Source organism: Paraburkholderia terricola, from assembly GCF_900142195.1.
GTDB classification, from domain to species: domain Bacteria; phylum Pseudomonadota; class Gammaproteobacteria; order Burkholderiales; family Burkholderiaceae; genus Paraburkholderia; species Paraburkholderia terricola.
Window position 1 is genome coordinate 55,933 of record NZ_FRAB01000020.1, and the last position, 52,891, is coordinate 108,823.

Genomic DNA, 52,891 nt, shown 5'->3' on the forward strand with positions numbered 1-52,891 from the left:
CGATAGGCGGCGGCCAGGCCATCATCGCCGATATCCAGCGGCAGGTCGTGGACGTCCACGGCTGGATGACGCATGGCCAATTCGCCGCCGACTTCGCCATTTCGCGCATGGCGCCCGGCCCCGGATCGCTGCTCGCCACGTTGATCGGCTGGCAAATCGCCGGGTTCTGGGGCGCCGTCGTGGCGACGCTCGCGCTGCTCGCGCCCACCGGCTTGCTGATCTACGGCGTCACGCACGTCTGGACGCGTTATCAGGGCGCGCCCTGGCAACTCGCGCTCGAACGCGGCCTGCGTCCCGTTGCATCGGGCATGATCCTCGCAGCGGGCTGGGTGCTGCTGAAGTCGCTCGACGGCGGCATGCCGGCCAAGGCGATTGCCCTCGCTTCAATGGCGCTGTTGCTGAGCACACGAATCAATCCGCTGCTGCTATTGCTCGGCGGCGCGTTGCTGTTGCTCGGCGTATCCGAACTCGGCGCCGGCCTTCCGTACCTGCTTCAGGTGCACGTCGCGGGCTAAAGGCCCGCTTCCTCGTCGATCTCCAGATCCATCAACGCGGAACTCAGCGATTTGCCATGCGCGTCGAGAGCGAGCGAACGCGTTACGCCGCCGCCGAGCGCCCTCCCCAATACGAAGTTGAACGCGGCGAGGCGAGGCAATTCATAGCGCACCACGTCGCCGAGCACGACGTCGCTCAAAAACGCCTTCACGCGCTCCGAGGTCAGCACCTTCCGCAGAAGATCGTAATGCCGCGCGTCATGACAAATGACGGACACGTTCAACGTATTGCCCTTATCGCCCGTGCGCGAATGGGCCAGTTCGCGTAGCTTCATGTCACGCCTCCACAAACGAGAAAGTCGGATTCGTGGACGCGCGCAGCAATAGCACCGATTGCACCGCCACCACTTCGCGTGTCGACTTCGTCACTCCGCCGCCGCCCGCCGGACCGTTGGTATAAAGCGTCTCGACTTCATTGCCGATCCGCACCGCCTCGGCCAGCGACGCCGTGCGTCCCGCCACCCGCGCACGCACTTCATAGGGTTCCGCGCCGCGCGCGCCCGCCGTTTCGCCGTGCAACGCGTTCACGCCGATCAGATCGAACCGCAACTCGCTCGTTTGCACACCGGTCAACGCGAGCCGTTCGCGGACGATATCCAGCGCGAGCCGCGCACGCGCCACCGCGCCCGGACCCGCGTATGAAATTTGCCCTTCACCGATAAACCCGTCGACGTAGGCCACGGATGCCTTCAACGTATCGGTGCGCGGTGAGCCGCGCCCGCCTGTAACGCGGACACGGTCCGACGCCTCTTCATTCACGCATACGTTAGAGAAATCGGCGACGACATCGGGCTGCAAGTAACGCTGCGGATCGTGGATTTCATAGAGCAACTGTTCCTTGCAAGTGGCTTCGGTCACGCGTCCTCCCGCATGAGGCACCTTGCTGATGACAACCGATCCGTCCGCCGCCACTTCCCCGATCGGAAAGCCGAGTCTCGCCAGATTGGGAACGTCCTTGAAACCCGGATCGGCGAAATAGCCGCCCGTGATCTGCCCCGCGCACTCGAGCAGATGCCCGACCACGGTTGCCTGACCGAGCGTGTCCCAGTCGTCCATGTTCCAACCGAACCTATGAATCAGCGGCGCGGTGAAAAGCGAGGGATCGGCCACGCGGCCGGTCATCACGATTTGCGCGCCCGCTGCGAGCGCCGCGACGATCGGCGCCGCGCCAAGATAGGCATTCGCCGAGACAATGCGATCGCGATATGACGCCACGCGTTCGCCCGATTCCTCGAACGTGAAATCGCCGCGCTGCACGACATCGAGCACATCGTCACCGGTGACGGCCGCGATCTTCACGTCGCCCAGTCCGAGCGAACGCGCGATTTGCGCGGTTTTGCGCGCCGCGGCCAGCGGGTTCGCCGCGCCCATGTTCGAGATGATCCGCACGCCGTTGCGGATCGCGGCGGGCAGCACGGCTTTCATTCGCGCTTCGAGCAGCGGGTCGTACCCAAGTTGCGGATCCTGTCGTCGAGCCTGCTGCGCAATCGCGATGGTCCGCTCGGCCAGGCATTCGAACACGAGGTAATCGAGCGCGCCGTGTTCGGCCAACTCGACCGCCGGCTCGATCCGGTCGCCCGAATAACCCGCGCCCGCGCCGATGCGGACCACGCGTCCTCGATCTTGAGTAACGGTCATGCTGGTCTCATCCATTCGATGAAGCTCACAAAGGAAATACGCCTAGCGCCACGCACGCAATCGTCATGACGATCGACGCGGCCAACAGCAGTGGAAAAGTGAACCGCTGATGGTCCGCGAGATCGATTCCGCACAGGCCGACCACGAGAAACGTCGCGGGCGTGAGCGGGCTCACCGGGAAACCGGTGGTCATCTGACCGAGCAGCGCCGCCTGTCCCACGTGCACCGACGGCACGCCGAGTTGCCCCGCGACTTCGGCGATCACGGGCAGCACGCCGAAATAGAACGAATCGGGATCGAACAGCATGCTGAGCGGCATCGACACGAGGCCAAGCGCGACGGGAATGTGGCTCGCCATCGCCGGCGGCACGAAACCCACCGCGGCTTGCGCCATCGCCTTGAGCATGCCGCTGCCTTGCATCACGCCGGTGAACACGCCGGCGGCGAGCAGGATGCCGGCCATCATCAACGCGGCGCGCGCGTGAGCGTCGATACGCTTGCGCTGCATCTCGACGTTCGGGTAGTTCACGATCAGCGCGACGCACAGTCCGACCATGAACATCAGCGCGGGCGGAATTTTTTCGCCCATCACCACCATCGTTCCGAGCACGACGAGCGTCAGCACGATGTTGAACCAGAAGTTCCTCGGGCGGCGCAATGCCTGCTCGTCGGGCGTCAGTTCGCGCTTCGGCATCGGAATGGCGCCCGCCGCGCCGGTGAGGCCGAGGCGCTTTTCCTCGCGCCGGCCGAGCCAGAACGCCATGCCGAAGACGAACACGAGCCCGATTGCCTGCACCGGAATCAGCGGATTGAAGAGCGCCGAAACCGGCAGATGTAGCGAAGCGGACGCGCGGATCATCGGTCCGGTCCACGGCAGAAAATTGATGCCGGCCGCCATCGAAACCGCCGCGGCGAGCACGCGCCGGTCCATCTTCAGGCGGTCGTAGAGCGGCAACATCGCGGGAATGGTGACGAGAAAGCAGACCGCGCCGGACCCGTCGAGGTGAATCAGCAGCGCCAGCAGCGTCGTGCCCATCACGATTCGCGTGGGCCGCGTGCCGACCGCGCGCAAGATCCGGTCGATGATCGGGTCGAGCGTGCCCGCATCGGTGATGGTGCCGAAGTAGAGAATCGCGAACACGAACATGCCGACGACGGGCGCAAGGTTCTTCAGGCCGTCGATGACGAACTTGCTCGTCTGGAACCCGAAGCCGCCGATCAGCGACGCGGCGATCGGCACGATGATGAGCGCCACCAGCGGCGACATTCGTTTGGACAGGATGGCGGCCAGCAGCACGACGATGGTGGCCAGCCCCAGTAATGGCAGCATGTTGCACGTCTCCGATGTTGTTTTTTACTGGAAGCCAGCGTAATTTCGATCCCACAATAGAACAATTGAAATGATTTGATCGCAGCCATTACAAACCATCATGGATCTGAATCTCAGGGACATCCGCGCGTTCGTCGCCGTCGCGCAAACGGGCAGTTTCACGCGTGCGGCGGCGCGGCTGCATCTGTCGCAACCGGCGTTGACGGTGCAGATCCGGCGGCTGGAGGAAACGGTCGGCGCACGGCTTTTCGACCGCAACAGCCGAAGCGTCGCGCTCACGCCCACCGGGCGCGAATTGCTGCCGGTATTGCAGAAGTCGCTCCACGACATGGAGCATGTGCTGATCGACGCGCGCGCGCTCGGCGATGGATCGAGCGGCACGGTGCGGATTGCCTGCTTGCCCACCTTCGCGGCGAGCGTGCTGCCCGAACTCGTGCAGCAACTCAGGAAAGCCGTGCCGCGCGCCGGCTTCCAGGTGCGCGACGTGGTCGCGAGCATGGTCAACGCGCTCGTGCGCAATGAGGAGGTGGATATCGGCGTGACCGGAGGCGAGCTCACGGATTCGGCGCTCGAGGTGCTGCACGCCAGCGACGATCGCCTCGTCGCGGTGCTTCCGAAACGTCATGCACTCGCGCGGCGCAAGCGCGTGACGCTTGCCGATCTCGCCGGCGTGCCGCTCGTGCTGACCGCGCAGGGCACGAGCGTGCGCGCGGTGGTAGATGGCGCGTTCGACAACGCGGGCTGCACGCCGCAGATCGCGTGCGAACCCACGTACATGATGACCGCCGTGGCGATGGTGCGCGCCGGGCTGGGCGTGACGATATTGCCCGCGTCGGCGCGCGAGGTGCGCGCCGAACCGGAACTGCTGGTTCGTCCAATCGACGATCCGGCGTTCGTGCGGCCCATTGCGTTGATCAAGAAGCGGGGAAGGACGTTGCCGCCGGTGACGGAGACGTTCGTTGCGGCGTTGATCGAGAGGCTTGGCGAGGGTGCGGCGGGCCGTTAATGATGCGCCGACCGACGCCATTCGATTGGGTGTATCACCACCCCCCGGAAGCGCCGTGCGCTAACTGTTTCGAATGCTGTTCGTTCACTCCTCTAGACCGAAAATAACTGAACGGTTCAGAGTTCAAGACGAAATCCACCTTCGAGTTATGAACATAGTGCGCGAAAAACTCGATAGTCGATGTCGCTGCGTTCGTTTCCCAGGCCCGTAGCTTCCATGCTTCAGGTTTGAACGTATAAAAGAAAATTCTTTGCCCGGACAGCACCACGGACTTATTCCCTTCCAACGCCTCGGCGTATGCAGGCGCTTCTTCGTCGATACCTGCCCACATCTGCCGTTTAATAAAACTGTCTTGTAAAGACTGCCCGCCGACTATAGGTTGTTTGTTGCGAGAAAGGGTGCCGCAACTAGAATAGAACATTTGCATATGGCGCTTGATCGATTCTTCGACCGTTAGGCTCTGACCTCCTATGTTCATCGTATATTGCTGGTAGCTCTGGCGCGTCTTGTCGTCCACGGCAAACCGGTGTGCAATCGTTGCGCGTGATGCCTTCAGCTCGTCGAGGCTCATCAATCTGACGCCCGACGAAAGTGATTCTGCAAGCATGTCATTGAGCGGGATACGTGCGTAACTGTCGCTAACGCCTTGCTCATTGGCCGTATATCCACCGCCGACATCTGAGTGCACGCCGGGATAGACTTTCTCGGTCATGCCGGGGCGGTACCGGCCGTTGTCGCGGATCAGGTCGACTGGGAAAGAGAAGCGCAATTCGTGGGCGGCGACGAAATGCACACACCGCTCGACGCACGAGGGAATCTTCAGCTCGCGGTCTTCGAATGGTAACGTCATGTTCTGCGCGGGTAAGCCGAACGAAGCGACGGTATCAAATAAACCCATAAACACGAACCGCACCGGGTAGCCGTCCATCGACATCGATCCGTCCCGAGAAGCGCTACAGCGCTCGAGCAAACGGTTAGCGAACGCTCGCGCCAACGCCGCGCCCCGTGAAAAACCAAAAATAGAGATGTTGATAACTTTAATAAGCCGATGACCTGCGAGCGCCCGATTCAACTTCTCGAAGCTCTCGTTCTGGTTCTCATTGGCGATGCGCGCCACTTCTCCGCCTTGTTTGCGCGCGTTGGCCACCAACGCCTGGGCAAGTGCCGCGCTGAAATCGGTATCTCCTTTACTAAGGCGTCGCTCGCCACCGTCGCCCGCCATCGCCCCAAATAGATGATCTTCACGCCACACATCGATCTTGTCTGTCAGCGGCACAGCGCCGTTAAAAGGCGTGCCGACACCGGAAGTGTAGACGGCATAGATACCGTTTGAGTTGTCGTCCCTTGCGGCATCAAAAAGCCGGGCGACGTTACTCCACTTTTGAAGAGCGCCATCTTCATCCCGGTTATTACCGGTGCCGTCAAAAAAGAACGTCAAGTGGAGAACATCGGAGCAATCCTGCCGAGCGCCAGGCGTTGTTCGTGGTACGTCGCGATTTGAAGCCGCAATCGATCGCACGAGCGCGGATGCGTCCGCGCTCATTGCGCTGTGCCCTTCGAAGGCCGTGAATCAGCAAGCTGTCGGGTAGCTTCTAGTACGACCGTTTGATCGGGATAGATGTGCACTGCGAGAAACTCAGCATCGGATGGTACGCTTGCCAGGCTTGCCTGCGCATGAATGCGCTCCCCGAGACGCGGCGAGTTTTCTGGGCCATCGAGGGTCCAATCGACCGTCATCGACCCCGTCTTGACTTTTACGCAACAGGTGATTTTTCCGCCGGTACCATCGATCCCATACGATCCGTATGAACCACCGGCATATTGACCGTTCACCGATACGTCCGCGATCGCCCGGGGCCAGTAGTTATAGACGACAACCTGCAAGTCCATGGTTTTCTCCGCGCATCCAGTCAACGGCGTTATCACGAGGGCGGCACACATCATTATGCGCGTGAGGCGTGCTGCAAAATTGGCTGCAATATTCATCGATGAGAAGCTCAGTGCACCAAGGCGCTCAGACCGAGGCATCAGATTGTGAAAGTACCGCTGGCAGTTCTGCCATGAAATCGTCGAAGCTAAGGTCTCTTGCCTTAACACGTGCCAGCAAGGCAGCGACGGCCGGCCAAATAGCGAAAGTTTCGCCGAGGGCAAGCGCGAGGCAACAATAGTTAACCAAATCACCCGTTCCTTCAATTCCGTATTCCCGAGCCGTTGCTATCTGCGTCCTTATAAAGGCGTACTGTTGCCCGTGCGGCAAGCGGGTCAGCAAACCCGGCTGGTTCAAGCGGATGTAATGCAGTACGCTGTCCGGCACACTGGCTTCCACTATAAGGTCGACCTGTCGTTGATCGAACGTCAACGGAAGAACGGAGGCCCCCGGATCGCGAGAAGCGGCGCGAGCATCTGGATTCAGAAATTGCAGACGACCAGCTCGGTCCCAGTACCACCAGCTAGAAACCGGAGCAAGAAAAACGCTCCTTTGCGTCTCGGAGAACACGGGACCAGTGACATGCAAAGTCGGGTCTTCTGGGGCGCCCACTAACGCCGCCAATATCATGGGATCCCAGAAGGCAAGCACCATCTCCGTCCGATCAGCGAGCGTCACCTGGAGAAAGTCAGCAAGGTGCTTGCACAGTTCGGCGAGGGACAGTGGCGATGCCAATAGCGTCGCGCACGGAATATGTGGTGCGTGACGATCAAGCCACGCCATGGCATTTAAACGATTGGCCTGTTCAATCATCACCAGATGAGGCGCTACCGCTTTCACATCGGTTCCTGCGTCTTCAAACAAACAGACCACTTGGCTTGCGTTTGAAACCAGCACGTCGGGAAGACGCCGGTCTTGTGCGGGATCGACCAACGCGAACAGAGTGCCGGCTGTCGTCTGGGCGGTTTCAAGCGCCGTCAGGAAGTGGGACAAAAGACTATGCTCCTTTGTTGACGAATCCGGCTCTCGAACTCGCTCGCCTTAGCATACATTCCACGCAGACCGATTGAGGCATGATCGGCAGTTTGTACGGGTGGCTAGCCGGCCCGCTGAACGAATGCTGCGCGCCTTTGATGTCGATCCTTCCAGGAGCGTGAATTTCGATATTGCCACCCGTCATTCGGATATACGCGCCGCCAGAGCTTAAGAGGATTTCGTCCTTCGCAGCGGTCTCGATTTTTCCGGTTGCAGAGATCAGCTTGATCGTCTTTTGAGCAGTAACTTCGATACCGTCGTTGTGCGCTTGAACCTCGATCTTGCCCTTTGCGGCGAATAGCTTCATCCCGGCGTTCTGCACGAACAGACTGATCTTTTGCCCGACACTCGTCAGCAGCGATTTGCCAGTTGCGATGTGCGTGCTCTGGCCACTAACCAGATTCACGTGCCCGCTTGCCGCGATATGAGCCGACTTCTGCGTCGACATCGCGATGCCTGCCGGCGTCGCGAACAGCATGATCGGTTCCTTGAACCCATTGGCGTTTCCCGTGCCGCCGCCCGCCGTGTTGCCGCCGCCTGTCGTGCCCGACACGCTGTTCTGTGTCGCGTCGGTGAAGGACTTCAGCGACTCATAGCCGTCTTTCAGATTTTCGGCCTGATGCGTTTCGCTCGCCTGGCTGAGCGACTCGATCACGCTTTCCGAATTGACCAGTTGGCTGCGCGCGTCGCGCACATCCAGAGGCTGGCTTGATGATCCGGTTGCCGGGTGTGTCGAAACGTACATGCCCTGCGCAGCCCGGACGGCACCGTATGCCTCCGACTTCAGGTCAAAGCCGCTGCCCAGATACGCGCCGCGCGTGTTATCGCTTTGCGCGATCAGATAGCCGAGGTGCAGTTGCGAGTTCGCGCTTGTGCTGTAAAGCTGCACCCGGTTCTGGCCGGTCGCGTCGTCCATCACCATCTGGTTATAGCCGCTGCCCTGATATTCCTTCGACCTGTAACCTGACAGGATGCCGTTCGAATGCCACTCCGGCGTCTTCGCGCCGTTGTAGACACGTCCCGTGACGATTGGCTTATCGCAGTCGCCGTCCAGGAATGAAACGATCACTTCTTCACCGACCCGCGGCACATGCACCGCGCCATAGCTACCGCCCGTGTCGGACTCAGCCACCCGCATCCAGCATGACGCCTTTTCATCGCCATCGTTGAGACGGTCCCAGTGCATGCGCACCTTGATGCGGTTCAACTCGTCAGTAAAGACTTCTTCGTTCTTTGGCCCGGCCACGATTGCCGTCTGGATGTGCATCTTCGGCTTGCGGTGCTCGAATGGACTACGGAAAGGGACGCCCCTGCGCTGCGCTTCGACCGTGGCCATGAAAAAACCCTCACTGCCGTCCGTCGCTTTGACGATCAGCGCTGGATCGCTCGCGTGCTGGGCGCGGGCTGCGGCGATCGTCTGGTTCAGGCTGTGCGGGAAGTCCGTCGTGCCGCTTGATACCGGCAGGTTGTTTTCCACGACCCAGTCCACGGCGATTACCGCGAACTGCCGCTCCTGCTGACTGCCGACGTCGTGCTCCGGGTGGCTTTGCAGCTCGAACCACCGGCCCGCGTCGATGCGGCGCACTGCGCCCACGCCGCGGAAGCGCTTCGCGCGCGACTCCCATTCCTCCATCCGCACTTTCGACAGGTGATCGCCGCGCTCCTTCTGGCCGTACGTGTAGGCGCCCGTGTACTCGTAGACCTCGGCCTGCTGCGGCAGTTGGCCCTGCGTGGTCAGGGTCGGGGTGGTCGTGCCCTTCGGATTCGCCGCCGGGGACGGGGCCTTGTAGTCGAATGTGCGGGTCGAAAGCGTCGTGCTCTGCAGCGTGCGCGTGCCGCTCCACTGCACGAAGGCGTCCGTTTCGCTGCTGGTGCCCGAGCGGTAGAAATCCACCGTCTGCGGGGACAGGGGCGGCAGGCTGCCGATGTCGTCGGTGATGACCAGCGTATGGGATTTGCCGTCCGCGGCCTGCTCGAAGTAGCCGAATAGCCCTTCCGTTTCCAGCAGCCGGTGGCAGAAACTCCAGTCGTCCTCGTATTGCACGCAGAACGAATGCTGCGGCAGTGGATTCCTTAAGGCAAACCGGAATGCGCCCTGTGCCTGTGGATGCAGGTTGAAGACATCGGAGAGAATTTCATCGACCGGTTTATCCTGCCAGATGCGTGCATCTTTCCGGAAACGCAGAAAATGCATCCACGAGACAAAGCCGATCTGATAACTGGTAATTGAACCGTCCGAGCCCAGACGGCGGGCGGTATGGACATAACCGTGGTGCGGGGCATATGACTGGCCGGTCTGCTGGACCCACAGCGTGACCGGCTGGGCGATCAGCGTTTTGAGCTCGATATTGTCGTTGGCTGAAACAGCATCCAGCGTGAATTCATAATCGCGGCCCAGCCGTGAGCGCCCCACCAGCCTTTGCGGCAGAAGGACATTGGCACCCAGCGGCGTATTCAGTTTCAGCAGCCGGTCGCTTTGCAGCAAGCCGCCTTTTATCCCCGCGATTATGTCCTGTGCACCCATACCGCCTCTTGTTATGCAATTTCGCGCCCTGCGCCACTGCGCGATAATACAAAACGTTAGCGGCCTATCGCAATCGATACCCGAAAACAAATGCTAAACCGGAATTTGTTTCGCCTCTTGTCGATGCGTTTTGGGAATCGGCAAAAATGGCTTTCCGCAGAAGAGCCATTGATTGTGCAGATTTTTCCCCGCGCGAAGTATTGCGCAAATTTCGGTCTCTTGTGTTATTCGGGGCTACCCCACCTCCTCCGGCCCTTCGCCAAGTCAAGATCACAGACGCTAATTGTCATTGAATCTAGCGCGCCAGCCCCCCAAACACAGCGTACATGTAACCGGCCCGATCACATACGACTCAACCTTAAAAAACCGGAGAAGCCGTCCCCGCCACCTTCGTACGACGACGATACGCAACGGCTACGAGAACGTCTTCTGGGATGTGAGAGAACCAAGGTCCACTCAATGACCAACATAAACCACCGGAGGCGAATACGAACTCGGCGCCGCTTCCGTACGAGCGCCAGCCTGCGACGATCCATTCGTCGCCGAGCCATACCCGCTGGTTTGAGCCTTGCCGTTCTGCGCGGCGACCCGCGCTTCGGCTGCCTGAATGTTCGCCGGATAGTCGTCGTCGTTCGCAATCGCGGGGTTGTAACCGGCCTTTTCCAGTTGGACCAGTTCGGCGCGGACCTGAGCGCGCGTGACCGGCTGGTCGGATTGAGCAAAAGCGGCGAGCGGCGCGGTAATGAGAGCAGCGATAGCAACAGCTTCGATCAGGGACTTCATGATTCCTACCTCCAGAGATTGTCTTGTTGGGTGCTGAAGACCTGTTTGTCCCCAGCCGTTGAAGACAGTCTAGAAGTCGGAGCGATGAGGGTAAACGCCTAATCCAAACAATCAGTGTTGCGGCAAACGAGACAATGACGCGTCCGGTGCATGCGTGCGCGCCTGGGACGGCGGCACGCGGCCCGCATTGCTTCCGCCCATCACCTGCCGGTCGCTTCTGGGACTCGCGCCGAAGCGCGCCCGATACGTGCGCGAGAAATGCGACGGCGATTCGAATCCGCAAGCAACGCAAATCGACGTAATCGACATATCGGTCTGTTGCAGCAACTCACGCGCGCGGGTGAGGCGCAGTTGCAGATAGAAATGCGTCGGCGTGTCCTTCAGCGACGCGCAAAACAGCCGCTCCAGTTGGCGCCGCGTCACGCCGATTTCCTGCGCGAGCCGGTCGGGCGCGAGCGGCTCCTCCATGTGCTGCTCCATCACGCCGATCACCTGAATCAGCTTGCGGTTGTGGACGCCGTAACGCGCGGCGATCTCCATGCGCTGATGGTCCGAGCGCTGCCGGATGCGGCTCACCACGAACTGTTCCGACACAGCCGAGGCGAGCGCCGCGCCGTGTTTGCGGCCGATCAGGTCGAGCATCATATCGATGGACGCCGTGCCGCCCGCGCACGTGATGCGCCGCTCGCCGATCTCGAACAGTTCCTGGCTCGCGTCCAGTGACGGGTAGCGCTCGCGAAACGCCGACAGCGCTTCCCAATGCACCGTCACGCTGTCCGAGCCGCGCAGCAGCCCCGCTTCCGCGAGCACGAAGCTGCCGGTGTCGATCCCGCCGAGCGTCGCACCGCCGCGTTCCAGGCGTTTCAGCCAGTCGCCGAGCACGCGCGTATAGCAGGCCAGCGGCTCGAAGCCGGCCACGACGAAGACCGTCCGCGCCTCGCTCACCTCGCCGATCGCCGCGTCCGCGTTGATCGAAATGCCGTTGCTGGCCGCTATCGGCGCGCCGTCCAGACTGAAAATGCGCCAGCGGTAAAGATCGCCGCGAAAGCGGTTCGCCACCCGCAACGGCTCCACCGCCGACATGAAGCCGATCGCGGAGAAGCCCGGCAGCAACAGGAACGACATATCTTCGGGCATCGTGCTGAGGACTCGGTGAGGGCCAAAAAGCAGGCGGACGCGGGGTTCCGGCGAGCGTAGCAAGCGGCTCGCGAGCCGGCAAGGCGCGCCAAAATTCCGCCCGCCTGGCAGTGCCGCAGCGCAATGCGCCGCGATACTGGTTTTCCCTCGTTGTCGCATGGGAGCAAGAACGGGTCGCTGATGGTCGCTTTGGCATGAATATGGGGCATTACCGTAGCGTCATTCTTGCAGTTCAGGCCGCGGTTCAGGCCTCACAGCAAGCGGTATCGCGCAGGTCCGTGGCCCGCGTCGTTTCGTTCATTGCGGCCCGGTTCGAAACACGCAGTCGAACGTGTCCAACGTATCCAAAATGTCGAAGGGGAACGTCATGAAGTTCAGCGTCAAAGCCTTGCTTGCCCATCTTGCGTGCCTCGCGGCCGTGCTCGCCGCTTCGCCCGCGCTCGCCCAGGATCCGCCCGCCTGCCGCGCCGTGCGTTTCGCGGACATCGGCTGGACGGATATCACGTCGACCACCGCGCTCGCCTCGACCGTCTTCGAAGGCCTCGGTTATCAGCCGGTCACGACTGTCGCCTCGGTGCCGATCTCGTTCGCGGGTCTGAAGAGCAAACAGCTCGACGTGTCGCTCGGTTACTGGTGGCCGGTGCAGGAAAAAGCGATTGCGCCCTTCGTCGAATCGAAATCGATTCAGGTGCTGCAACCGCCGAATCTGACGGGCGCCAAGGCGACCTTCGCGGTGCCGGGCTATGCCTACGACGCGGGCCTCAAAACCTTCGCCGACATCGCCAAACACCGCGATCAACTCGACGGCAAGATCTACGGCATCGAACCCGGCAGCAGCGCCAACGCGGCGATCCAGAAGATGATCGCCAACAACCAGTTCGGCCTCGGCGGTTTCAAGCTGATCGAATCGAGCGAAGCGGGCATGCTGGTTTCGGTGGACCGCGCGATTCGCGAGAAGAAATGGGTGGTGTTTCTCGGCTGGGAACCGCATCCGATGAACATTCAGATCGACATGAAATACCTCACCGGCAGCGACGGCGTATTCGGTCCGAACGACGGCGAAGCACGCGTTTACACGCTGACGTCCCCCGACTTTCTGACGCGCTGCCCGAACGCCGGCAAGCTCGTGAGCAATCTGCGCTTTTCGACGCAACTGGAAAACGTCGTGATGCAGTCGGTCATGAACAAGGAAAAGCCCGTCGAAGCCGCCAAGGCGTATCTGAAGAAGAACCCGCAAGTACTCGACGCCTGGCTCGCCGGGGTCAAGACCTACGACGGTAAAGACGGCTTGCCGGCAGTGAAGGCTTATCTCGGGCTTTGAGCTTTTCAATCGCGCATTTCAATTCACAGCACAGAGGGACTCGCACGCATGAATCATGAAGTCATCGTGACCTGCGCGGTCACCGGCGCAGGCGACACCGTCGGCAAGCATCCGGCCATACCCGTCACGCCGAAGCAGATCGCCGAGGCCGCCATCGAAGCCGCGAAAGCCGGCGCCACCGTCGCGCATTGCCATGTGCGCGATCCGCAAACCGGCCGCGGCAGCCGCGATCCGCGGCTTTATCGCGAGGTGGTCGACCGCATCCGCTCGTCGGGCACCGACGTCATCATCAATCTGACGGCGGGCATGGGCGGCGATCTGGAGATCGGCCCCGGTGAAGATCCGCTGCGCTTCGGCGTCAACACCGATCTGGTGGGCGGCTTGACGCGGCTCGCGCATGTCGAGGAACTGCTGCCGGAAATCTGCACGCTCGATTGCGGCACGCTCAATTTTGGCGACGGCGATTACATCTACGTGTCGACGCCCGCGCAATTGCGCGCCGGCGCGAAGCGCATCCAGGAACTCGGCGTGAAGCCGGAACTGGAAATCTTCGATACCGGCCATTTGTGGTTCGCCAAGCAATTGCTCAAGGAAGGCTTGCTCGACGCGCCGCCGCTGTTTCAGATCTGCCTCGGCATTCCATGGGGCGCGCCCGCCGACACCACGACGATGAAAGCAATGGCCGACAACCTGCCCTCCGGCGCGCAATGGGCCGGCTTCGGCATAGGCCGCATGCAGATGCCGATGGTCGCGCAGGCGATGCTGCTCGGCGGCCACGTGCGCGTCGGTCTCGAAGACAACATCTGGCTCGACAAAGGCGTGCATGCCACGAACGGTACGCTGGTGCAGCGTGCGGTGGAGATCGTCGAACGGCTCGGCGGCCGCGCGCTGACGCCCGCTGAAGGACGCCGCAAGCTGGGCTTGCCCGCGCGTGGCGAGCGTCAGTTGGAACGGCGTGCGGCGGAACAGTACGCGTAAAACGCGGCGCGTTCGCATGGCTTCATTGAACGCGCATCGGCTTGGAACCTGAGAACTCATAGGCAAAAAAAGGAACGTCAGCAATGGCAGTGATCGTCGATATCAAAACATTTGCCGCCATCGGCGCGGGCGTGATCGGCAGCGGCTGGGTGGCGCGGGCGCTCGCGCACGGACTTGATGTGATCGCGTGGGACCCCGCTCCCGGCGCTGAAAAACAGTTACGCGAGAACGTGGCGAATGCATGGCCGGCCTTGGAGCGCGTGGGTCTCGCTGACGGCGCGTCGCCGGCGAGATTGCGCTTCGTCGATACGATCGAGGCGTGCGTCGAACACGCGGACTTCATTCAGGAAAGCGCGCCGGAACGCGAGGCATTGAAGCTCGCGCTGCACGAGCAGATCAGCCGCGCGGCGAAGCCGGAGGCGATCATTGCGTCGTCCACGTCGGGGCTGTTGCCGAGCGATTTTTACGCGCGTGCGGTGAATCCGCAGCGCTGCATCGTCGGGCATCCGTTCAATCCGGTGTATCTGCTGCCGCTCGTCGAAGTGCTCGGCGGTGAAAGAACCGCCGCGGAAACCGTCGACGCCGCCATGCGTATCTATCGTTCGCTTTCAATGCGGCCCCTGCGCGTGCGCAAGGAAGTGCCGGGCTTCATCGCCGACCGTTTGCTCGAAGCACTATGGCGCGAGGCGCTGCACCTCGTGAACGACGGCGTGGCGACCACCGGCGAAATCGACGACGCGATCCGCTTCGGCGCGGGCATCCGCTGGTCGTTCATGGGGACGTTCCTCACTTACACGCTGGCGGGCGGCGACGCGGGCATGCGCCATTTCATGCAGCAGTTCGGACCGGCGCTCGAACTGCCGTGGACTAAACTGGTGGCGCCGACGCTGACGGACGAACTGATCGACCGCGTCGTGGACGGCACGGCGGAACAGGTCGGGCCGCGCTCGATCAAGCAGCTCGAACGTTATCGCGACGATTGCATTACGAGCGTACTGGCGGCGATTGGCGACGTAAAGGCGCGGCACGGCTTGCTGCCCGCCGATTGATGCGCGAGGAGCGGCATGCCGCGAGGCGTGCCGCCTCGCGTCGATGCATTGCGACCGCGCACTGCCGCCGCCGCTGCATTTCATCCGGGAATGAAGGAGACGATGACCCATGCCGCAAGATGCTTCACTGCCCTGCTATCGCGACACCGTGCGCGCCGAATGGGTCGACTACAACGGCCACTTGCGCGACGCTTTTTATATGCTGATTTTCAGCTTCGCGACCGACGTGCTGATCGAGCAGATCGGTCTACCGGACGCGGTGCGCAAAGCGCGGGGCCGCTCGATCTATACGCTCGAAGCGCATATCAACTATCTGCATGAGATCAAGGAAGGCGCGCAGGTTCGCGTCGATATGCGCGTGCTCGGGGCGGACGCGAAGCGCTTGCATCTCTACCTGGAGATGTTCTCCGGCGATGGCGTCGAACCGGTAGCGGCCGGCGAACAGATGCTGCTGCATGTGGATACCGGCGGGCCGCGCGCGATTGCGTTCGATCCCGATGTGGCGGCGCGTGTGCAGTCGTTGGCGCACGCGCATGCGGTATTGCCGGCGGCAAGATTCGCGGGACGCGTGATCGGCCTGCCCGCGCATGCCGCCGCACAAAAGCACTGACCATGCTCGAACCGGAGATCGCCGCGTTCGTCGCAAGAACCGCTGCGATTTATCCGGCGCATGCAGCTTCATTAGCGCCGCGCGAGCAGCGAGCAATATACGACCGGTATGCGGCTGCGTTCACGCCTCGCTTGCCTGAGGGCGTCGCGACACAAGACGCCGCGTTCCGCGCCCGCGCGGGCCATTCGATCAAGCTACGGCTCTATCGGAATCGCGCAAAAGCGCATGACGCCGCCTCCGGCGTCGTGTTGTATTTCCACGGCGGCGGCTTCGTGCTCGGCTCGCTGGACAGTCATCAGATCGTGACGGCGCGCATTGCCGCCGATACGGGGCTCGACGTGATCGCCGTCGATTACCGGCTGGCTCCCGAACACCGCGCGCCCGCCGCGCACGAAGATTGCCTGGAGATCGCGCGCGCCGCGTTGCAAGGGCGCTTGCCTTTCGATTGCCCCACGCGTCGCGCTCTGCGACTCGCGGGCGACAGCGCCGGCGGCAATCTTGCGGCGAGCGTGGCCATGCGTCTGCGCGACGACGGTGTTGAAGGCGTGCGCGGACTGGCGCTGATCTATCCGATGCTCGGCATCGAACCGCAGATGCCCGCGCGCGAAACCGAGGCGCACGCGCCGATGCTCACGCTCGCCGACGTTCACGCGTTTCGCGATCTCTATTGGGGCGGAGAACAGAGGCCCTATCCGACGTGGACAATACCGCTCGATGCAACACGCATCGACGGACTACCGCCGACGCTCGCAATCGGCTGCGAACACGATCCGTTAAGAGACGACGCGCGCGTGTTTGCGGAACGCATCGATTCAGCCGGCGGCGAGGCGCGCTACTGGCTCGGCGCCGGACTCGTGCATGGATGCTGGCGCGCAATGGATTCGAGTCCCGGCGTTCAGGCATTGCATCATGAAGTGTGCCGTTTTTTGTGTACCTGCTTTGTCGGCTGATCCACTGAAAAATAATCCAAGGGTCAACGCGCTCCACGCTTGCAGGCCAATAGCCACGCGGCCGCAATCCCCAACAGAATGAGACGTGCCTGCCGCACTGGCAGGCATGTGTGGCTGCCACAAGCAGCCGTTCCTGTGAAAGGAAAATCGTATGTTGATGCGTGACGTAATCCCCCATGCTCTGAACCGCGGCTCCGCCCTTCTTTCAGAGAACCCGACGACTACGGCTTCACCCAAAACCTTCCAGCACACGTTCGACATTTATCTCAAGGACTCGAATGCTTTCATGAATACGTATTTCTCGCGCTATTTCGAGTGGCAAGGCGTTTGCCGCGAGCGGTGGTTCCACGAGTGCATACACGATGACTTGCTGGGATCGGACGGCATGTTCGTGACCAAACGCGCGCACCAGGAATACGTCCATGAAACCTTCCCGTTCCAGCGAGTGGATTGCTATCTGAACACCGTGCAGGTCAGGCACTGCTCCGCGTACCTGCTGTTTCGCTTTTGCGTGGACGGGCGGCAGGTTTCGCAGGGCTACCAGCAAATCCTGTATGCCGGGCGAGACCGGAAGATCAGGCGCTTCCCGGATGCGATCGTCGAGCGGGTGAAGGAATATGAACTGCCGTTTTCGGCGCTGACGAATGCCTGATAGCGGGCAATCTTGCGCATGACAGCGCTTGACCTTTAAACCTGACGGATCAACGCCGGCGCCTGGAGCGCGCCGGCGCTGCGCGCGTCGCGCGGTCCGCCGCTGAACCCGGCGCCGGCAATCGCACGGTGAAGGCGGTGTGCGAACCGCGCACCGAACTGCATTCGATCGTGCCGCCCAGAAGCTCGGTTGCGCGGCGGCAAAACGCGAGGCCCATGCCCGCGCCGCTTCCGTGCCGCTTGGTCGAGAAGAACGCGTCGAAGATGTGGGGCAATACGTCGGGCGCAATGCCGGGCCCGGTGTCGCGGAATCGCAGCACGCAGAAGTCCTGCTCCATTGCGGCGCTGATCGTGATCTCGCCGTCGCCGCTCACGCGAATGGCATGAAACGCATTTTTCAGCAGGTTGAACAACACGAAAACCACCAGCGTATCCGAGCCCGAAAAACGCACGGCCGCGTCGATGGGCGTCACCGTCACGCGGGCACGTTCGTCGCCGCGAAACGGATAACGCTCCAACGCCGACGCCACACATTGCTGCAGCGAATGCGGACTGAAACGGCTGCGATCCAGACGATCGAGCGTAAAAGACGCGAGCGCCATTTCGACCATCGCGCTGGTGCCCGATACTTCGCGCCGGATTGCCGCTGCGAGCTGGCTTATGCGTTCTGACTGCCCCGCATGCCCTTGGTCGTCGTAAATGCCGTGCGTGACGGCCAGCCGATAACCTTTGAACACATGCGACCACACGCTCGCGATTTCGTCGGCGTGCATGCCGATGGTCGCGAGCGGCGTCGCGATCTCGTGCGCGATCGTCGCCGCCAGCGCATACGGGTGAATCAGGTGATAGCGAACGATCGTGATCGCGAGAAGCCCCAGGCTCAGCGCGATGAACAGCACGCCTGGCGGATAGAACGGCAGGCCGTAGTTGACGGCGTAATCCACTGCCGCGAACGCATAGAGGCACACGCCCGCAAGGCACAGATCGAGACGCCTGCGTGCTTCGCCGCCGGCCTTCTTGCGGGCGGCGAGAAGAAGCTGCGCGCAGCGCCCCGCAAGCAGCACGGTTTGCGCGACGTGCAAGGGATGCAAAGGCCCCGCGGCCGGATAATAACCAAAGAAGAACCGCCGGTAACCGGCGACCACGAGATCGCCTGGAAGCAGCGCCGCGAGCACCAGACACAGGCCGTAGGACGCGAGCAATACAGGCTGCTCACGGCGCCGCGCCGTCACTTCGGTAATGAAGTGATAGAACGTGGTGGGCAGAAACAGAATGAACAGATAGCCGAGCCTGACCAGCAGGCTAGCGATGTGCGGACTTTGCGTCTGGAACAGCAATGTCCACGTGCCCTGCCACGCAAAGGTCGTCGCGCACATCAAAAGGAATGGCGCGGACAGGCGTGTGATGCCCTGGGTGATGAGTACGTAAAGCCCGAACACCACGAACAACGCGGACACGAAGGCGGTCGGAATGGCGTACATGGGGCTCGACGTGTTGAAGAGCGTTAGCGCTTCGCCTCATTGCGCCATTGCGCAAACGTTCGAACGTCCAAACCCACCTCGGCCGCGTCGATGCGAGCCCAACCATAGTAAGCGTCGTGCCAGCCGGGAATTTCACGCGGCTGCAGCATGCGGAATTCGACGCCCGCGCGGTAGGCCAGATGCGGCCAGAAAAGCGGCATCACCTCGCGCACCGCGATCTGTCTCAGCAGTTCCGCCGGGCCGTTTTCGTCCGCCACGATCTCGCCCTGCAAGATCCAGTCGTGCTCGGCCCACGCGACGAACACGCTCGGGTTGCCCGCGCGGTCGAACATCAGAATGGCATTTTGCTCGGGACGCCAATAGTACTCGACGATACCTTCGGCGGCGGCCAGTTCGTCGATCAGCTTGCGCGTTCTCGGATCGCAATACGTGGTGCCGTTTTCGCCCAACGCCAGCCAACCGCTTTCGGAACAATGCCGGGCTCGGGCGTCGTTCAGAAAATGGGTTAATCGGCTTGCCGACTCCGCGTCGGTCTTTCTCAGATATAAATCGACGATTCCGGCATTGAACGCGTTGACCGCGACGGTCTCGTCCGCGACGCCGGTGAGCAGCGCTTTCGCGCACCGCAAGTCGGATATCGAAGAGAGCAATTCGACACCGCTCACCCCCGGCATGTCGTAATCGACGACGACCGCCGCGACCTCCGCAAAGCGCGACTTACGCAGCAAGATGTCGCGCTCAGCCGAGGTTTCGACAAATCGCTCGACACCGGTTTCGCTCAAACACGCCGACGCCGGCGCAAACTCCAGTGAATTCGCGCGGGCATGTTGACGGATAAACGCGAGTGCCGCTTGCGGCCGCGTGAAAAACAGATTGGTGGAGATATCCGGAAAGAAACGGCGCAGCGCGTCGAGATAACTGTCGTTGTCGTCCACGAAAACGACAGTTGCCGGATACGAAACTGGTGGTCGAATAAAGTTGTTCATATTTTTCACGTGGCTCGTCACACCGCCGCTGACACGAACGGCAAAGGCGGCAACCATACGAAAAAGCTTCCTATACGTTTTTTCTAACTCTGATTACCAAGCTGGTCCCCGCCGATCCATATAGTACAGGCGTCCAGGCATTAACAGTGAAACACCGCACAAACTTTCCTTTACTTTTTTATTGGTATATGCAAACTGAATAATGTTAATCGCATTTCAACCCACCACACATTGATTCACTGCTTTGGGGCGAGCAATGCGCCAGCACAATGCTGCCAGTTCAGCAGCTTGAAACGCAGCGCCATTCTCTATGGCGCGATGCAATAAGCGTTCGCCTGAATGGCATGGATCGTGCAAATCAATCCATACGGCCGGAACTCGAAACGTTCCGGCTCCCTCCCCTCACCGACTCAAGAGCAGGCGTATGGCATCACAAAACCAGCGTGAAGATTTGCCGCTTTCCCGCGGCACGGACTACGAGCCATTGGCCGCCAGATTCAGGCCCATTTTCGAACGCATCGCGGCAGGCGCGCTCGAGCGCGAACGCACTCGCACGCTCCCGCACGAACAGATCGAGTGGTTGAAGGAAGCGGGCTTCGGCGCCATTCGCGTGCCGGCCGAATACGGCGGCGCCGGCGCATCGCTGCCGCAACTCGTGCACTTGCTGATCGAACTGGCGGAAGCCGATTCGAGTTTGCCGCAGGCGTTGCGCGGACACTTCGCCTTCGTCGAGGACCGCATCAACGCTGTGCCGGGCCCCGCGCGGGAAAAATGGTTCGAGCGTTTCGTGAATGGTGAAATCGTCGGCAATGCGTGGACCGAAGTCGGCGCGGTCAAACTGGGCGAAGTCATCACGCGTGTGTCGCGGCGCGGCAACCAGTGGGTCGTGAACGGCACGAAGTACTACAGCACGGGCAGCATCTTTGCGGACTGGATCGACGTGTACGCGCAACGCGACGATAACGGCGCCGACGTCATCGCGGCGTTGAGCACCCGCCAGCCGGGCGTCAAACAGAGCGATGACTGGGACGGTTTCGGCCAACGCACCACGGGCAGCGGAACCTCGGTGTTCGAGAATGCCGTGGTCGACGAGGAAAACATCATCGACTTCTCGACGCGCTTCAAATACCAGACCGCGTTTTATCAGCTCGTGCTGATCGCCGTGATCGCGGGGACGGGCCGCGCCGCGTTACGCGACATCTCGCATGAAGTCCGCAAGCGCACCCGCGTTTACAGCCACGGCAACGCGCCGCGCGTGAGCGAGGACGCCCAGGTGCAGCAGGTGGTCGGGCAAATCGCGGCGCGCGTATATGCGGCCGAAGCCGCCGCCGTGCGCGCGGCCGAGCCGTCGCAACGCGCATACGAAACGCGCTTCGGCGCGGATCGCGAAGCCGAGAAGTCGGCGAACGTCGCCGCCGAAATCGAATCGGCCAAGGCGCAAGTCGCGGTGGCCGCGCTGATTCTGCAAGCCACCACCGACCTCTTCAACGCACTCGGCGCATCCGGCGTCAGCGAGAACAAACTGTTGGACCGCCACTGGCGCAACGCTCGCACCGCCGCATCGCATAACCCGCTCATCTACAAGGAACGGATCGTCGGCGATTGGGAAATCAACGGCACCGAGCCGCCTTTCATCTGGCAGATCGGCAACGGCGTGTCGGCGGCATGATTCGGCGGCGCGGCGAGCATCATGCGTGGACCGGCTCGACGGCCGGTCCGCAGGCGGCGTCAAGCGAGATGTTCGCCGCTACGCCGCGACGAGGCCGCGCGAACTCGCGGCTACTTTTGCGCGGAAATCTGTCTCGCGCGAATCAGCCGCGCGCGCAATACGTTTCGGCTAATGCCCAGCAATCTCGCGGCCTGGATCTGGTTGCGATAGCAGAACTCGAACGCCACCCGCATCACGGTGTCTTCGATCTGTTCGAACAGCTTGCCTTCCGCGTTATCGAACAGATTGCGCAAGGCGCCCTCGAGCCCTTCGAGCGGCGTGCATGGCGCCGGCTCATTGCCCGCTCGCCGCGCGCTCTGAACGCCGAACGACGACATCTGCAAATCGCCCTCCCTCAACGAATCGCTGCTGCACACGAGCAAAGCGTAGTGAATGACGTTTTCCAGTTCGCGGATGTTGCCGGGCCAACTGTGCGCCAGCAGCTTTCGCTCCGCGCACGGCTCGATGCCGACAGCGCCATAACCCAGCCGGTTTCTGTACTCTTCAATGAAGTATCTGGCGAGCGGCAAGATATCGCCCGGCCGGTCGCGCAGCGTGGGCACGGCCAGATGCACCACGTTCAGGCGATAAAACAGATCCTCGCGGAAATGACCCGCCGCCACCGCGTCCTGCAAATGCACGTTGGTGGCCGCCAGCACGCGCACGTCGATAGGAATGCTCCGGCGCGAGCCCAGCCGCACGATTTCGCGTTCCTGCAACACGCGCAACAGCTTGACCTGCATCGAAAGCGGCAGGTCGCCTATCTCGTCGAGAAAGAGCGTGCCGCCATTGGCCGCCTCGAACCAGCCGGGCTTCGCGCAAAACGCGCCGGTGAACGCGCCTTTCTCGTGACCGAACAACTCGCTCTCCACCAGCGACTCGGAAAACGCACCGCAATTGACGGCCACGAAAGGCCGGTCCCTGCGCGCGCTGAGGTTATGCACGTGACGCGCGACCAGTTCCTTGCCGGTCCCGGTCTCGCCGATCACGAGGACATTGGCGTCGCTCGGCGCCACCATGCGAATACGTTCGAGCAACGCCAGCGAGCGCGGGTCCGAGAAAACTTGCGCGGTGGCGCGGATGGAAGTGGTCAGCGTGCGCGTGTCGGGCATCGTCAATAAAGGCGGCGACTCCGCTCGTGTAATGGCTGAGCGTTCCGCCAACACGTGATTGAATGAAGAATTCATGAGTAGAAGCTCGGTGTCGGACAGCCTATTCTGAACACCCGGCGCGACTTCCTATGCATTTTGTTGTGGGAACCAAAGTCGAATTGCTTCTTTGGCAGCAGCATCGTCATGAATGCCGCTTCCGCATCGACACACGCTTCGCTCGACGCCGTTCACGCGGTTTTGTCGGCATTCTGAAAGTCCGCGTTGCGCTCGCCGAAACCCGGCACTGCTTCTCCAGCAGCAGCGCCGAGGCCATCTTGCTTCGTCAGCTTCATACGCACGCCTGCAATCGTTCCATGCCGCCGCGATATACGCGCGGGAAAACGCCGCAAACGGCTATGCCATTTGACTCGCCGCGCCATCGGGCCGAAACGCGCGACCGCCCCAAAGTACAGCTCGCGCCGGCAGCGGCGAATGGCACGCTATTCGCTCAATAAGCCGAACTCCCTATTTGATTCGCTTCCCATTGAAAGGATCGTTCGCATGAGCAACAGATTGAACGTGGTCGCGGTTTCCGGCGGATTGCAACGGCCATCGCGCACGCTGGCCGTGGTCGAGGGCCTGCTCGCGGCGCTCGGCGACGCGCTGCCGATCGACACGCACCTCGTCGAACTCGGCCAGATCGCGCCGCGACTCGCCGGCGCCGTGCTGCGCGCGCAGCTTCCCGCCGACGTCGAAGCGCAGATCAAGGCGATCGAATCGGCCGATCTGATCATCGCCGCGAGCCCTGTCTATCGCGCTTCGTATACCGGGCTCTTCAAGCATCTGTTCGATCTCGTGCATCACGAGGCGCTGTTCGACGTGCCCGTCCTTCTCGCGGCAACCGGCGGCAGCGAGCGTCACGCGCTGGTGATCGATCATCAACTGCGGCCGCTCTTCAGCTTCTTTCAGGCTCGCACGCTGCCGATCGGCGTCTATGCGTCGGATGCGGATTTCGACGGCCATGCCATCGCAAGCGCCGCGCTGAAAGAGCGCATCGCGCTCGCCGTGACACGCGCGCTGCCGTGGCTGCATGCGGGACGCCTTCCGGCCTCTTCCTCGCGAGCGGCAACGCTGGCTGCCTAACCTCCTTCATTCAATCACCAGGAACATCATGAGCCACACCCATTCTCACGACGACGCCCTCAAGTTCGCCTACTGGGTGCCCAACGTCAGCGGCGGCCTGGTCGTCAGCACGATCGAGCAACGCACCGACTGGAGTCTCGAATACAACCAGAAGCTCGCGCAAACCGCCGAGCAGGCGGGTTTCGAGTACGCGCTGAGCCAGATTCGCTTTACCGCCGGCTACGGCGCGGAGCATCAGCACGAATCGGTTTCCTTCAGCCAGGCGCTGTTGCACGCGACCACCCAACTCAAGGTGCTGGCCGCGATCCTGCCCGGACCCTGGCATCCCGCGGTCGTCGCCAAGCAACTGGCGACCATCGACCACATTTCGAATGGGCGCATTGCAATCAACGTCGTGAGCGGCTGGTTCAAAGGCGAGTTCACCGCGATCGGCGAGCCGTGGCTCGAACACGACGAACGGTATCGGCGCTCGAACGAATTCATTCAGGCGCTCAAGGGCATCTGGACGCAGGACCACTTCACCTTCAAGGGCGACTTCTACCGCTTCAACGATTACACGCTGAGTCCGAAGCCGGTGCAAAAGCCGCATCCCGAGATCTTCCAGGGCGGCAGTTCGCGCGCCGCCCGCGACAACGCCGCGAGCGTGTCCGACTGGTACTTCACCAACGGCAATACGCCGGAGAACCTGAAGGCGCAAATCGACGACATTCAGGCGAAGGCGGCGAAAAACAATCACAAGGTGCGCATCGGCGTGAACGCCTTCGTGATCGCGCGCGATACCGAGGAAGAAGCCAAAGCGGTGCTCGACGACATCATCAGGCATGCGCACGTCGAAGCCGTGCATGCGTTCGGCGATGCCGCCAGGCAGGCGGGCGCGGCTTCGCCGGAAGGCGAAGGCAATTGGGCCAAATCGAGCTTCGAAGACCTCGTGCAGTACAACGACGGCTTTCGCACCAATCTCATCGGTACGCCGCAGCAGATCGCCGAGCGCATCGTCGAATTGAAATCGATTGGCGTGGATCTGGTGCTGACCGGATTTCTCCATTTCATCGAAGAGGTGGAGTACTTCGGCAAACGCGTTCTGCCGCTGGTGCGCGAACTCGAACGCAAGCAACAGGCCAAGGCCGCGTGATCATGACGGGCGCGCAACCCTCGACGCTGCCGGACTGGCTGCGCCATCAGGCGCGGCATCGGCCGCATGCTCTTGCGTTGCGGCACAAGCGGCTGGGCGCGTGGCACGCGCTGTCGTGGCGAGAGGTCGCCGCGGCGGTCGAGCAACTCGCGGCGGGCCTCGCGCAGCGAGGCTTTGCGGCGGGCGACGCGCTACTGCTCGTGAGCCAGCCGCGCGAGCAGGCATTGCTGCTGTCGCTCGCGGCGCAGTGGAGCGGCGGCGTGGCGATACCGCTCGACCCGCAACTCGGCGACGCCGCGTTGCGCGCCGCGCTCACGCATCTCGCCCCGCGTTTCGTGCTTGCCGAGGACGACCGTCAGGTCGACCGTCTGCTGGCGCAGGAACAGGCGTTGCAAGTGATCGACGCGAACCCGCGCCATCTCACGCCGCATCCGCATCCCGCCGTGATCGACTATCGCGCGCTGGCGCTCGCGAGTCGTGAAGGCTTCGCACCGGCCGCGCTGCCGCACGGCGATGCGTTCGCCTTCGTGCGGCTGAATGACGACGGGCACCTCGTCGAACAGCGCTTCACTCACGCGACGCTGGTGCGCGAAGCGCGGCATCTGGTCGACACCGAGAAGCTGCACGCGAACGACGAAGCCTTCGCCGCGCGCGCGTTTGCCGCCGCTTCGCAGGAGCGCTATCTGATCGCGCCGTGGGTGCTGAGCGGCTTCCGACTGAACTTTCCCGAGTCGCTCGCCACGCGCGATAACGACCGCCGCGAACTCGCACCGACGCTCGTCGCCGGCACGCGCGACACCTACGCCCGCGTGGCGCAACTCGTGGACGACCGCTTGCCCGGCGAGCGCTCATGGCGCCGCCGCCTGATCGATCGCGCTCTACGCGGGCAGCGTGGTCCGTTCGGCCCGCTCATCCGCACGCTGACGTGGTGGCTCATCACGCGGCCGTTGCGCGAAGTGATCGGTTTTTCACGCACGCATGCGGCGCTCGTCATCGGCCCGCCGCTCGACGCTAAAACCGCAGCGCTGTTCGATGCGCTACGCGTACCGGTCCGCGCGTGGCCGGATCACAGCGACCGGCAACGCGTCGAACAACGCGCACAGCCGGAAACGCCGCAACGCCATGCGGCTGACCGCGCGTCTGAACAACCGGCCTACTGACGCATGACCCAACCTTAAATGACTCGATCCACTCACGCGCTGCTCTCGCTCGACCATATTTCGCTGTCGTTCAAAGGCGTCAAAGCCATCACCGACATCAGCTTCAACGTGCAAGCCGGGGAAATCTGCGCGCTGATCGGTCCGAACGGCGCGGGCAAAAGCTCGCTGCTCAACGTGATCAACGGCGTGTATCGGCCGCAGCACGGCAGCGTGCGTTTCGACGGCAACGCTTATCGGCGCATGAACCCGTATCACGCGGCGCACAGCGGCATTGCGCGCACGTTTCAGAACATCGCGCTGTTTCGCCGGATGAGCGTGCTGGACAACGTGCTGACCGGCCGCAATCTGCATCGGCGCAGCACGTGGCTCGAACAGACGTTGCGCGTCGGCCGCGCGCGCGGCGATGAAACGGCGCAGCGTCGCTATGCGGAAGTGGTGATCGAAGCACTCGATTTGCAGCGCTTCCGGCACACCGCCGTCGGCACCTTGCCCTATGGCGTGCAAAAGCGCGTCGAACTGGCCCGCGCGCTCGCCGCCGAGCCGCGCCTGCTGCTGCTCGACGAACCGATGGCCGGCATGAACGCCGACGAAAAGCGCGCGATGGCCGGCTACGTGCTCGACGCCAACAGGCAATTCGGCGTGACGGTCGTGCTGATCGAGCACGACATCGGCGTGGTGATGGACCTGTCGGATCACGTGGTCGTACTCGATTACGGCAAGAAGATCGCCGATGGCGCGCCCGCCGACGTGCGCGGCAACCCGGACGTGCTGGCCGCCTATCTCGGCACCCGTCATTGAGAGACTCGACAACATGGAATTTTTTCTCGAAGTGCTCGTCGGCGGCTTGCTGGCGGGCGTGATGTATTCGATGGTCGCGATCGGCTTCGTGCTGATCTACAAAGCGTCCGGCGTGTTCAATTTCGCGCAGGGCTCGATGGTGCTGTTCGGCGCACTGACCTATGTGAGCCTCGTCGAACGGCAGGTGAATCCGGTGCTCGCCTTCGGCGTGACGCTCGCGGCGCTCGTGTTGATCGCGGTGCTGATCGGCCGCCTCGTGTTGCGGCCTCTGGTGAACCGGCCGCCCATCGTGCTGTTCATGGCGACGCTCGGCCTGAGCTTCATTCTCGAAGGCGCCGCGCAACTCTTCTGGGGCGCGCAGGTGCATGGCCTCGCGCTCGGCATCGACGACAAGCCTTTGAATCTCGCCGGCGTCATGATCAGCCAGTTCGACATCTTCGCGGCGGCAACCGCCGGTGCGCTGGTGCTGGCGCTGTCGCTGCTGACCCGGCGAACGCGGCTCGGCTTGTCGTTGCGCGCCGTCGCCGACGACCCGCTCGCCGCGCTGGCGGTCGGTGTGCGGCTGCCGCGCGTCTGGGCCATCGTGTGGGCGCTCGCCGGCTTCGTCAGCCTGGTGGCGGGACTCCTGTGGGGCGCGCGGCTCGGCGTGCAGTTCTCGCTGTCGCTCGTGGTGCTGAAAGCGCTGCCGGTGTTGATCATCGGCGGCTTTTCGTCGATCGGCGGGGCGATCGTCGGCGGGCTGCTGATCGGCGCGTCGGAGAAGCTCGCCGAAGTCTACGTCGGCACGCTGCTCGGCGGCGGCATCGAAAACTGGTTTCCCTATCTGCTCGCGATGCTGTTCCTGCTCGCGCGCCCTGCCGGTTTGTTCGGCGAACCCGCCGTGGAACGGGTGTGAACGTGAGTGCGAGGCCAACCGTGTCGTCTCTTCAATCCAACGCGAGCGTATCGCGCAAGCCGGGCGCGCCGCCGCGCCGCTCGTCGCTGCTCAGGCTGTCGGGCGGCGCGCTACTCGCGCTGATCGCATTAGCCGCGCTGATCGCGTTCGTCGCCGTGCCGCGCCTGAGCAACGACTACTGGCTCAGCGCGATCCTGATTCCCTTCCTCGTGCTGTCGCTGGCGGGTCTGGGGCTGAACCTCGTCACCGGTTACGCGGGACAACTCTCGCTCGGCTCGGCGGCGTTCATGTCGGTCGGCGCCTACGCCACCTACAACCTGCTGGTGCGAGCGCCGGCGCTGCCGCTCGCCGTCGACCTGCTGCTCGGCGGACTCATCACCGCCGCGGTGGGCGCGCTGTTCGGCCTGCCGAGCCTGCGCATCAAGGGCTTCTATCTGATCGTCTCGACGCTGGCCGCGCAATTCCTCGTCGAATGGATTTTTACGCGGGTGAGCTGGTTTTCGAACAACGACGGCTCGGGCGTGCTGAGCGCGCCCGCGCTCTCCGCGTTCGGCCTGAAAATCGCCACGCCCGCGGCGCGTTATCTGCTCGTGCTGAGCGTCGTGGCGATTGTCTTCGCGATGGCGTCCAGTCTCGTGCGCAGCGAACTCGGCCGGCGCTGGATGGCCGTGCGCGACATGGACACCGCCGCGCGCGTGATCGGCATTCCGGTGGGCCGCACCAAACTGCTCGCGTTCGCGCTCAGTTCGTTCGTGCTCGGCATCGCCGGCGCGCTGTGGGCATTCGCCTATCTCGGCACGGTGGAGCCGCACGGCTTCGATCTGAATCTGTCGTTTCAGGTGTTGTTCATCATCATCATCGGCGGCATGGGCAGCATCGGCGGGAATTTCCTGGGGGCCGCGTTCATCGTGCTGCTGCCGATACTGCTCTCGCATGCGGCGGGCGCGCTCGCCAGCGTCGGCATCGAGGCCGGCCAGTTGCAGAACCTGCAGAAAATCCTCTTCGGCACGCTCATCATCGTCTTTCTCATCAAGGAACCGGACGGCCTCGCGCGACTGGTCCAGACCGCGCGGAACCGGCTGCGCGACTGGCCGTTGCGCGCGTGAAGCCGGCTGCATTGCCTCGCTCGTCGCTCTTCATTTCACTGCTTCATTTCACTGCTTCATTAATCAAGGTCTAACCCCGTATGAATTTCATCGACTCCTTCAAAAGGCGCGGAACGTCAGCGCGCCTGTCAGCGCGCCTCGCCGCCGCGAGCCTGCTGCTTGCGCTCGGCGCGACGCCCTTTTCCAACGCGCAAGCCGCGGGCGAGGAATACTTCCCGTTGCAAAGCTATCGCGTCGGTCCTTATGCGGCTGGCGGCAGCGGCTTCTTCGGCGGCTTCATCGACTATATGAACCTCGTCAACAAGCGCGACGGCGGCGTGAACGGCGTCAAGCTGACGTGGAGCGAATGCGAAACCGAGTACGTGGTCGAAAAGGGCGTGGAGTGCTATGAGCGGCTGAAGAGCGGCCTGAACGGCGCGCCGGCGGCGGCGACCAATCCGCTCTCGGTCGGCATCGCCTACGCCACGCTCGATCGTTCGTCCGTGGACAAGATTCCGCTCGTCACGATCAACCACGGCCGCACGGATTCGACGGACGGCGCGGTATTCCCCTATGTGTTCCCGCTGCAACTCAATCCGTATAGCGAAGTCTCCGCGATCGTCAATTACATCGGCCAGCAATCCGGCGGACTGACTCAGCTCAAGGGCAAGAAGATCGTCGTGCTCTATCACGGCTCGCCTTATGGCCGCGAGACGATTCCGGTGCTGGATACGCTCGCGAAAAAATACGGCTTCGAACTCACGCAGATCGAAGTGCCGCATCCGGGTAACGAGCAAGGCTCGCAGTGGCTCACCATCCATCGGATCAAGCCCGACTGGGTGATTCTGCGCGGCTGGGGCGTGATGAATCCGGTCGCGTTGAAGTCCGCGCAAAAGGTGGGCTTCCCGGCCGATCACATCATCGGCAACATCTGGAGCAACTCGGAAGAGGACGCGCGTCCGGCGGGCGACGCCGCCAAGGGCTTCATCTCGATCACCACGCATCCGTCGGGCACCGGCTTCCCGGTGATTCAAGCGATCGACCAGTACGTGATCAAGCCGGGCAACGGCAATCTGAAGGACCCGGCGCGCTTCGGCACGGTGTACTACAACCTGGGCGTCGTCAACGGCATTCTGAATGTCGAGGCGTTGCGCGTGGCGCAGGCGAAATTCGGCAACAAGCCGCTGACGGGCGAACAGGTGCGCTGGGGCTTCGAGCATCTGAATCTCGACGACGCGCGCCTGAAGCAGCTCGGCGCGTATGGTCTGGTTCAGCCGCTGAAACTGTCGTGCGCCGATCACGAAGGCGGCGGCGCCGTGCGCTTTCAGCAATGGGACGGCCAGCAATGGAAGGTGATCAGCGGCTGGGTGCAGGCCGATCGCGCGCTGCTGCGTCCGATCATCGAGAAGTCGGCGAATGCCTACGCGAAGGAGAAAGGCATTACGCCGCGCGATTGCGGCAAGGATATCTGAGCATGAGCGCCGCCCCGATCCTCGAAGTCGACGACATCGCGGTGACGTACAGCCAGTTGATACCGGCATTGCGCGGCGTGTCGCTGAGCGTGCCGTCCGGCGCGATCGTCGCCTTGCTGGGCGGCAACGGCGCGGGCAAGACGACCACGCTGAAGGCGGTCTCCAGTCTGCTGCGCGCGGAGCGCGGCGAGCTCACGTCGGGGCGCATCGCGTATCGCGGCGAAGCGATCACCCACGCCGATCCGTGGACGCTCGCCGAACGCGGGCTCGTCCAGGTGCTGGAGGGGCGGCGTTGTTTCGCGCATTTGTCGGTGGAAGACAACCTGCGGCTGGGCGCGTTCGTGCGGCGGCCCAAACGCGCTGAACTCGAAACGGAGCTCGAACGCATCTACGGCATCTTTCCGCGGCTCAGGGAGCGCCGCGCGACGCTGGCGGGCTACGCGTCGGGCGGCGAACAGCAGATGGTCGCGATCGGCCGCGCGTTGATGGCGCGGCCTTCGCTGGTGCTGCTCGACGAACCGTCGATGGGGCTCGCGCCGCAAGTGGTCGAGGAAATCTTCGAGACGGTGGCGGCGCTCAATCGCGACGACGGTGTGAGTTTTCTGCTGGCCGAGCAGAACGCCGCGATCGCGCTGAGCTATGCGCAATCCGGTTACGTGCTCGAAGGCGGCCGGGTGGTTGCGCATGGGAAGGCGCAAGCGCTGCTGGAGCTCGATGTCCTGCGCGATGCTTATCTGGGCGGCGGCACACAACGCACGCGCGAGGGAACAGGCGGGGCAGCGCGACGGTACGTGCGCGCATAGCCCGAACGCCGACGGGAGCGGACCGGAACCGACGCGCGCGGCGATTATCATTGACAGCGCTTCAGACCTGCTGCCACGCTGACGGTCGGAACTCCGAGCGTCGGCGTGAGGTTTGACGCAACGAGTCCACACTTCCCGAGGACCCTGTCGATGCAAACCCGCCCGCGCCCGCGCGTTCTTCAGCACATTCCACGCAGTGTCTGGGTGCTGGGCTTCGTCAGCCTGTTGATGGACGTGTCGTCGGAGATCGTCCATAGCCTGTTGCCGATGTTCCTCATGGCGAGCCTCGGCGCGAGCGCGACGACGATCGGCCTGATCGAAGGCGTCGCCGAAGCCACCGCTCCCGCGGTCAAGGTGTTTTCCGGCACGCTCAGCGATTACCTCGGCAATCGCAAATGGCTCGCCGTCGCCGGCTACGGTCTCGGCGCGCTCAGCAAGCCACTGTTCGCGATCGCGCCCAGCATCGGCATCGTCGTGACGGCGCGCGTTCTGGACCGGGTCGGCAAGGGCATTCGCGGCGCGCCGCGCGACGCGCTGGTGGCCGACGTCACGCCGCCCCATCTGCGAGGCGCCGCGTTCGGACTGCGCCAATCGCTCGACACGGTCGGCGCGTTTCTCGGACCGCTGCTGGCGGTCATCATCATGCTCGCGTGGGCGGATAACTTCCGGCTTGCGTTCTGGCTCGCCGTGATTCCCGGTTTGCTCGCGGTCGCGCTGCTGGCCTTCGGCGTCGAGGAACCGGCGCGCGAGCCGGGTGCGAAGCGGGTCAATCCGATTCGCTGGGAAAGCGTGAAGCAGCTCGGCGGCGGCTACTGGTGGGTGGTCGTGGTGGGCGGGGTCTTCGCGCTGGCGCGCTTCAGCGAAGCGTTCCTGGTCTTGCGCGCGATGGGCAGCGGCGTGCCGGTTGCGCTGGTTCCTCTCGTGATGGTGGCGATGAACATCGTGTACGCGCTGTCCGCGTATCCGTTCGGCAAGCTCGCGGATACGACGAGCCACACGCGCCTGTTGATCGCCGGCCTCGTCGCCTTGATCGCCGCCGACGTGGTGCTCGCGCATGGCGCGCACTGGAGCATGGTGCTAGTGGGCGTCGCGCTGTGGGGTTTGCACATGGGGATGACGCAGGGCTTGCTCGCCACCATGGTCGCGCAAACCGCGCCCGCGCACTTGCGCGGCACGGCCTTCGGTTTCTTCAATCTGTTCAGCGGCATGGTGACGCTCGCGTCCAGCGTGATCGCGGGCGCCTTGTGGGATCGCGTGGGCGCCACGGCGACTTTTTACGCGGGAGCGGGCTTTTGCGTTTTGACGATCACGTTGCTGGTGTTCGGACGATCGTCGGCCACGCAATCACGGGCGAACCGCTAGCGCGATTTTCCGCGCGCACTCTTGCCGGCGCTCGCCGCGCGCGGCGCGTCCTTTCCCGCCGCCGCGCCGCCGGTCATCTGCTCCATCCACGACAATGCGTCGACATAGGACAGGAACTGCTTGAGATATCCCGGCGAGAGTTCACGCATCAGCGAAAGCGACCGATGCACGAGACTGCTCGAATTGAGCGGCCCCGCATTCCCCGGCACCTGTTCGAGCGATTGCCGCAACTGCTTTTCGGTGCGAGCCCTGGAGGCAAGCTCGCGGAAGTAGTCGAGCATCTCCAGTTCCGGGTATGCGGCGGAGCGCGACGCGGCGGGGCCCGAGGCATGCACCGCCGAATGAATGCCGCCGATGTACGCGATCAACCCGGCAAGCGTTTCATGAGGGGACGCACCCGGCGATGCCGCGCCGCGCGCCTCGTCGACCGCCGATGCGGCCCGCCGCTCCAGATCGCCCGCATAGTCCGCAAGCAGTGTCGACAGCCGGTCGTCGAGGATACGGCGCGCCTCGCCGCCGTGGCCGGCTGCGCGCCGTTCCAGCGCCTCGATGAAATGAAAGCGGATCGGGTTCACGCGATCGGCGCCGCGCTCGCGCCAGGCGTCGAGCGTCGCGCGGACCGCGCCTGCGTCGCGACTATCACCGCCACTATCGCGGCCACTGTCGCCGCCCCTACTCACGGGACTTCACCGTCGCGCTCGACGGCCTCGGCACAGGCGCTATTTCCACGCGCCGGTTCCTGGCCCGGCCGTCCTCGTCGGCATTCGAACTGACGGGCTGCCCGGAGCCGAACGCGGCCGCGAACACGGACGCCGAAGGCACGCCTTCGTCGATCAACGCACGCGTCACCGTCAACGCGCGCTGCGCGGACAACTCCCAGTTGTCGGCGAAGCGGCGATTGCCGTCGCGCACCTGGCGGTCGTCGGTGAAGCCGCTCACCATCAGGATTTCGTCGCGCGTCTTGAGCCAGGCGGAGAGCGGCGCGGCCAGGCTCTTCAACACCTCCCGGCCCTCGGGCTGCAACTGATCGGAGTTCAGCTTGAACAGCACGCTGCCGTTGATGCCGATGCGCCCGTTGACGAGCGTCACCCGCCCCGCCGCCAGCGGTCCGGCCAACGCCTGCTCCAGCGTCATGCGGCGCTGCGTTTCCACCTGACGCTGCTTGACCTCCTGCTCCAGCTTGCTGGAAAGCTCCATCTCCACGCCGATCACGCCGACCAGAATCAGCACGAACGCGCCGAGCAGTACCGACATCAAGTCGCCGAAAACAGGCCAGATCGGCGCCGTCTGCTCCACGCCGCCGTCGATTTCCTCGTTCATGCCGCCTCGGCTCCGGCTGAAGTCCGCTGACCGGCAAGCTGCTGCAACTCCTCGACGATCTGCTTCTGCGAGATCATGCTCAGGTCGATCACTTCGCGCGCCTGCGCGACGTAATAGGCAAGCTGTTCGTCACTGCGCGCGAGCGATTTGTCGAGCGCGGTTTCGATCCGCTGCAAGTGGTCCACCAGCTTGTCGTTCGATGCGCCGAAAGTCTGCACGGCCATGCCGAACGCTTCGCCCAGGCTCGCCACCTCGACGGCGCCGCCGGTGACCTGCGCGGCGACGGCACCGAGTTTGCCGGTCTCGAGCTCGACCTTCTCGGTGAACTGCGTGCCGACACGCTGCAGAAGATCCGCCGATGTGGCGACCAGTGCGTCGACGGCGGTGCGCTGTTCCGTGGACGCATGGTTCACGGCATCGAGCAAGGTTTCCAGCGTTTCCAGCAGACGGCTGCGTTCCTGCAGCATCGCGGTGTCGCGGACCATGCTGTCGGAGAGCTTCTGGCGCAGTTCCGCGACGACTTCCGCCGCGGCCTTGGGCGCTTCCGACGCGGCCTGCACGAGCCGTGCAATCTCCGCGATCGTTTCGCTCGCCTGCGCCTGCGTTTGAGCGGATATGTCGCGCGCGGTGCGCTCCAGCACGTCGCAGATTTCCTGTTGGCGGCTGGCGGCGTGCGTGCTGGTTTTTTCCCACTCCGCGCGCAAGGTCGCGGCCATCGAACCGAGCGATTCGGTCCATGCCGCGAGCCGCTGCTGGTCGCGCGACGCCAGTTCCGCCTGCAGGTTCGCCGCGGCCTTCGGGGCCTCGGCAGCCGCTTGCACGAGGCGGTCGATCTCGGCGATCGTGCTGCTCGCGTACGCCTGCGTCTGGGCCGATATGTCGCGCGCGGTCTGAGCCAGCGTATCGCACATGTCCTGTTGCCGGCTGGCGCTGCGCGCGCCGGCCTGCTCCCATTCCTTGCTCAACGTGGCGGCGATCGAACCGAGCGATTCGGTCCACGCCGCGAGCCGCTGCTCGTCACGCGACGCCAAGGCGCTCTGCAAGTCCGCATGCGACTCGCCGACCGTGCGCAGCAGCGCAGCCGAATGCTGCTCGAAAGTCGCCGCCGCCGCCGCGAGAGCCTGCTGGTTCTGAGCCGCGAGCTTTTCGCCGGCGCTTTCCTGCCGCGACAGCGCCGCGTTCCACGCTTGCGACACGTCGCCCGCGGTCGCTTCCAGCCGCGCGGAAACGCCATCCAGCAGGCCGGCCGAGCGTTGCTCGAAGGTCTCGGTAAAGCGGTCCAGCGACGCGCGCAGATGCCCGGCCAACGCTTCGCTCGACCGCTGGTGTTCCGCCAACGCCTTGTTCCAGATGTCGGCGACGGTCGTGGTCGTCGCTTCGAAACCGCTCGACAGTCCGTTCAACTGCCGCTCCACGGCATGCGTGACGGTGTCGTGCAACGCCGCCGTCTCGCGCGCGAGGCCCGCCATCGTGGCCTCCATCACGGGCTGCAACGCCGCGCTCGCGGCGCGGGCGCTGTCGGCGACGCTCGCCTTCAACGATTGCTCCACCGACGAGGCGAGCCGCAGGTATGCGGCCTCGGTCTTGCCGTGAAAGGCGTCCTGGCTGGCGATCTGCCGTTCGTTCAATGCCAGGCTCTGCTGCTCGATGGCCGCCATCATCGTTTGCAGACGGTCGACCAGCGTGGGCATCACGTCCGCCTGGCGCTGCAGGAGCTTGAAGGCCTCTTCGCGCTGATGGCTTCGCGAGTAGCTACGCAAGGTCGTGGCGATCTCGATGTCGAGCAGTTGCGCCGCGTGCAGCCGCTCGCGCCGGCACAACGTGGACAGCAGCCCGAGCATCGCGGAGGTGGCCACGCCCGCGATCGACGTGCCGAATGCGAAGCCGAGGCCCTTCACCGGCGCGGCCAGCGAAGCACGAATCGCCTGTAGGTCGGTCGCGCTTTCCAGCGCCATGCCGGTGCCCTTCAGCGTCGCCACCATGCCGAGCAGCGTGCCGAGCATGCCGAGCAGCACGAGCAAGCCGACGAGGTACGGCGTCAACGCCGGCCCCGGCAGCGCCACGCGCTCGCCTTCGACGCGCAGGCGCACCGCATTGCGCAAGCTCGGATGCAGGGCGTCGAGCCACGCGCCTAGACTCGACGGCGGCGCGGACAGATCCGCGACGGCACGCGTCAGGCTGGACGTGGCCTGGCTATAGCGTCGCAGTTCGAACGCGCCCGCGAGGTAACAGGCGCCGATCAACAGCGTGACGGCCAGCGCCAGCGGGTTCGAAACGACATAGCCGCCAGCGATCCAGCACACGGCGGCGAGGCCGGCCAAAAACACAACGAGGTCGATACGATATCTGGACATAGTGTCCCAGTTAGCTGGCGCGAAGGGCGGCGAGCAACCCTTCGACCGGTTGAAAACGAACATCCAGTTCGGCAAGCAGGACGCTCTGCATGTCCTTGCGGAATACGTCGAGCCATGCGCCGGGGATGTGTGCCGATGTGAGCGCCGGGGCGTTGGCGTTGGCGTTGGCTTCGGCCAGCGCCGCTTGCTCCGCCACGCGCAAGCGCTCGAAATGCCCGGCGAGCAATCCGGGCACCGCGCCGAGCACACCCCGCTCGCGCTCGGCGAGCGCACGCTCCATGACCGCATCCACCAACGCGAGCCGCGCCATCGCGGGCGTGCGCGCGGCCAGCATGCCCCGCAGACGGCCGCGCAAAGTGCCGATGCCGGTCTCCATCGTCTGCTGCAGCGAGAGATAGCGTTGACGGAACACCGCGTAGTCGACTGCCGTATCCGTGGCGGCACTAGGCGCGGACGCCGGCGCGGGTGCGCGCCGCTTCGCCGTGGCGAGAACGCTGTCGCCCGCGATGGCCTTCGCCAACGAACTGCGCACGCGAGCGCATTCTTCCTCGTCGGCGCTGCCGAAAGCGCGCGCGCCAGAGGCCACCGCGGGCGGATTGCCGTTCAGCGCCGAGGACAGCGCAATCGCGTCGGTCCAGCCGAGCCATTGGCTGAGCCGGTCTGAAAGCGATTGCCTGGATTCGGGAACGTCGGCATCCGTCAGGCGAGCCAGCAGGCGGATGAGCGCCGGGCCGCTGAAAACTGTGCGCGGGAGGATTTGCAACATACCACCGGAAGCGAAAAAGTCAGCAGTTTACACGCTGACGGCCTCGCGAGCCTCTCGTGTCGCCGTGTGACGCCGATGCAGCCTTATCCGCTCGACGCTCGGCGTGATGCGCTTTCAGGCGCACGCGTGACGAAGACAATGGGCCGCGTCGGCTCGCCGCTGCAACGTCACGTTACAAACCAGCGTTGACGTTCGCGGCGGGCAAATGGTTATCATGGGCGCATTGAATTTGCCTGAACGACCCGTTGGTTAATATGAGGAATACCGGAAAAGTATTGGTGGTTGCGTTGGTGCTTGCAGAGGTCGCGTTCGGCGCTTACTTCCTGACACACAACGAAGACCAGTCGGCGCCGCCCGCCGACGCCACCGCCACCACGGCAACGGCCGGCTCCCGACTGGACGGCACGCATATCACCGCGGGAAGCGTGGCCGGCACGGCGCAGCCCGCGTCAGGCGTGGACACTGCGGCCCGCACGGTGCAGCCCGCGCCAGCCACGAACAACGCCGCACGCACGATGCAGCCAGCGCCGTCCAAGGACATCGCGGCCCGCGCCCCGACGCAGTCGCAGTCGCAGTCGCAGTCGCAGTCGCAGTCGCAGTCGCAGTCGCAGTCGCAGTCGCAGTCGCAGTCGCAGGTCGGTAGCATCGCGCCTGAAACCGATTTGTCAGCAAAGCGCCCCGTGCAAGCGCCGCAGCCCAAGACACAGCCGCGTCAGGAACTCGCGCGAGCGCCGGCACCGGCGCCGGTCGAGGCTTCGGCCTCCGTCGCCGCGAAGCCGGGCAGCGTGCCGCCCAGCGCACGCGCGCGTGACAACACGAGCCGGCAGAACCCAGGATCGAACGCGGTGGCGTCCTCATTCACGGATCAGCTCGTCAAGGAGTCGGCGAAACTCGATCCTTCATTGCCGCCGCCGTCGCCGTCGGCGCCGCCTCTCGTCCGTGACGATCGGTCCCGCCGCGGTCCGAATCCGGTTGCGGCCGCGTTGACGGATCAACTCGTCCGGGAATCGTCCAAACTCGATCCGGCATTGCCGCCGCCGAATCAGCCCGGCACGAAGTGAGCGCGTGAATGGCAGGACATGTCGCGCGTTAGCCCGCCCACTGCGCCAACTGCCTCACGCTTTCCTTCAACTCGCGCTCCAGCTCGGCAAACAGTTCCGCTGCGGGCAACGACTTGGCGAGCGCCGCAGCCTGCCCCGCCCACTGCGCACCGTAGCCGAATTCGCCCTTGGCCTTGGCTGCCGCATGCAGCGCCTTTCCCGCGTCGTATGCGATCGGATACGCGGGCGGCCTCGGTGAACGTGGGTCGTCGCCGAGTTCCGTGAACCGGTTCACCATGCCGCGCGCGAGACGCCCGGAAATGGCCGTGGTGAACATGGTGTGGCGAGCCGGCTCGCCGAGCAGGGCGCGGCGGTAGCCTTCGTCGATCGAGGTTTCGGGGCACGCGACAAACGCGGTGCCGAGTTGCGCGGCCTGCGCGCCCAGCGCGAGCGCGGCGGCGATGCCCGCGCCGTCCATGATGCCGCCCGCGGCGATCACCGGCAGATCGAATTCCCTGACCAGCAGCCGCGTCAATGCAAACGTGCCCAGCCGGTCGTCGGGCGCATCCTGATCGAACACACCGCGATGTCCGCCCGCCTCGATACCTTGCGCGACGATCGCGTCGACGCCCGCGGCTGCAACCTGCGCGGCTTCTTGCGGATTCGTCGCCGAGGCGAGCAGCTTGATCCCAGCCTGCTTCAGCGCCGCGATGACTTCAGCCGATGGCAAACCGAAATGGAAGCTGACCACCGCGGGCTTTTCGTCGAGAAAAACCTGGAGCATGGCGGCGTCCACCAGGAAGCTCGTGTAGATCTCCGATAACGACGACGGCGGCGTGGCTCCGTACTGCTCGAAGTGCGGCGCGAGCCAGTTCAACCATTGCCGCTCCACGCTCGCATCGGCCATGGCCGGCTGGTGACAGAACACGTTGATGTTGAAGGGCTTCGCCGTCAGCGCGCGCGTCTCGCGGATCACCTTGCGCGCGCCCTCGGCGTTCATGGCGCCGACGCCGAGCGACCCGAGGCCGCCCGCATTCGACACGGCCGCCGCGAGCGCGGGCGTGCTCACGCCGGCCATCGGCGCCTGAATGATCGGCTTGTCGATGCCCAGTATGCGCAGCAGCGACCGGTTGTCAGTGTGAATCGTCATGTCTCGTCCTCTTCGAAATGAGCTTGTCGTCAATACCGGCACCGTGAGCCGCGATGCGCCGCGTTCGATAACCGGTGATGCGCTACGCTTGCAGCCGCTCAATCAGGAAATCGACGAAGCAGCGTACACGCGACGTGAGATGCCGCGCGTGCGGATAAAGCAGAATGAACGGCCGCGAAGCCCCGCCGTAGGGGATGAGCAGTTCCTTCAGCGTGCCGTCCGCAAGGTCCTTCTCGACCACGAACCGATAGGTCTGAAACAGGCCCGCGCCGTGACGCGCCAACGTCACGCCCGCGAGCACGTCGCCCGACGATCCATAGTTTCCGCGCGTGACCATCTCGACGCTCTCGCCGTCGCGAATGAACTGCCACGGCAGGTTGCGGCCGCTGCTCGGCAACTCGTATTGAATGCAATCGTGATTGAGCAGATCGTCCAGCACTTTCAGCTTGCCCGCGGTGCGCAGATAGCCGGGCGATGCCACCACCACCAGTTCCGCATCCTCGATCTTGCGCGCGATCAGCCCCGAATCCTGCGGCGCGCGTCCGCGGATGGCGAGGTCGAAGCCTTCGTCCGCGAAGTCGATGTTGCGGTTGCTGAGGTGCGTTTCGACCGTGACTTGCGGATAGCGCGCGCGAAACTCAGCCAGCAACGGCAGAACCCGGTAATGGCCGTAGGGCGTCGGCATGCTGATGCGCAGCACGCCTGCAGGGGTGGCCTGTTGCCCGGTCGCTTCCCGCTCCGCATCCGCGAGTTGCCGAAGCGCCTCGCGGCATTGCTCGAAGTAGCGCCTGCCGAGATCGGTGAGGCGAATCTGCCGGGTCGTGCGGACGAACAGCCGCGCGCCGAGGCGCTTTTCGAGCCGTGCCACCGAGCGGCTCACCGCCGCCGGCGTGACGCTCGCGGCGGCGGCCGCGCTCGTGAAGCTGCCCAGTTCCGCCGCAAGGCAGAACAGTTCGATGCTGCCGAGAAGAAGGTCGTCAAACTGACGCTGCATGGTCTCTTAAGGACGTGGGTGCGGTATCGGTCTCGCGCGAAGTGCGAAGCAGGACCTGGCTGCGAGCTCTGCGGAGTACCGCATGATACGACGCGCTTCCGGTTACGTTCCAGCGTGCCGGCTCTGCCCGTCCACACCTGCCGCGCCCCCTCATCCGCCGCGTGTCCCGCCCCGCCTCATTTGTTCCCGTCCGTCACAAGTGTTTGTCCGCGCCGGGTATTCGAACTTCACGCGAATGCGCCTAGATTGGGCACCTATCGGAGCCGCTGGCCCGATCGGCAGGAAAGCCGATTCAACATTTTCGGAGATGGATCATGAGCAACTCACAAAAAGTCGTCGTCGTTACCGGTGCGTCGCAAGGCATTGGCGCGGAGGTCGTCAAGGCATTCCGCGAGCGCGGCCACCGCGTGGTCGCCACCGCGCGCAGCATCAAACCGTCGGACGATTCCAACATCGTCACCGTGGCCGGCGACATCGCCGACCCCGACACCGCTCGCCGCGTGATCCGCGAAGGCGTGGCGCGCTTCGGCCGCATCGACACGCTGGTCAACAACGCCGGCATATTCGTCGCGAAGCCCTTCACGTCCTATACCGCCGAGGACTACGCCGCGGTGACAGGCGTGAACCTCGCCGGCTTCTTCCACATCACGCAGTTGGCCATCGCCGAAATGGAGAAGCAGTCGAGCGGGCATATCGTCACGATCACGACGGCGCTCGCCGATCACGCGATCGACGGCGTGCCGTCGGTACTCGCCTCGCTGACCAAGGGCGGACTGAACGCGGCGACGAAATCGCTCGCGATCGAATACGCGAAACGCGGCATTCGCGCCAACGCCGTGGCCCCCGGCATCATCAAATCGCCGATGCACGCGCCCGAGACGCACGCGGCGTTGGGCGCGCTGCATCCTGTCGGCCACATGGGCGAGATGAGCGATATCGTGAACGCCATCGTGTATCTGGATTCCGCGCCGTTCGTCACGGGCGAAATCCTGCATGTGGATGGCGGTCAAAGCGCCGGCCATTGAGCTTGCATGCAGCGCGATTGATTCGACCGGGCGCCGCCAGCCGGCGTCCCATTCCGAGCCACGAACCAGGAGAACACCATGCCGATCGTCACGATTCAGGTGACCCGCGAGGGCACGAAACCGGGCGCCGATTCCGTCACGGCGAATGAAAAGGCGCAACTCATCGAGGGAGTGAGCCAGCTACTGCTCGACGTGTTGAACAAGCCGCTGGAGGCGACGTTCGTCGTCATCGAAGAGGTGGAGAAGGAGAACTGGGGATGGGGCGGGCTGCCGGTCGACGAATATCGAAAGCAGCGCGGCTTGAAGTAGAAAGGTTGACCGGCGCCGCGGAGAGAACCCGCGGCGCCGGCCGGGCAACACCAAACAAGGCAAGACAATCAGGCAGTGACCGCCACTCTACGCGGCGACAAAACCGACACGGCGAAACTCACGACCACATTCGCCGCCAGCGCGATCAAGCCGATATAGACCGGATAGACCGCGTCGCCGAGATGCAATGCGAACACCGGCTTGAGTCCTTGCGAGATCGCGAGGCCGCTGCCGAGCACGATGCCGACGAGCCAGCCCATGAACAGGCCCGGCGTATTCAAGCGCCGCGTGTACAACGAGAACACGATCGCCGGGAAAATCTGCAGGATCCACACGCCGCCGAGCAATTGCAGATCGATCGCATACTGCGTCGGCAGGAACACGATGAACAGCAGCGCGCCGAACTTCACGACCAGCGACACGATCTTCGCGTTGGCCGCTTCGGCTTGGGGCGTGATATTCGGCGAGACCAGCGGACGCCACAAATTGCGCGTGAACAGATTCGCCGCGCCGATCGACATGATCGCCGCCGGCACCAGCGCGCTGATCGCGATGGCCGCGGCCGCGAAGCCGACGAACCACGACGGGAACAGCGTATTGAACAACGCCGGCACCATGTCCGAAGCCGATTTCACATGCACGCCGGCCGCGATCGCCATGTAGCCGAGCAGCGCGATCAGACCGAGCAGCAACGTATAGGCCGGCAGGAAAATCGCATTCTTGCGCACCGTATTCGCCGACGAGGACGACAACACCGCCGTCATCGTATGCGGATACATGAACGCGGCCAGCGCCGAGCCCAACGCCAGCGACGCATAAGCGGTGAATTGCGCCGGCTTCAGAATGATGCCGGTCGCGCCGCCCTTGGCCTTGAAGTACGTATCGGCCGCGTCGAACACGTGCGCGTAGCCGCCGAGCTTCGCCGGAATCAGCCACACCGCGGCGATCACCACGATATAGATCATGATGTCCTTCACGAACGCGATCATCGCCGGCGCCCGCAGGCCGCTCGCATACGTGTAGAGCGCGAGAATCACGAAGGCCACGATCAACGGCATTTCGCCGCTCACGCCGAGCCCCTTGATCACGACCTGCATGCCCACCAGTTGCAGCGCGATATACGGCATCGTCGCGACAATGCCGGTGATCGCCACCGCCGCCGGGAACCACTTGCCGCCGTATTCGCCCTGCACGTAGTCGGCGGCCGTGATGTGGTTTTTCGCATGCGCGATCTTCCACAGCTTCGGCATCACCGCGAACACGAACGGATAGACGATGATCGTGTACGGCAACGCGAAGAAGCCGTATGCGCCCACCGAATACACCAGCGCGGGCACCGCGATCACGGTGTAGGCGGTATAGAAGTCGCCGCCCACGAGGAACCACGAGATCACCGTGCCGAACTGGCGGCCACCCAGGCCCCACTCGTGCAATTGCGTCAGGTCGCCCCGCTTCCAGCGCGCGGCGAAAAAGCCGATCACGGTGACGAGAACGAAGAACGCGATAAAGACGGTCATCGCAACCGGATTCACAGGATTCAGATCGCTCATTTGGCACCTCGATACACGACGTAAATCAGCAGCGAGGTCAACGGCACCCACAGGAACTGATACCAGTAGAAGAACGGGAAGCCCGCGAACGAGGGACGCGTGTCGTTATAGAACGGCAGCCACAACAGCGCGACGTACGGAAGCAGAAGGATGAGCCATAGCCATGAGCGGCCGGCGGGTCTGGATGTCTCCACAACATCTCCTGATGTCTATTATTGAAAGCGCGCGCCATGACTCGTGGCCGGGCGCGCGGAACACGCGGCGGCTTCGCCGCAAGGCGCGGGACGCCGTGGGGATGTAGTATTCGCCTTCGTGAGCGTCGTCACAAGCGCGCAACTACGTAAGCCCGCTACGTGATACTACGTAGCCCGTCGGCCGTCTTTTCTACGATGAAACTCAAAGCCAAGATTGTCCTGCTGGCGATCGTGCCCTTCCTGGCGGCCATCGCGAGCATCGAAAGCGGCGTTCGCCATGAGGCGGTCGAACTCGCCAGGACCCAGCACGCGACCACCCAGGCCGCGTACATGGCGAGCAAGGAAGTCGAACTCAAGCATTACGTCGAACTGGCGACCACCGCGATCGCGCCGCTCTACGAGGCCGCCCACGACAATGCGCGCGACGATGCCTTGCTGCGCACGCGCGCGCTCGACGTTCTGGAAAGCATGGACTTCGGCCGCGACGGCTATTTCTTCGTCTACGACATGCATGGCCGCTCGCTGATGCATCCGCGCGAGCCGAACCTGGTGGGCCGCGATCTTTCGGAGTTGCGCGATCCGCAAGGCACGCCGACCATCCAGCGTCTGCTCGCCGCAGCCTCGCGCGGCGGCGGCTATGTGCGCTACATGTGGCATCGTCCGTCGACGGGCAAGCTCGCCTCGAAGCTCGGCTACGTGGTGCCGCTCGAACGCTGGGGCTGGATGATCGGCACCGGCATCTATCTCGACGACGTGGATCTCGCGCTGGCGCGCATCGACCGGGAAGCTGCGGCCAACATCGATCGCACGATGATGTGGATCGACGCGATCGCCGTGGCGGGGCTCGCGGTAATCGCGCTGTGCGCGCTCGTGCTCAACTTCACCGAATACCGCAGCGCCGATGCCAAATTGAAGCGGCTCGCGCGGCAGGTGGTGGAGTCGCAGGAAAACGAACGGGCGCGTTTGTCGCGTGAACTGCACGACGGCATCAGCCAGATGATGGTCTCCGTGAAGCTGCTGCTCGAATCGGCGCTCGCGCGTTTCGAGCGCAGCGAAACGCGCGTGCCCGCCGCGGAAGCCGCACTGTCGACCAGTCTCGCGCGGCTCGGCGACACCTTGCGCGAGGTGCGCCGCATTTCCCATGCGCTGCGTCCGTCGATGCTCGACGACCTCGGCGTCGCGGCCGCATTGGAACAGCTCACGCGCGAACTGAGCGAGCAGTCGGGCATCGAAATCGGCTTCACGCAAATCACGCACACCCATGCAGCGGTGTTGCCCGAAGCGGTCAACACCGTGCTGTTCCGTATCGCGCAGGAAGCGCTGACCAACATCGTGCGCCACGCGCAGGCGTCGAGCGCGGCGATGGCGCTAGAAATCTCGAACGACGCCGTCACGCTCTCGATCGCGGACGACGGCCGCGGCTTCGACGTCACGCATGCCTTCGTCGGCCGGCGCTCGGGCGTGGGTCTGCGCAACATGCGCGAGCGGCTCGAAGCGCTCGGCGGCAACCTGTCGCTCAGTTCGCAGCCCCGCCATACCCTCGTCACCGCCCGCGTGCCGCTCGGAACGGGCGAGCCTCGAAACGAGCCGCAATCGCCGGCCTTGCAGGATATTCGATCATGAACGACACCCCACCCGCCGTCGCCCGTCTGATTCTCGTCGACGATCATCCGCTCGTGCGCGACGGTTTGCGCGCCCGGCTCGAAGCGGTGCGCAACATCGAAATCGTCGGCGAGGCGGGCAATGCGCAGGAAGCGCTCGCGCTCGCCGCCAGTTGCGAGCCGCACCTCGTGCTGATGGACGTGGGCATGAACGGCATGAACGGCATCGCATTGGCCGGCATGTTTCATGAACGCTTCCCGGCCATTCGCGTGCTGATGCTCTCGATGCACGACAACCTCGAATACGTGACCCAGGCGGTGCGCGCGGGCGCCAGCGGCTATGTGCTGAAGGACTCCCCCGCCACCGAGATCATTCAGGCGATCGGCGCGGTGCTCGACGGCAAGCAGTTCTTCAGCGCGGGGCTCGGTGCGCGTCTGATCCAGGCGTCCGCGATGCAAGCGCCGATTGAACGGCTCACGCCGCGCGAGCGCGATATTCTCGACGCGCTCGCGGAAGGGCTGTCGAGCAAGCAGATCGCCCAGCGCAATGATCTGTCGGTGCGCACGGTGGAAACGCATCGGCTGAATCTGAAACGCAAGCTCGATATCGAAGGTCAGGCGGAACTGATCAAGTTCGCGGTGGAGAACCGGCGCACGCATCGTGGATCTTGAGTCCCGCACCGCAATCGCCGCATAATCGGCAAGCCCCCTAACCGGAGCGGACGACGATGAAACGCCTGATCCCGATGCGGCTGGCGAGCCTGCTGATCTGCTTGGCCGCGCTGCCGATCGCGCATGCCGATGCGGAAGAACCGCGCATCAACCGCGGCCACGACCCGTTCTTTCAGATTTCGCAAGCGATCGGCGAATGTCCTGTGCCGTTGGGCCCGCTCGAAACCGAAAAGGAATGGCTCGACGACAGCCATTACCGGATCGAACGCGGCAATAGCTGCTGGGTGGAGGGCCGCTGCCGTTTGCCGAACGCGTACCTGTACGACAAGGAAATCGTGGAGGCCGTGCAACGCCGTCTCACGAACATCAATTTCGCCACGCATTGGCGCGAACAATCGACGCTGTGGCTGACGTTGCAACGCCGCTTCATCTACGTGGAGGGCTGCGTTGCGCCTGGCTTCGACAAACGCGCCTTTCTCGCGGAACTCGCAAAAACCGCGGACGTGGAGCGCGTGATCGACAACACGACGAAGAACCCGCGCGCGGCGCGATTGCCCTACAGGACGCTTTCGGAGCCGGACAGGCCGGTGCTCGATCCCGGCAACTAGCTCACAGCCGGATCGCTAGTCACCCACGCCATTACGCGTCGCCATTGTGAGGACCGCGCCTTGCTACGCAGCAAAAGACACGGGTTCAGCGAGGCACGCTTAGTGTGAGAAAGAAGTCCGTCCATGTACGCATCGGCATTTCCGGCTGGCGTTATGAAGGCTGGCGCGGCGTCTTTTACCCGGAAGATCTCAAGCAGGCGAGAGAATTGGACTTTGCTTCGCGCGAGGTCGAGACGATCGAAATAAACGGCTCGCATTACTCGCTGCAAAGCTTGAACAGTTATCGGAGCTGGTACGAAGCCACGCCCGCCGAGTTTGTTTTCAGCGTCAAGGGACCGCGTTATCTCACGCATATGCTGCGCTTTCGCGACGAAACCGCGCGGCCGGCCATTGCCAACTTTTTCGCTTCCGGCGTGCTGGCGTTAAAAGAAAAGCTCGGCCCGTTCCTTTGGCAATTCCCGCCGAACTTCAAGTTCGATGCCGAACGGCTCGAACGATTCTTCGCGTTGCTTCCTCGCGATACGGAGTCGGCCGCGGCGCTGGCGCGTCAGCACGACGCCCGTGTAAAGACGCCTTATTGCGTAGTTGAACGCAAACGGCGCTTGCGGCACGCCATAGAGATTCGCCATCCGAGCTTTTGCACGCCCGACTTTCCGGCGCTGCTGCGCAAGCATCGGGTGGCCTGTGTGATTTCCGATTCCGTCGCCGAATGGCCCTATACCGAGGACGTGACGGCGGACTTCATCTACATCCGCTTGCACGGCACGGAAACGCTTTACGGCGGACAGTACGCCGATCCGGCGCTCGAACGTTGGGCCAGCAGAATAGCAACATGGGCCGCGGGAAAAGAACCGGACGACGCGCAACGGTTCTCACCCGCACCGGCGCCGCTGCGCAAAAGCCGGGATGTGTTCTGCTATTTCGACAACGACAAGAAAGTTCAGGCGCCATTCGACGCGAAGCGCCTAATGAGTCTTCTGGCGAAAGCCTAGCGTTTACCGCCCTCAGCGAACCAGCGAGAACGCTTCCCGAATGGCGATTTCACCCGCGCCATATACGCCGACCACGGTGTAGTCCGACGCCACGCATTCGAACGTCGACGCCTGAAACGTGAGCACGAAATGGCGCCGCGCGAGTTCCGCCGAAGCGACCGCTGCAATTTCGGCGGCCAGCGACGAAGCGATAACCTCGTGAACCGAGTACCCGGCCAAACCTTGCGACGCAAGCGGATGAATGCCGAGATCGCTATCGCCGGGCGGACCCAAACGATGAAACGCAGTGTCTGGAAATAGCACCGCGCAAAACGGATCGTCGTCGGGATCGAATGGCCCGAAGCGTTCGAAGTCGGATTCGGCGATCGGATAAGCCAGAATCACCCGCCGGTCGCTGGCAACGATGAAAGGCTCGGCGGCATCCGCCGCCGGATGAGGAACGGAGTCCAGCAGGACGACGTGATCTTCCTGCTGGGGTAGTTCGATACTGGTCATCGGCTTCACGACTCCGATGCGCTTACGCGCTGGCTTGCACCGTCGAGCTTTGCGGCGCTGCGGCAACGCTCGCCGCACCGGCCTTGCCGCTAGCGGCGGTTTTGGGCGCCTTGCCTGCTGCCCTGGCCGACCGCTTCGTGGCTGCTTTGGTTGCGGTGAGCTTCTTCGCGGCGGGTTTGACGGCGCGTTTTTTTACCGCGACTTTCCGGGTTGCCGAGGTTGCCGAAGTTGCCTTCTTTGCCGCGGTCTTTCTCGAAGCGACAGCCTTCTTTGCCGCGGCTTTCTTGCTCGCTGCGCCGCTGGCGGCCGCCGATTTCGGTTTGCTTGCGTCGCTCGCCGCCGTTGCACCACCGATCAGGAATTTGCTGCGGTCCTTGACGGTTGCCAGCCATGCAGGCGCCGGGCCACGTCCGCTCCAGGTAGCGCCGGTTTTCGGGTTCAGATACTTGGGAGGTTGCGCGCCTTTTGGCTGACCTTTGCCGCGCTTCGCGCGAGTGACCGGGCTCTTGACCGCGGAAGTGGATTCGCTCGCGCCCTCGACCAGGAATTGAGTACGGTCTTTCACGCCGGAGATCCAGCCCGGTGCGCGGCCGTGGCCGGTCCAGGTCGCACCGGTCTTGGGGTCGCGGTACTTCGGCTTGCCCGAGACGGCGGCTTTTGCCTTGCCGTTTCCTGCATGTCCATTCAGCGCTTTCGCGGCGCGCCTCGCTTTCGCGCCCGCTTCGATATCGGCGGTAGTCAGGCCGTGCTTGAGCATCAGGTCGCGAATCTGGTCGACTGCGATTTGTGCTTTCCTGGCAATAAGGACATCGGCTTGCGCCTGGAGCTTCCTTAGCTTCGCCTGGATTTGATCTAACGTGGGCATTTGATTGCTCCTTATGTGGTAATCGATCGAACTATGCCACGAATGGCGAGAGAAAGGCAGATCCTGCGACTATAAAGACACACGTCTTAATCGATTACGCATTGGGTGCAGTGCGAATCTTTCGAGCTCACTACGAAATCGCCGCATTGATTTTGTCTTTCCCGTGTCTTTCCTCCCGTGCCTTCTTCTCCTTTCCAATTCTTCGACCCACTTACGTCGGCGTAAAAACGACGGCCTGGCGATCGGCGATGTACCTCACGCTACGCATGAAGCGGTACTGCTGATCGTCGGCGGTTATCCGGTTGAGTCCGAGGCGCGTCAACGCCAGCATCTCATCGGCCTGGAAAGCGGCCACGACGCCGTGGTCCGTCAGGTCCTCCAATGCGCCGGACGGATCGCCGACATAAACGCTGCGCACCTGCGTGCCGATCCGCATGAGGATCACACTTTCGCCTTCGTCGAGCGCCAGTTCGAGATAGCGCGCAAGTATTCGCAACGATTCCGGCGTGCAAGCCTGGGGCTGATAGATCACAGCATTCGAGCGCGTCATTTGCATTCCCCGTCACCCACATGAAAGAACCCGCCCGCCACCCGGCGGCAATAGCCGCTTCTACTATAGGCAAGCATTCGGAGATTCACAGGGCCATAGTACTTTTTTTATTGTTTCGATGGGCCCGCGCGGGGAAAGAACTGAAAGAAACGCTATCGGAAGGAGAAACCGGCCGCCCGGCGGCGACGGATTTCGCGCGCCGGAAACGCCTTAAACCCAAAGAACCCGATGTAAGAGCAGACGGCGCAATATCAGCAAGCGAGACTCAATAGCCGAATAACCGGACGCCGCCGGCGGCGTTTACGCGATCCGTAGTCCGTGATCCGGCAGAATCTCTTGAGTGGTCACGAAGCGATGTTGTTTGACTGCGTCGTGAAATAACCGGTAATCGCTTTTCTCGAACGCTGCCGTCCAGCGAGGGCGCTCGCCGGTATCATCGTGCGATTTCAAGCCAGTGGCTTTGTATTTCCACGAGCCGGGGCCCTTGGGCACATAGTTCGGAATCGACTCCTTCAGGCCGGGAATGGCGCCGGCTTCCACCGCCGCGCAAATGGTCAACAAGCGTTCGTTGTCGTCCCCATGCCGGTTGGTGTCGAGCAGGCGCGTGAGCGCCTCTTTCACGTCATGCGGCAGGCCGGGCTGCGTGTCGAAATCTTCCCGGCCCGCTACATGGGCACGCACCGCGCGGCAACTCATTTCAGCCGCCTGCATGAACTCCGGCAAATTGTGTCTTTCAACGCGAATGTTCCTGCCGTCGACGTAATGCCATTTTGCCCACGGCTGGTCAGGATAGTGCAAGGCCGCGCCGTGACCGACAGGCAGCGCGATCGTCAGCACGTCCTCCTCGATATGCTCGATCAGATGCCGAGTGGCGCGGCCCAGGCGGGCAAGCCAGCCTTCGTGCGTGCAATCTTCCGCTACCAGCGAACTCACCCGGTTCGCCGGACTTTCGATGCCCGCGAAGCCCTGATGCGCCCAGGTATCGACATACGTGTGAAGCGTCACACCGAGTCGATGTAAACCCGTATCGGCGTCTCGCTGCCGGATCGCGCGCCGCACTACCTCGCGCGCGATTGCGCTGTCCGGCCGGCACACGGCTTTTTCGTGCAGCGTTTCTCCTTCACCGGCCGGCAGAAAATGAAACGGCGTCCATACCAGCCGGTTCTGGTCGTCCTCGGTATTGGCGTAGTCGAATAACCTGTGCGCAGTGGCAAAACGCTCGAAGGTCTCGCCGCCCGCAAAGCGCAGTATTCCCGTGGTGGTGGCGTCGTCGACATACTGGCACGCGTGCGCCACCGTGAGCGCCTCGCGAGCCGTCATGCCGCCAACACGGGCGACGATGTAGACCACCCCATAGTGAAAGTCGATATTCATGACGGGCGCTCCTGAAGCGCGGGGAATGACAGCGGGGTTTATCGGCTGCGCGGTGAGCCGCGCTGGAGCGGCGGCGCATGAGCATGAGCACGTAGTAAACGACCGGGCGCGGCGGGTCTTTAAAGAACTCGCCGCCGATGCCTCTCCAGACGCTGAACGCCTCTTCTCTCGCATGAACGAGAAGACTCGCGACAAACGGACATTGAATGACCGGCGTTTATCTTCTTGCACGGTCCGTTTGCTTGATCACGTTTTCTTTCTTGCAGGCATTCGTCATGCGAAACGTCATGCAAAACGGTATTGTCGACGCTTTTCGCGCTTGCCGGATCAAAACGCCCAGACGGTCTTTTCCAACAAAAAGCCCCGCTGCGATCTTCACAGCGGGGCTTGTTCCTTGCGCGTTGCGCGCTTTTACTTTTCGATGCCGACCAGTTCGACTTCGAAAGTCAGATCGCTGTTCGGCGGAATCGGACCGACGCCGCGTTCACCGTAAGCGGTCGCCGCCGGGCAGGTCAGCTTGGCCTTGCCGCCGACCTTCATCTTCTGCACGCCTTGCGTCCAGCACGGAATCACGCGATTGAGCGGAAACGTTGCGGGGCCGCCGTGCTTCGCGGAGCTGTCGAACTCGGTGCCGTTGGCGAGCGTGCCACGGTAGCTGACCTTCACGACCGAGTCGGCGGCCGGCTGCGCGCCCGTGCCCTGCGTGAGATGTTCGACGACCACGCCGGAAGGCAATTTCTCGGTGGTGGGAGCAGCGGCCATTGCCGTGGAAGAAAGAACAGCCGCGGCAACCAGGGCACCGACAGATTTCAAGGCGAATTTCAAAGCGAGTCTCCAGGTGGAAAGTGCGGGTCATTGTAGCGGATGACATGTTGCCCAGCGCCGCGCGGCGACGCAAGCAATCACACATCCCGTTGCAATTGAACGCCGCGGAAGTGGCACGAAGAATGCTGACTCGCTCGCATGCGATTCATACGGCGTTCGGGACGGCTCTCTTCACGTGCGGATAACACATGACCACTGACAACATGGAACCGGAACTCGTCGTCGAGGACCGCGCCGAGCGTTCGTGGATGAGGCGGCTCGGCCCGGGCCTCATCACCGGCGCCGCGGACGACGACCCCAGCGGCATCGGCACCTACTCGCAAGCCGGCGCGCAATTCGGCTACGGGTTGTTATGGACGCTGCTGATCACCTACCCGCTCATGGCGTCGATCCAGTTGGTCTGCGCGAGGATGGGACGCGTGACGGGCAGTGGGCTCGCCACGAACCTGCGCCGCCACTACCCTGCCCCGCTGTTATATCTCGCGGTACTGATCCTGCTGACCGCGAACATCATCAACATCGCCGCCGACCTCGCGGCAATGGCAGCAGCCGCGACACTGGTGATAGGCGGGCCGGTTCAACTGTATGTCGCGTTGTTCGGCACGGTGTCCTTGTTGATGCAGGTCTTCATTTCGTACGAGCGTTACTCCGGCATTCTGAAGTGGCTGACGCTCGTGCTGTTCGCCTACGTCGCGATCGTTTTCGTGATTCCGATCGACTGGAAGACGGTCGGCCTGAGCATCGTCAAGCCGCCGATCCAATGGTCCGGCGACTATCTCACCACCGTGATCGCGGTACTCGGCACCACGATCAGCCCTTACCTGTTCTTCTGGCAGGCCTCGCAGGAAGTCGAGGAGATTCGCTCGGAGCCCGCACAGCGTCCGCTATTGCGCGCGCCGATGCAGGCGTCGGTGCAACTGAAGCGGATCAACCTGGACACATGGGTCGGCATGGCCGTTTCGAATGGCGTGGCGTTCTTCATCATGCTGGCGGCGGCCGCCACGCTGAACGTGCATCACGTCGAGGTGAAAACGACCGCCGACGCCGCCACTGCGCTCAAGCCGATCGCCGGCGATCTGGCCTTCGCGCTATTCAGTGTCGGGATCATCGGCACGGGTCTGCTGGCTTTGCCGGTACTCGCGGGGTCCGCCGCCTACGCGGCAGCGGGCACGATGCGATGGAAGAACAGCCTCGCTTTGCAGGTGAATCTGGCGAAACAGTTCTACGGCGTGATCGCCTTGGCGATTCTCGGCGGCATCGCGCTCACGTTCATGCATCTCGATCCGATCAAGGCGTTGTACTGGAGCGCGGTGATCAACGGAATCGCGGCCGTGCCGATCATGGCCCTGGTGATGTTGATGGCGGGCAGCAGCAAGGTGATGGGGCAATTCGCGGTGACCGGCTGGTTGCGCTGGATGGGGTGGACCGCGACCGTCGCAATGGCGCTGGCCGCGCTCGGCGTTGTGTGGCCGGATTGACTCGGTGCGGTTTGGTCGCCGCGTTGGGCTCGTTGGGCTTGTTGGGCTTGTTGGGCTTGTTGGGCTCGTTGGGCTTGTTGGGCTTGTTGGGCTTGTTGGGCTTGTTGGGCTTGTTGGGCT

51 protein-coding genes (1 of these 51 cut by a window edge) are annotated in these 52,891 nt (G+C 63.3%); 26 read left to right on the forward strand and 25 right to left on the reverse strand.

The genetic code is table 11. The annotated features are described in order from the left end of the window. Positions 1-515, forward strand: partial view of a chromate transporter gene (locus BUE39_RS18460; protein ID WP_073430172.1) — the 3' portion only. The gene continues 58 nt to the left of window position 1, outside the view; the window shows 515 of its 573 coding nt (coding positions 59-573); its start codon lies beyond the left edge, outside the window; the stop codon is at positions 513-515. Here the strand turns inward: BUE39_RS18460 and BUE39_RS18465 are convergent. Genes BUE39_RS18465 through BUE39_RS18475 form a run of 3 tightly spaced genes read right to left on the reverse strand, consistent with a single transcriptional unit; the run spans position 512 to position 3,522 of the window. Then, positions 512-829, reverse strand: a complete 318-nt coding sequence (locus tag BUE39_RS18465) for an AtuA-related protein (protein ID WP_073430173.1) — start codon at positions 827-829, stop codon at positions 512-514. The two genes, BUE39_RS18460 and BUE39_RS18465, sit on opposite strands and share 4 nt — an antisense overlap. Position 830: 1 nt before the next feature. Continuing rightward, entirely contained in the window at positions 831-2,192 is a 1,362-nt protein-coding gene (locus tag BUE39_RS18470) for an acyclic terpene utilization AtuA family protein (RefSeq protein ID WP_073430174.1), read from the reverse strand. Positions 2,193-2,217: 25 nt separating this feature from the next. Beyond that, a complete protein-coding gene (locus BUE39_RS18475) occupies positions 2,218-3,522 on the reverse strand; it encodes a CitMHS family transporter (RefSeq protein ID WP_073430175.1) in 1,305 nt (434 codons plus the stop codon). Positions 3,523-3,622: 100 nt separating this feature from the next. Here BUE39_RS18475 and BUE39_RS18480 point away from each other — a divergent pair, with 100 nt between their 5' ends. Then, positions 3,623-4,528, forward strand: a complete 906-nt coding sequence (locus tag BUE39_RS18480) for a LysR family transcriptional regulator (protein WP_073430176.1) — start codon at positions 3,623-3,625, stop codon at positions 4,526-4,528. A 34-nt stretch (positions 4,529-4,562) separates the two neighbouring features. Here the strand turns inward: BUE39_RS18480 and BUE39_RS18485 are convergent, their stop codons facing one another. The 6 genes from BUE39_RS18485 to BUE39_RS18510 form a co-directional block, all read right to left on the reverse strand. After that, positions 4,563-5,966 carry a T6SS phospholipase effector Tle1-like catalytic domain-containing protein gene (locus BUE39_RS18485; RefSeq protein WP_073430177.1) on the reverse strand — a complete coding sequence of 468 codons (1,404 nt, stop codon included), beginning with the start codon at positions 5,964-5,966 and terminating at the stop codon, positions 4,563-4,565. Positions 5,967-6,067: 101 nt separating this feature from the next. Beyond that, positions 6,068-6,514 carry a DUF3304 domain-containing protein gene (locus BUE39_RS18490; RefSeq protein WP_073430178.1) on the reverse strand — a complete coding sequence of 149 codons (447 nt, stop codon included), beginning with the start codon at positions 6,512-6,514 and terminating at the stop codon, positions 6,068-6,070. A gap of 28 nt (positions 6,515-6,542) precedes the next feature. After that, positions 6,543-7,448: a DUF4123 domain-containing protein gene (locus BUE39_RS18495; protein ID WP_073430179.1), complete on the reverse strand. Its 906-nt coding sequence runs from the start codon at positions 7,446-7,448 to the stop codon at positions 6,543-6,545. 4 nt (positions 7,449-7,452) lie between these two features. After that, a complete protein-coding gene (locus BUE39_RS18500; protein WP_084561436.1) occupies positions 7,453-10,014 on the reverse strand; it encodes a type VI secretion system Vgr family protein in 2,562 nt (853 codons plus the stop codon). A 456-nt stretch (positions 10,015-10,470) separates the two neighbouring features. Beyond that, positions 10,471-10,797 carry a DUF4148 domain-containing protein gene (locus BUE39_RS18505; protein WP_073430180.1) on the reverse strand — a complete coding sequence of 109 codons (327 nt, stop codon included), beginning with the start codon at positions 10,795-10,797 and terminating at the stop codon, positions 10,471-10,473. Between the two features lie 111 nt (positions 10,798-10,908). Next, positions 10,909-11,934: a GlxA family transcriptional regulator gene (locus BUE39_RS18510; protein WP_073430181.1), complete on the reverse strand. Its 1,026-nt coding sequence runs from the start codon at positions 11,932-11,934 to the stop codon at positions 10,909-10,911. Positions 11,935-12,301: 367 nt separating this feature from the next. Here BUE39_RS18510 and BUE39_RS18515 point away from each other — a divergent pair, with 367 nt between their 5' ends. The 6 genes from BUE39_RS18515 (at position 12,302) to BUE39_RS18540 (ending at position 17,494) form a co-directional block, all read left to right on the forward strand. Continuing rightward, on the forward strand, positions 12,302-13,255 hold the full coding sequence (locus tag BUE39_RS18515; protein WP_073430222.1) for a choline ABC transporter substrate-binding protein: 954 nt from the start codon (positions 12,302-12,304) through the stop codon (positions 13,253-13,255). 48 nt (positions 13,256-13,303) lie between these two features. Next, on the forward strand, positions 13,304-14,233 hold the full coding sequence (locus tag BUE39_RS18520) for a beta-keto acid cleavage family enzyme (RefSeq protein ID WP_073430182.1): 930 nt from the start codon (positions 13,304-13,306) through the stop codon (positions 14,231-14,233). 83 nt (positions 14,234-14,316) lie between these two features. Then, on the forward strand, positions 14,317-15,282 hold the full coding sequence (locus BUE39_RS18525) for an L-carnitine dehydrogenase (protein WP_073430183.1): 966 nt from the start codon (positions 14,317-14,319) through the stop codon (positions 15,280-15,282). Between the two features lie 109 nt (positions 15,283-15,391). Next, positions 15,392-15,892, forward strand: coding sequence for a thioesterase family protein (locus BUE39_RS18530; RefSeq protein WP_073430184.1), 501 nt, complete (start codon positions 15,392-15,394; stop codon positions 15,890-15,892). Positions 15,893-15,894: 2 nt separating this feature from the next. Next, positions 15,895-16,842, forward strand: a complete 948-nt coding sequence (locus BUE39_RS18535) for an alpha/beta hydrolase (RefSeq protein ID WP_073430185.1) — start codon at positions 15,895-15,897, stop codon at positions 16,840-16,842. A 151-nt stretch (positions 16,843-16,993) separates the two neighbouring features. Beyond that, positions 16,994-17,494: an acyl-CoA thioesterase gene (locus BUE39_RS18540; RefSeq protein WP_073430186.1), complete on the forward strand. Its 501-nt coding sequence runs from the start codon at positions 16,994-16,996 to the stop codon at positions 17,492-17,494. A gap of 49 nt (positions 17,495-17,543) precedes the next feature. On the opposite strand, the gene BUE39_RS18545 is transcribed toward BUE39_RS18540, so the two are convergent. After that, entirely contained in the window at positions 17,544-18,974 is a 1,431-nt protein-coding gene (locus tag BUE39_RS18545) for a sensor histidine kinase (RefSeq protein ID WP_073430187.1), read from the reverse strand. Positions 18,975-18,997: 23 nt separating this feature from the next. Further along, entirely contained in the window at positions 18,998-19,960 is a 963-nt protein-coding gene (locus tag BUE39_RS18550) for a response regulator (RefSeq protein ID WP_073430223.1), read from the reverse strand. A gap of 424 nt (positions 19,961-20,384) precedes the next feature. Between BUE39_RS18550 and BUE39_RS18555 the strand changes: the two genes are divergently transcribed. Then, positions 20,385-21,629 carry an acyl-CoA dehydrogenase family protein gene (locus BUE39_RS18555; RefSeq protein WP_073430188.1) on the forward strand — a complete coding sequence of 415 codons (1,245 nt, stop codon included), beginning with the start codon at positions 20,385-20,387 and terminating at the stop codon, positions 21,627-21,629. A gap of 110 nt (positions 21,630-21,739) precedes the next feature. On the opposite strand, the gene BUE39_RS18560 is transcribed toward BUE39_RS18555, so the two are convergent. Beyond that, positions 21,740-22,855 carry a sigma-54 interaction domain-containing protein gene (locus tag BUE39_RS18560; RefSeq protein WP_073430189.1) on the reverse strand — a complete coding sequence of 372 codons (1,116 nt, stop codon included), beginning with the start codon at positions 22,853-22,855 and terminating at the stop codon, positions 21,740-21,742. Positions 22,856-23,320: 465 nt separating this feature from the next. Between BUE39_RS18560 and msuE the strand changes: the two genes are divergently transcribed. The 9 genes from msuE (at position 23,321) to BUE39_RS18610 (ending at position 32,609) form a co-directional block, all read left to right on the forward strand. Next, the gene (msuE, locus tag BUE39_RS18570; RefSeq protein ID WP_073430191.1) at positions 23,321-23,902 is read left to right on the forward strand and encodes an FMN reductase; all 582 of its coding nucleotides are present in this window, start codon (positions 23,321-23,323) and stop codon (positions 23,900-23,902) included. Positions 23,903-23,930: 28 nt separating this feature from the next. Beyond that, positions 23,931-25,034 (forward strand): dimethylsulfone monooxygenase SfnG, encoded by a 1,104-nt coding sequence (sfnG, locus tag BUE39_RS18575; protein ID WP_073430192.1) that lies wholly within the window; start codon positions 23,931-23,933, stop codon positions 25,032-25,034. Positions 25,035-25,036: 2 nt separating this feature from the next. Next, positions 25,037-26,194: an AMP-binding protein gene (locus BUE39_RS18580; RefSeq protein ID WP_073430193.1), complete on the forward strand. Its 1,158-nt coding sequence runs from the start codon at positions 25,037-25,039 to the stop codon at positions 26,192-26,194. A gap of 18 nt (positions 26,195-26,212) precedes the next feature. Continuing rightward, complete coding sequence (locus tag BUE39_RS18585; RefSeq protein ID WP_073430194.1) at positions 26,213-26,992, forward strand: ABC transporter ATP-binding protein; 780 nt, start codon at positions 26,213-26,215, stop codon at positions 26,990-26,992. A gap of 13 nt (positions 26,993-27,005) precedes the next feature. Further along, entirely contained in the window at positions 27,006-27,887 is an 882-nt protein-coding gene (locus tag BUE39_RS18590) for a branched-chain amino acid ABC transporter permease (protein WP_073430195.1), read from the forward strand. Between the two features lie 86 nt (positions 27,888-27,973). Further along, complete coding sequence (locus tag BUE39_RS18595; RefSeq protein ID WP_073430224.1) at positions 27,974-28,993, forward strand: branched-chain amino acid ABC transporter permease; 1,020 nt, start codon at positions 27,974-27,976, stop codon at positions 28,991-28,993. Positions 28,994-29,073: 80 nt separating this feature from the next. Beyond that, the gene (locus BUE39_RS18600; protein ID WP_073430196.1) at positions 29,074-30,444 is read left to right on the forward strand and encodes an ABC transporter substrate-binding protein; all 1,371 of its coding nucleotides are present in this window, start codon (positions 29,074-29,076) and stop codon (positions 30,442-30,444) included. A gap of 2 nt (positions 30,445-30,446) precedes the next feature. Continuing rightward, positions 30,447-31,247, forward strand: coding sequence for an ABC transporter ATP-binding protein (locus BUE39_RS18605; protein WP_073430197.1), 801 nt, complete (start codon positions 30,447-30,449; stop codon positions 31,245-31,247). A gap of 150 nt (positions 31,248-31,397) precedes the next feature. Next, positions 31,398-32,609, forward strand: a complete 1,212-nt coding sequence (locus BUE39_RS18610) for an MFS transporter (protein WP_073430198.1) — start codon at positions 31,398-31,400, stop codon at positions 32,607-32,609. Here BUE39_RS18610 and BUE39_RS18615 read toward each other — a convergent pair. From BUE39_RS18615 to BUE39_RS18630, 4 genes are read right to left on the reverse strand one after another with little or no spacing between them, the layout of a single operon-like run. Continuing rightward, on the reverse strand, positions 32,606-33,289 hold the full coding sequence (locus tag BUE39_RS18615) for a DUF2894 domain-containing protein (RefSeq protein ID WP_073430199.1): 684 nt from the start codon (positions 33,287-33,289) through the stop codon (positions 32,606-32,608). The two genes, BUE39_RS18610 and BUE39_RS18615, sit on opposite strands and share 4 nt — an antisense overlap. Continuing rightward, positions 33,282-33,929 carry an OmpA family protein gene (locus tag BUE39_RS18620; RefSeq protein ID WP_073430200.1) on the reverse strand — a complete coding sequence of 216 codons (648 nt, stop codon included), beginning with the start codon at positions 33,927-33,929 and terminating at the stop codon, positions 33,282-33,284. Before BUE39_RS18620 ends, BUE39_RS18615 begins: the two co-directional genes overlap by 8 nt. Beyond that, a complete protein-coding gene (locus tag BUE39_RS18625) occupies positions 33,926-36,283 on the reverse strand; it encodes a DUF802 domain-containing protein (RefSeq protein ID WP_073430201.1) in 2,358 nt (785 codons plus the stop codon). The genes BUE39_RS18620 and BUE39_RS18625 overlap by 4 nt, the downstream gene beginning before the upstream one ends. Positions 36,284-36,293: 10 nt before the next feature. Next, complete coding sequence (locus BUE39_RS18630) at positions 36,294-37,049, reverse strand: DUF3348 domain-containing protein (protein ID WP_073430202.1); 756 nt, start codon at positions 37,047-37,049, stop codon at positions 36,294-36,296. Positions 37,050-37,303: 254 nt separating this feature from the next. Here BUE39_RS18630 and BUE39_RS34895 point away from each other — a divergent pair, with 254 nt between their 5' ends. Further along, complete coding sequence (locus tag BUE39_RS34895) at positions 37,304-38,110, forward strand: hypothetical protein (protein WP_090518795.1); 807 nt, start codon at positions 37,304-37,306, stop codon at positions 38,108-38,110. 28 nt (positions 38,111-38,138) lie between these two features. Here BUE39_RS34895 and BUE39_RS18645 read toward each other — a convergent pair whose 3' ends face one another. Next, positions 38,139-39,239, reverse strand: a complete 1,101-nt coding sequence (locus BUE39_RS18645) for an NAD(P)H-dependent flavin oxidoreductase (RefSeq protein ID WP_073430205.1) — start codon at positions 39,237-39,239, stop codon at positions 38,139-38,141. Between the two features lie 82 nt (positions 39,240-39,321). Next, positions 39,322-40,233 (reverse strand): LysR family transcriptional regulator, encoded by a 912-nt coding sequence (locus tag BUE39_RS18650; RefSeq protein ID WP_073430206.1) that lies wholly within the window; start codon positions 40,231-40,233, stop codon positions 39,322-39,324. Positions 40,234-40,547: 314 nt separating this feature from the next. On the opposite strand from BUE39_RS18650, the gene BUE39_RS18655 reads away from it, so the two are divergent. Further along, positions 40,548-41,258 carry an SDR family NAD(P)-dependent oxidoreductase gene (locus BUE39_RS18655; protein ID WP_073430207.1) on the forward strand — a complete coding sequence of 237 codons (711 nt, stop codon included), beginning with the start codon at positions 40,548-40,550 and terminating at the stop codon, positions 41,256-41,258. A 78-nt stretch (positions 41,259-41,336) separates the two neighbouring features. Further along, positions 41,337-41,567, forward strand: a complete 231-nt coding sequence (locus BUE39_RS18660; protein WP_073430208.1) for a tautomerase family protein — start codon at positions 41,337-41,339, stop codon at positions 41,565-41,567. Between the two features lie 68 nt (positions 41,568-41,635). Here BUE39_RS18660 and mctP read toward each other — a convergent pair whose 3' ends face one another. Further along, positions 41,636-43,117, reverse strand: coding sequence for a monocarboxylate uptake permease MctP (gene mctP, locus BUE39_RS18665; protein ID WP_073430209.1), 1,482 nt, complete (start codon positions 43,115-43,117; stop codon positions 41,636-41,638). Next, complete coding sequence (locus BUE39_RS18670) at positions 43,114-43,311, reverse strand: DUF3311 domain-containing protein (RefSeq protein WP_073430210.1); 198 nt, start codon at positions 43,309-43,311, stop codon at positions 43,114-43,116. The genes mctP and BUE39_RS18670 overlap by 4 nt, the downstream gene beginning before the upstream one ends. 195 nt (positions 43,312-43,506) lie before the next feature. On the opposite strand from BUE39_RS18670, the gene BUE39_RS18675 reads away from it, so the two are divergent. The 4 genes from BUE39_RS18675 to BUE39_RS18690 all read left to right on the forward strand — a co-directional run bounded on the left by BUE39_RS18675 (position 43,507) and on the right by BUE39_RS18690 (position 47,184). Beyond that, complete coding sequence (locus BUE39_RS18675) at positions 43,507-44,934, forward strand: cache domain-containing protein (RefSeq protein ID WP_073430211.1); 1,428 nt, start codon at positions 43,507-43,509, stop codon at positions 44,932-44,934. Next, positions 44,931-45,584 carry a response regulator gene (locus tag BUE39_RS18680; protein WP_073430212.1) on the forward strand — a complete coding sequence of 218 codons (654 nt, stop codon included), beginning with the start codon at positions 44,931-44,933 and terminating at the stop codon, positions 45,582-45,584. The genes BUE39_RS18675 and BUE39_RS18680 overlap by 4 nt, the downstream gene beginning before the upstream one ends. A gap of 56 nt (positions 45,585-45,640) precedes the next feature. Beyond that, positions 45,641-46,192: a hypothetical protein gene (locus BUE39_RS18685; protein WP_073430213.1), complete on the forward strand. Its 552-nt coding sequence runs from the start codon at positions 45,641-45,643 to the stop codon at positions 46,190-46,192. Between the two features lie 104 nt (positions 46,193-46,296). Further along, complete coding sequence (locus tag BUE39_RS18690) at positions 46,297-47,184, forward strand: DUF72 domain-containing protein (protein ID WP_073430214.1); 888 nt, start codon at positions 46,297-46,299, stop codon at positions 47,182-47,184. Between the two features lie 12 nt (positions 47,185-47,196). Here BUE39_RS18690 and BUE39_RS18695 read toward each other — a convergent pair whose 3' ends face one another. The 5 genes from BUE39_RS18695 to BUE39_RS18715 all read right to left on the reverse strand — a co-directional run bounded on the left by BUE39_RS18695 (position 47,197) and on the right by BUE39_RS18715 (position 51,230). Next, positions 47,197-47,679 (reverse strand): hypothetical protein, encoded by a 483-nt coding sequence (locus BUE39_RS18695; RefSeq protein WP_073430215.1) that lies wholly within the window; start codon positions 47,677-47,679, stop codon positions 47,197-47,199. A gap of 22 nt (positions 47,680-47,701) precedes the next feature. Next, positions 47,702-48,544, reverse strand: coding sequence for an H-NS family nucleoid-associated regulatory protein (locus BUE39_RS18700; protein ID WP_073430216.1), 843 nt, complete (start codon positions 48,542-48,544; stop codon positions 47,702-47,704). A gap of 211 nt (positions 48,545-48,755) precedes the next feature. Continuing rightward, positions 48,756-49,094 carry a hypothetical protein gene (locus BUE39_RS18705; protein WP_073430217.1) on the reverse strand — a complete coding sequence of 113 codons (339 nt, stop codon included), beginning with the start codon at positions 49,092-49,094 and terminating at the stop codon, positions 48,756-48,758. Positions 49,095-49,394: 300 nt separating this feature from the next. Further along, positions 49,395-50,468, reverse strand: a complete 1,074-nt coding sequence (locus BUE39_RS18710; RefSeq protein WP_073430218.1) for a DUF6765 family protein — start codon at positions 50,466-50,468, stop codon at positions 49,395-49,397. A gap of 411 nt (positions 50,469-50,879) precedes the next feature. Beyond that, positions 50,880-51,230, reverse strand: a complete 351-nt coding sequence (locus BUE39_RS18715; RefSeq protein ID WP_176035791.1) for an FKBP-type peptidyl-prolyl cis-trans isomerase — start codon at positions 51,228-51,230, stop codon at positions 50,880-50,882. Positions 51,231-51,481: 251 nt separating this feature from the next. Between BUE39_RS18715 and BUE39_RS18720 the strand changes: the two genes are divergently transcribed. Beyond that, positions 51,482-52,771, forward strand: a complete 1,290-nt coding sequence (locus BUE39_RS18720) for an NRAMP family divalent metal transporter (protein ID WP_073430219.1) — start codon at positions 51,482-51,484, stop codon at positions 52,769-52,771. The last annotated feature ends 120 nt before the right edge of the window (positions 52,772-52,891 follow it).

Excerpts from the sequence above, each read along its gene's own strand:
- BUE39_RS18465 (WP_073430173.1), bottom strand. The coding sequence starts at position 829 with ATGAAGCTACGCGAACTGGCCCATTCGCGCACGGGCGATAAGGGCAAT.
- BUE39_RS18470 (WP_073430174.1), bottom strand. The coding sequence starts at position 2,192 with ATGACCGTTACTCAAGATCGAGGACGCGTGGTCCGCATCGGCGCGGGC.
- BUE39_RS18475 (WP_073430175.1), bottom strand. The coding sequence starts at position 3,522 with ATGCTGCCATTACTGGGGCTGGCCACCATCGTCGTGCTGCTGGCCGCC.
- BUE39_RS18480 (WP_073430176.1), top strand. The coding sequence starts at position 3,623 with ATGGATCTGAATCTCAGGGACATCCGCGCGTTCGTCGCCGTCGCGCAA.
- BUE39_RS18490 (WP_073430178.1), bottom strand. The coding sequence starts at position 6,514 with ATGAATATTGCAGCCAATTTTGCAGCACGCCTCACGCGCATAATGATG.
- BUE39_RS18500 (WP_084561436.1), bottom strand. The coding sequence starts at position 10,014 with ATGGGTGCACAGGACATAATCGCGGGGATAAAAGGCGGCTTGCTGCAA.
- BUE39_RS18505 (WP_073430180.1), bottom strand. The coding sequence starts at position 10,797 with ATGAAGTCCCTGATCGAAGCTGTTGCTATCGCTGCTCTCATTACCGCG.
- BUE39_RS18510 (WP_073430181.1), bottom strand. The coding sequence starts at position 11,934 with ATGCCCGAAGATATGTCGTTCCTGTTGCTGCCGGGCTTCTCCGCGATC.
- BUE39_RS18515 (WP_073430222.1), top strand. The coding sequence starts at position 12,302 with ATGAAGTTCAGCGTCAAAGCCTTGCTTGCCCATCTTGCGTGCCTCGCG.
- BUE39_RS18520 (WP_073430182.1), top strand. The coding sequence starts at position 13,304 with ATGAATCATGAAGTCATCGTGACCTGCGCGGTCACCGGCGCAGGCGAC.
- BUE39_RS18525 (WP_073430183.1), top strand. The coding sequence starts at position 14,317 with ATGGCAGTGATCGTCGATATCAAAACATTTGCCGCCATCGGCGCGGGC.
- BUE39_RS18530 (WP_073430184.1), top strand. The coding sequence starts at position 15,392 with ATGCCGCAAGATGCTTCACTGCCCTGCTATCGCGACACCGTGCGCGCC.
- BUE39_RS18535 (WP_073430185.1), top strand. The coding sequence starts at position 15,895 with ATGCTCGAACCGGAGATCGCCGCGTTCGTCGCAAGAACCGCTGCGATT.
- BUE39_RS18540 (WP_073430186.1), top strand. The coding sequence starts at position 16,994 with ATGTTGATGCGTGACGTAATCCCCCATGCTCTGAACCGCGGCTCCGCC.
- BUE39_RS18545 (WP_073430187.1), bottom strand. The coding sequence starts at position 18,974 with ATGTACGCCATTCCGACCGCCTTCGTGTCCGCGTTGTTCGTGGTGTTC.
- BUE39_RS18550 (WP_073430223.1), bottom strand. The coding sequence starts at position 19,960 with ATGAACAACTTTATTCGACCACCAGTTTCGTATCCGGCAACTGTCGTT.
- BUE39_RS18555 (WP_073430188.1), top strand. The coding sequence starts at position 20,385 with ATGGCATCACAAAACCAGCGTGAAGATTTGCCGCTTTCCCGCGGCACG.
- BUE39_RS18560 (WP_073430189.1), bottom strand. The coding sequence starts at position 22,855 with ATGAATTCTTCATTCAATCACGTGTTGGCGGAACGCTCAGCCATTACA.
- msuE (WP_073430191.1), top strand. The coding sequence starts at position 23,321 with ATGAGCAACAGATTGAACGTGGTCGCGGTTTCCGGCGGATTGCAACGG.
- sfnG (WP_073430192.1), top strand. The coding sequence starts at position 23,931 with ATGAGCCACACCCATTCTCACGACGACGCCCTCAAGTTCGCCTACTGG.
- BUE39_RS18580 (WP_073430193.1), top strand. The coding sequence starts at position 25,037 with ATGACGGGCGCGCAACCCTCGACGCTGCCGGACTGGCTGCGCCATCAG.
- BUE39_RS18585 (WP_073430194.1), top strand. The coding sequence starts at position 26,213 with ATGACTCGATCCACTCACGCGCTGCTCTCGCTCGACCATATTTCGCTG.
- BUE39_RS18590 (WP_073430195.1), top strand. The coding sequence starts at position 27,006 with ATGGAATTTTTTCTCGAAGTGCTCGTCGGCGGCTTGCTGGCGGGCGTG.
- BUE39_RS18600 (WP_073430196.1), top strand. The coding sequence starts at position 29,074 with ATGAATTTCATCGACTCCTTCAAAAGGCGCGGAACGTCAGCGCGCCTG.
- BUE39_RS18605 (WP_073430197.1), top strand. The coding sequence starts at position 30,447 with ATGAGCGCCGCCCCGATCCTCGAAGTCGACGACATCGCGGTGACGTAC.
- BUE39_RS18610 (WP_073430198.1), top strand. The coding sequence starts at position 31,398 with ATGCAAACCCGCCCGCGCCCGCGCGTTCTTCAGCACATTCCACGCAGT.
- BUE39_RS18620 (WP_073430200.1), bottom strand. The coding sequence starts at position 33,929 with ATGAACGAGGAAATCGACGGCGGCGTGGAGCAGACGGCGCCGATCTGG.
- BUE39_RS18625 (WP_073430201.1), bottom strand. The coding sequence starts at position 36,283 with ATGTCCAGATATCGTATCGACCTCGTTGTGTTTTTGGCCGGCCTCGCC.
- BUE39_RS18630 (WP_073430202.1), bottom strand. The coding sequence starts at position 37,049 with ATGTTGCAAATCCTCCCGCGCACAGTTTTCAGCGGCCCGGCGCTCATC.
- BUE39_RS34895 (WP_090518795.1), top strand. The coding sequence starts at position 37,304 with ATGAGGAATACCGGAAAAGTATTGGTGGTTGCGTTGGTGCTTGCAGAG.
- BUE39_RS18645 (WP_073430205.1), bottom strand. The coding sequence starts at position 39,239 with ATGACGATTCACACTGACAACCGGTCGCTGCTGCGCATACTGGGCATC.
- BUE39_RS18650 (WP_073430206.1), bottom strand. The coding sequence starts at position 40,233 with ATGCAGCGTCAGTTTGACGACCTTCTTCTCGGCAGCATCGAACTGTTC.
- BUE39_RS18655 (WP_073430207.1), top strand. The coding sequence starts at position 40,548 with ATGAGCAACTCACAAAAAGTCGTCGTCGTTACCGGTGCGTCGCAAGGC.
- BUE39_RS18660 (WP_073430208.1), top strand. The coding sequence starts at position 41,337 with ATGCCGATCGTCACGATTCAGGTGACCCGCGAGGGCACGAAACCGGGC.
- mctP (WP_073430209.1), bottom strand. The coding sequence starts at position 43,117 with ATGAGCGATCTGAATCCTGTGAATCCGGTTGCGATGACCGTCTTTATC.
- BUE39_RS18675 (WP_073430211.1), top strand. The coding sequence starts at position 43,507 with ATGAAACTCAAAGCCAAGATTGTCCTGCTGGCGATCGTGCCCTTCCTG.
- BUE39_RS18680 (WP_073430212.1), top strand. The coding sequence starts at position 44,931 with ATGAACGACACCCCACCCGCCGTCGCCCGTCTGATTCTCGTCGACGAT.
- BUE39_RS18685 (WP_073430213.1), top strand. The coding sequence starts at position 45,641 with ATGAAACGCCTGATCCCGATGCGGCTGGCGAGCCTGCTGATCTGCTTG.
- BUE39_RS18695 (WP_073430215.1), bottom strand. The coding sequence starts at position 47,679 with ATGACCAGTATCGAACTACCCCAGCAGGAAGATCACGTCGTCCTGCTG.
- BUE39_RS18700 (WP_073430216.1), bottom strand. The coding sequence starts at position 48,544 with ATGCCCACGTTAGATCAAATCCAGGCGAAGCTAAGGAAGCTCCAGGCG.
- BUE39_RS18705 (WP_073430217.1), bottom strand. The coding sequence starts at position 49,094 with ATGACGCGCTCGAATGCTGTGATCTATCAGCCCCAGGCTTGCACGCCG.
- BUE39_RS18710 (WP_073430218.1), bottom strand. The coding sequence starts at position 50,468 with ATGAATATCGACTTTCACTATGGGGTGGTCTACATCGTCGCCCGTGTT.
- BUE39_RS18715 (WP_176035791.1), bottom strand. The coding sequence starts at position 51,230 with ATGGCCGCTGCTCCCACCACCGAGAAATTGCCTTCCGGCGTGGTCGTC.
- BUE39_RS18720 (WP_073430219.1), top strand. The coding sequence starts at position 51,482 with ATGACCACTGACAACATGGAACCGGAACTCGTCGTCGAGGACCGCGCC.